The sequence below is a fragment of the Methylobacterium sp. EM32 genome (genome assembly GCF_040593685.1).
Taxonomy (GTDB): domain Bacteria; phylum Pseudomonadota; class Alphaproteobacteria; order Rhizobiales; family Beijerinckiaceae; genus Methylobacterium.
Genome location: NZ_JBEXZS010000264.1, coordinates 54,452 through 99,102, shown reverse-complemented (window position 1 = coordinate 99,102; position 44,651 = coordinate 54,452). Strand labels below are relative to the sequence as shown.

Sequence of the window (44,651 nt, the reverse complement as noted above, 5' to 3'; positions counted from 1 at the left end):
CCCTGCCGCCCCCCCTCCGAAAGTCGCCCCCGGACTGCCTGTCGGCATTGTCCCTTGCGCCCCGTGGCCCTACACTGCGGTCATCCGGTGACCCGGTAGCTGCACCACAGCTTGAGCCCCGCTGCTGCGCACCTCGCGCCGGCGGGGCTCTACCATTTTGGTTCCCTCGCGAGTGGCCTTCCCGGGGCCCGCCGCACCTACGACCTCGCCTCCGACGGCTAGCCGAATACCGGCACCGGGGGGACGCTCCGAGCACAAGGAGCGTCTCGTGCAGCCATCCCCTGCGACCGCCACCACCGCCCAGCGCGGTAATCCCGACGGCGTCCGCGCCCGTGCCACCGACCATGCCGTCCGCCGGTACGCCGAGCGGGCGCTGGGCGTCGTGGGCGATGGCGACGACGCCGAGGCCGTGAAGGCGCTGCAGGCCCACCGGGTCAACGTCGCGGCCATCCGCCGGCGCCTCAGCATCGTCGGCGGCCTCGGGGTCGCCAACGGCGCCTGCGCGGTCATCGAGGGCCAGACCGGCCTGAAGCTCGTCATCGCCGACGGGGCCGTGGTGGCCGTGCTGGCCTAGAAGGTCCGCGCCGACCTCCTGCCCACCGGCCCGTCGACGCCTGTGCCGCCCCGGCGCCAGCGCACGTGCCTCGACGCGGAGTACCAGGCGTGACCGACCAGCCCTTCAACTTCGACGCGTGCCCAGACGCGACCGCCTGCAAGGCCGGGATGCTCGGGGTGATCCGCCCCGGCATGGACTGGAGCGAGGTCCACTGCGGCCGCTGCGGCAGCCAGGGCATCGTGCGCCACGGCGAGCTCCTGCCGCCGTCGCCGTTCCCGACGGCGTTCGAGGCCATCCCGTCCGATCCCGTGTCCGAGCCGGTCCCGGAGGCGGACCCCGCCCCGGCGGATGCGCCTGGCCCGTCCGGCGAGGGCAAGGGGTCCGCATCGTGAACCGCGCGCTTCCCTTCGGGGGCTACCATGAGCGCCGCGAGGCCGAGTGGGTCGGGGCCCTGGTGCTGCTCGGCGTTGCCGTCGCCCTCCTGCTCCCCGGGGCGACGTTCTCGCGCCCGACGTTCGACGCCTTCTCCGACATCGCCCCCGAGGGGACCTGGGGCGCCGCGTTGTTCGGCGTCGCCGTCGTCCGGATGCTGGGCCTCTGGGTGAACGGCTCTAAGCGCCACTCCCCGAGCATCCGCCTCGTCACTGCCGCCGCCGGGGCCGCCGTCTGGACCGGCCTGGCATGGCTCCTCGCCCGGGACGGCTACCCCGGCTGGAACACCGGCGTCGGCGCCTACGGCGTCCTTGCCCTCGTCGACGCCTACTGCGCGTTCCGGGCCCTCTGGGATCAGGGCACGAACGACCAGCGCGCAGCCATCGTCCGGAGGGCCGCCCGTTGATCGACCTCGTCAGCACCTTCATCGGCCTGCCCGCCGACGCCCTGAAGGCCATCGGCACCGTCGCCGTCGGCGGCGTCTTCGCCGGGGGCACCTACGTCCTCGCGCGGATCAAAGAGGCCCGCCGCCCGCCCGAGCAGTCCCTGGCGCTTCCCCGCATCGCCCTCGACCCGGCCGACCGCGACCTCGGGTTCACGCTCGTCCGGACAGGCACCGACCTGACCCGCGCCCTCCACGACCACGGCGAGATCCTGCGCCGGTCGCTCCGGGGCGACGATGACGACGACGGCGACGGCGGGTCACCGCCCCGGCCGCCGCGGCCGCCCCGCTCGAACCGCCTGAGGTCCTGACCGTGCGCAAGCCCAAGCTCGTCCCGAACGCCAAGACCGTCGCCAAGCGGTCCTGGTCCTTCCGGCTCAACGCCGTCGGCGCCGTCCTCGGCGCGGTCGAACTCGGCATGAGCGTGTTCGCCTCGTCCCCGCCGGTATCGCCGGTGGTGTTCGCCGCGGCCTACGCGGCCGTGAACCTCGGCGGCATGGCGGCCCGCCTCGTGGCCCAGCAGGCCATCTCCGGGGAGACCGCCTGATGTTTGCCTTCCTTCGCGGCCTCGGTGCCCCCCGGGCCGTTGCCGGAATTCCGGCAAACGTCGCCGCGTCCCGACCGGCGCTGAAGCTGGGATCCCGGCTCAAGCGGTCCGCCGCCGCGGCCGCCCTGTGCACCGGCCTCGTCGGCGGGTTCGAGGGCCTCCGGACCTCGGCCTACCCCGACCCGGCGACGGGACGCGAACCCTGGACGGTGTGCTTCGGCGAGACAGCCGGGGTGAAGCGGGGCGACACCCACACGGTGGCCGAGTGCAAGGCGATGCTCGCCCGCAGCCTGGAGGGGTACGCCCTGAAGCTGGAGGCGTGCGTCACCCGGCCGATGGCCGACGAGACCTACGCCGCCTTCCTGAGCCTCTCCTACAACATCGGCTCGGGCGGCTTCTGCAAGTCGAGCGTCGCGCGCCTCTGGAACGCCGGCGAGACCCGCGCCGCCTGCGACGCGATGCTGAAGTTCAACCGCGCCGCCGGCGTCACGATGCCGGGCCTGACCCGGCGCCGGACGCAGGAACGCGCCCTCTGCCTGAAGGGAATCTGACCGTGAAGCTGCCCGCTCTGTACATCCTCCTGCTTACCCTTCCCTGGGTCTGGCTCCTCCTGATCGACCGGGCGAGAACCACCGCCCGGCTCGGGCACGACCGGCTCCACGCCTTCAGCCTCGCGGCAACCCTCTGGCTGCTCGCCCTGTCAGCAGTCGATGGTCCGCGCCCCCTGATGATGCTGCTCACGCTGCCGTGCCTGATCGTGTTCGCCCTGGCCGCATGGCAGGCGGCGCGACGCACCTGGGTGGCCGGGCAGGTGCTGTTCGGCCGGAAGCGGAAGGTCGCCTGATGTCGACCGCCGCCATCTGCGTCATCGCCGTCTGCGCCCTGCTGGCGTTCGGCTCGCTGGTCCAGGCCGTGAAGGACGTCCTCGTCGCCCGGACGCAGCCCCCGGCCTGCCCCTGCCGGGACCTCCACTCCCTGACCCTGATCCCGGGGTCCGTCTTCGAGCTCCCGCCGGGCACGAACCTCGCCCGCATGGCGCGCGGCGCCGGAGAAGTGCACTGACATGGACGCCCAAGCCCTCGAAGCCGCAGCCAGGACCAAGGCCGAACTCGACGTGACCGAGGAGCTCACGCGGGCACTGCGCGCGACCCGGTACAAGCCCATGGACGGCCCCGACCCCGAGCCCGAAGCGGTCTTCGACGTGGCCCGCGGGATCGGGGACCATCTCCATGCGGCAGGCGCGCCTGAGATGGCGGACCGCCTGGAGGCCGAGATCTTCGCGGCCGCCGACACCGCCCTGGCGCTCCACTCGTACCGGCTCCGCATCAAGCTGCTGCGCGCCGGGGTGCAGATCTGATGCTCGACCTGGCGCTCGCCCTCGTCGTCACGCCTGCCGGAATTGCGGCGCTGGCCGCCGCAGTGGGCGCCGTCCTGGCCGCGGTCTACGTGCCCCGGCTCGCCGTCCCGGTCGCCTTGGTGGCGGTGATCCTCGCCGGCGTCGCCTACGTGTCCCGCCTCCAGACCGAGGTCGCCTCGACCCGCCGGGACCTCGCCGAGGCCCGCGAGCTTGCCGAGGTCCGCGGGCGCGTCGTCGAGTCCCTCCAGCGCGAGCACCAGGCCGCGGCCAAGCGGACCCGCGCGACGGCGGCCGCCCATGACCGCATCCGTCGGGCCCCCGCCACCGACGACGGCCCGGTCGCGCCGGTCCTCCGCCATGCCCTGGAGGCCGGACAGTGAAGCCGATCATCGTCGTTGCCCTGTTAGCACTCGCCCTCAGTGGCTGCCAAAGCCGTGGCGGCTCCCTCGCCGAGATCCCGGACGAGCTCCTGACCTGCCAGGGCGCGCCCGTTTGGCGCCGCGGCGGCACCCAACGCGACGTCGCCCTCCACGTCACCGACCTGCGTGCGGCCCATGGGGACTGCCAGGGCAAGCTCGGCGCCGTCCGATCCATCGCGAGGCCCGACCAATGACGCCGGTCGCCCTCGTCGCCCTCTACTGCCTCGCCGCCGCGCCGGAGCCCCTCGTCAAGTCGGACGTCCACCGGGCGCTCCGGGGCGAGCCCGTCGCCGCGGCCCCCGCCCGGGGCGACGTCGCCGAGGCCGCCCGGGAGGCCGCCCGCCATCGCCGGAGGCACCCGTGAGCATCACCGTCGCCTTCATCGTCGGGTTCCTGATCGGGGCCTGCCTGTACGACCCGCCCCGCTGGCCCCCGAGGGCGGCGTGAGGGCCTACGTCCCCGATGTCGTCACCCCGGCCGCGCGGGCCGTCGTCGACGCCGCCCGGGAGCTCGTCCGGTCGAGGCGTTGGTTCCTCGACCTGCCGGCCGACCGCGACCTCCCCGACACCCTGCAGGCCGCCCTCGACCGGGCGGTGCAAGCCCTCGACGCCGCGGAGGCCGACCGTGGCTGAGGCTGACCCCTGCCGCCGGGCTCTGACGCCTGTCGAGGAGGCCAAGCTGTTCGCCCGGGACGCGCTTCGGGCCGCCCGGGGCGTGCTTGCCGGAAATCCGGCAAGCGAGGCGGGCGAGGCCTACCTGGCGGTGTTCGCGGTGCTCGCCATCGCCGCCCTGTTCCCCGGGATGGACGATGCCGGGCAGGCCTGCGGAGCGCCCCGGGAGGCCTGAAAGGGGGTCGGTTCGACCGACGCCCCCGGGGGCCGTGGCGGCTTGCAACCCGAATCGGTAGGGTAAGGGGCACCCCGCCGCCGGCGAGGCGGCCCCGGGAGCGCGTCCAACGCTCCGCGGGGCCTGACCCGACCCACGGAGTGCACCGTGAATCGAGCTGCCACCCTTTCTACCACGTCGACCCTGCCCGCCGTCACCCTGGGCGAGGCCACATCCACCTTCAGTTTCGACGGCAAGCCCGTCCGAGTCGTCAATCGCGGCAGCAGCGCCCTCTTCGTCGCCCGCGACCTCTGCCGCGCGCTCGACCTCGATAACGTCACCGCCGCCCTGCGCCCCCTCGACGAGGACGAGAAGGGCACGGTCATGCTCGACGACGACGAGTTCCGCACCCTTAGCTCAAGTAAAGGTGCCCGCGCCCGGGCCGTCGTCACCGAGGGCGGCATGTACACGGTCGTGCTCCGGTCCCGGAAGGCGATGGAGCCGGGCTCCATCGCTTACCGCTTCAGGCGCTGGGTCACCGATACCGTGCTCCCGTCCGTTCGCCAGACGGGGACCCACGTCGTACCCGCCGCGCCGCAGCCCGCCCCGATGGTCATCGACGTTCGAGATCCCGGCCAGCTATCGGTCATCGCCCTGCAGCTCATCCAGGTGACGCAGGAGATGGCGGCGAAGCTCGCGGTGACCGAGGCCGCCGTCGAGGCTACCCGGCCGGCCGTCGAGTTCGTCGAGGCTCTCGCGGACAGCGACGGGACCTGGGGCCTTCAGGCCGCGGGGAAGGCCCTCGGGCAGGGGCCGAACAAGTTCGTGGCCTGGCTCAAGGGCCGTGGTGACGTCTTCGAGCTCAACAAGGGCAACGTGGCCAAGCAACGCCTCATCGACCAGGGGCTGTTCACCGTCCGCTGGGAGCCGTTCGGCGGCAAGCCTCGGCCGACGACCAAGGTCACCGGCAAGGGCATCGTCCACTACGCCAAGGCACTCGGCGTCAGACCCCCGCAGCAGCCTCCGCAGGCCCTGCTCCCTGGCTTCTGACCCGATGCAGGGAATGCGTAGCGAACCCGACTTTGCTACCGAGACGGCCCGGTTCGCGAGAGGGGGCCGGGCCTTTCCTTTGCCGCCAGGACCGTGACGGCGGATGGCGCCGGGCGGGTCGCGGCGACGCCGGCGACGACCAGACCCAGCGCGCACAGCACCAGCGCCACCGCGAGCGTCCGGTCCACGGTCAGTCCCCCGGCGCCGGCAGCGCTTCGCCGTCGTCGATCTCGGCCGGGGCCGGCGGGGGCGTCCCCGCGGCGCGGCGCAGGGCCACCAGCAGGTCGAGGCCGAGCGCTTCCGCCACCAGCACGGCATCCCCGACATCCGTCGGCGCGCCGGCCTCCAGGTCGCGGATGGTGCTCTCGGAGACGCCGGTCTCGATGGCGAGGCGCCGCACGGGCAGGCGCCGGGCCGCCCGCTGCCGGGCGATGATCTCCCCGATGTCGCGGCGGCGGCGGGCAGCCTCCCGAGCCGCCCACTCCTCGGCCGAGAGCTCGGGTTCGTCTACGGTCGGGTCGTCGGCGGCAAGGCGCATGGCGGGCTCCGGGGGTTGCGACAGCCTAGGCTGCGGGGTGGCTAGTCACCAGAGCTCACGTCGCCCTCGCCGAGGGGCGGGCACGGCCCGCTCATCGCGACCGTCACGTTTAGCCCGTCCTGCCGGGTGACGCTCCATACGCGCATCTGCGCCTGGCCGTACGCGCTGACGCCTGCGGGGGACCAAACGCCGGTGAGCCTGCCCCCGTCGAGAGATGCGGAACCGCTCCCCTGGAGCTCGATCCGCTCGCGACCGTTTCGGGTATCGACGGTCCCGCACACGATTGTCGTCGTCCAGTATCGCGCATCCGTCCGGTCCGGGGCAGCGTAGATGCGGGCGAACCGCTGGCGGCCGGGGACGTCGGGGCCGCGGACGGAAAGCAGGAACCGGTCGCCCACCGCGGGGAACGCCAACTCCGGGGCAGGCGCCGCGGCGGCCGGGGCGGCGGCGAGCGCCAGGGCGAGGGTCAGAGCACCGCGTAGCATGAGCCGTCCGCCTCGAAATGAACCAGGGAAGCCTTGAGGACGGCGACGCCGTCGTCGGTGAGGAAGGCGGCCGCCTCGAACGGGTCGAAGCGTACGCGGATGGCGCTCGGCCAGCGCGGGGCGACGATGGGCGTGCCGACGGCGAACGCACAGACCTCGCGGACCTGCAGGCGCTGCACCCTGGCGACGGCGGCGTGGTGGACCACGAAGCGGACGTCCCGCAGCGCCGTCTCGGCGACGTGCCGGACGACCCGATTTCCGGCCCTGATGCTCCAGGCCCGGCGGCGCGTGTGCCAATAGACGGCCACCTCGACGGCGGCGGTGGATGGGGAGGCCATTACGTCCCCCATCACATGCGCGTCGCGAGGGCGTCACGGGCAGCGACCAGGCCCTCGACGAGCTGGCGCAGGGAGCGCACGCTGCCGCCACGCCAATGCGCGGCTAGGACCGCCTCTTCCTCGGGATCGGGCCCGGGCAGCCAAGCGTCGTAGAGGCCGCGCTCGGCCCGGATGTCGGCGAAGATGCCCCGCGTCAGGGCCGGGAGCGAGGCCAGCGTGCGCGGCCCCATCTCCAGGACCCTGAAGCGCGAGAGCAGCGCGGGGTCGAGGCCCGCGCGGGTGTTCGCCGTCGCGATGTAGGAGACGCCGCTGAGGTCGACCGCGCATTCCAGGAACGGGTCGTGGTACGCCCGCGCGGTCTCTCGCTCGGTCATGGCCAAAATTCCGTCGGTAAGCAGGCCGTTGTCGCGGCGCGTCCCGGCGCGGGAAAGCTCGTCGAGGACGACGAGGACCGAGGCCGCATCGGCGCGCCGGATGGCCTGCAGGGGCACGCAAGCGCGGCCGGTGCTCCACTGGCGCGACGTGCCGATGAACGAGGAATCGCTCACCCCGGCGCATCCATAGACGGTGACGGCCAGTCCCAGGACCTCCCCGAGCCGACGAGAGAACCTGGACTTGCCGGTGCCGGGCGGCCCCAGCAGCAGCGTAGGAGGGAGCGCCACGTATGCCCGACCTGAGAGGGGCCCGAGGATGGCGTCAACGATGGCGACGTCGTCCGGGAACTCGGCGACGAGCGTCGCCCGCGCCGCGGCGAGATCCGGGACGCGGACGAGGCGGAGCCGCCGGCCGGCGACCGGCGCCCATTCCGAGCGGGGCGTTGAGCCCGTCGACCCGCCGGGCTTGCCCTCACCGGGCTTCGCCAGGCCGGGCAGGTGCGAGACGCTGGCGAGGACGAGCAGGCTCGGCCCGGTCTCCACGACCGCCGCGGCGGCCTTGTCCTCGGCGGCCATCTCGCGGGCTGCCGCATTCCACGCCGTCTCCGGCTGCGGCGCGCCCCGGGATGCCTCGTCGAGGAGGCGGCCGCCGCGCACGAGGGCGATGTCGAGCCGACCGAGTGCCCCTTGCCCGGGCCGCCAATGGAGGTGGTCGACGTCTTCCGCCAGTCCGATGGCCGCCCGGACATAGCGGTGCCCGTCTCGAAGGCCCAGGAGATCCGGCATGAGGGCGCGAACGTATGCGCGGGCGGGCTCGTGCCCGACTTCCCATGCGCATAGGGCCAGCACCCCGGCCAGGAGCCGCAGGTTCTGCGCGACGAACTCGCCCTCGTCGGAGAACTCGTTGCTGAAGTCGGCGATCAGGTCGCTCTCGCGCAGCCACCCGGCGACGGCGTCGAAAGCGGCCGCGATCTGCACGGCCAGGGTCTGCTCGGCCTCGCGGCGGTTGCGCTTCACTTCGTGCGCATATGCGTCGAACGCCAGCGCCAGGCCGCGGTAGATGCCTACGATCCGCACGTCCTCGCCGAAGGCGGACGCCGTCCGGAGCGCCGGGACCGACCTGCCGAAGCGAGCGGTGAGAAGAAGGGCGGCCGGAGCGTGGGGGAAGCCGGCGCGGCGGGGGGCTTCGGCGTCGCCGGAGAGATAACGCTCAATCGCGCAGGCAAGCGCACCCGCGTTGGGGGGGCTGGTCATGGAGTGCTCCATCGTGCAGCGCCGAGGGGCATCCCTTCGAGCGCTTAGTCAGCCGACGGTTCTAGCCGCTATTCCTTAACCGTTCCTGTCACCGCGTCCCGCCAAGCCGACTTTTCCCGCCGGGCGACCATGAGGATTTCGACGGCATTCCTTGAGACCTCCATGGCCTCCTCGAACTGGACACGGGGGTGCGAGCCTTCCGCGGCCTTGGTCGCGTACCGCGCCAGGGCGAGTAGGAGGCCGCCCAGGGCCTCGGGTGCGTGGGAGTCCGTCGTCTGGGCGAGGGCGAGCAGTACGCTCGGCGGCAGGCCCTGGCGGGCGAGACGGCTCATGGAAAGGCCCCGGCGGTCGACGGCGAACGCCTCGGCGAACGCGGTCGTCCACCCGCCCGGCCAGAGCCGATCCGCCGCGGCGTCGACGGCGTCAACCAGCGCGGCGTTGACCTCGGTGGCGTCGAGCGGCTTCGGCTCGCCCTCGCCTATGAGGTGGGGGCGGCGCTCGGGGTCGTAGGCGAGGGCCAAGCGCCCGACGAGGCCGACGACCGTCCATCCGGCGGGCCGGCGCCAGCGGTCCGGCGACACGTATTGAAGTGCGATCTCCATGCCGTCCCGGATAGCACGGCCCCGGCGGCGCGCCAGCGGCCCGACGGCGTCCCTGTTCGAATCGACGCGCGTGCGTACCATCCCTGGTGGGCATAGCCCGCGAGGTCACCGAGCCGTGGCCGCCCCCAGGACCCCCTCATGGCGAACAACACCACGCTACGTCTGACGCTCGCGGGGCCGCCCGAGGACATCGCGGCGTTCAAGGCCGCCCACATCGTTGAGAACACCAACCGCAGCTACGACGGCTCCCCGGTCCGCCTGAGTTTCGAGACGTTCGCGCCATACCAGCAGAGCGAGGGCCGGGAATGGACCTATGAGAACTGGGGCAGTTGCTACAACGCTGGCGACTTCGAGTTCATCCGCGACGAGCCCGGCGAGATCGAGGTCCGATTCGACGCCTACAACGGCGACGCCGAGCCCATCTTCCAGCAGATCGCGCACCGGTTCCCCGAGTTCTACGGCCGGGTGCTCGGCATCGAGGATGGCGGCTTTTACTCCTGCTCCGGAGAGTTCATGCTGGGGCTGTTCGCGTACCGCCGCGCCGAGTGGTCGAAGGACGTCTACGAGCAGGTCCACGGCTACCCGTACGATGGGGATGAGGACGAGGGACCCGAGGGCGAGGAGCCGGGCGCGGACGACGCCGCCGGAAATCCGGCAACAGGCTCGGGCGCCATCATCGAGTCCCTCGCGCGCTACCAGGCGGCCGAACGCCAGACCTGGTTCCACCACCTCGCCATGTCGATTGCCATGGGCGTCACGACCGTCGAGGCCATGGAGGGCGAGTGGAAGGCCGACCAGGAGCGCAGGGACGCCCTGATCGCGGCCGGCAAGATGGACGCCTACGGCAACCGGTTCTTCGAGGTCGGCGACCTGGTGACCCGGGACGGGACCGACATCCACCGCGTCGTCGAGCACAACGGAAGCCCCGGGCACGCCCCGGACGGGTTCACCGTCGTCTGCGTCAGCCCGCCGGCGGACGGCTGGTGCGATGTCGGCGACGAGGAGTTCAACATCTGCCGCCGGTACGAGTGGCATAGGGACCCGCTTGCCGGAAATCCGGCAAACCCGAAGCCCAGCCGTGACGCCAGCCCGCCCAGCGAGGCCGAGGACCTGCACCGCGGGGAGTCCCTCTACGCTCACTTCATGGTCGCGGAGCGCGAGCGCCACCGACGCGAGATGTCGGAATGGCGTGCCGAGTTCGAGCGTGGCTACCTCCGTCCGACCCGGAACGCATGGGTCGACGTGCTGGTCGACATGGAGGCGGCCAAGGCGGCCCGGCCGGCAATCGGGAAGCCCCTGTCCCGCCGAGCCCGGCGCCGGAACCGGGGGCGCGTCACCGCGGCGAGGATCGCGTTGGCGCGGGTGTACCACGAACCCGTCACGTGGGCTTGGCCGGCGCAGGGGGCGGCATGACGACCGACGCAACCGCCCTGGCGAAGATCGGCCAATGGACCTCCATCTGCGGCGACAAGCCGGAGGTCCTCGTGCAGGAGCTCGCTGACCTCGGTTTCGCGGTCGTCCGGCGCCCTGAATGGCGCGACCCCGACGACGCGCCCCTGGAGACACCTTTCCTCGTCAAGGCGACGATCTTCGCGGACCCCGGCTACACCGACGAGAGGACGGACATCTTCATCGGGGAGCGCATGCGTTCCGGTAGGTGGCTCCTGGGGCACGGAAGCGTGCGGTCACCGTCGTACCGGGTTCTCGGGTGGTTCCCCATCCCGCGGTCCCTGCGCAAGGACATGGCAGCCTGAGCGCCCAGGCTATCCGCCCAGGGATTACGTAACCACGCCCCGAACCCGCGCTTGCCGCCCCCGGCGCGAGCTGCGATCCCTGACCCACCGAAGCCCCACGAGGCCCACCGTGAAACGCATACGCCACCCCCGAACCGCTGAGACCCATCCCGGGGCGTGACGCCATGCGCGCAGCCCCCCGCTACGGAGGCTGCCTTCATGAAGACCAAGCACTCGACGTTCAATTCCGCGACCACCTGGTTCACCGCCGACACCCACTTCGGGCACCGCGGGATCCTCAAGATGGAGGGTCGCCCCTGGGACGACATCGCCCGGCACGACGATGACTTGGTGCACGCCTGGAACTCGCGCGTCCGGCCGGGGCACGACGTGTTCTTTATGGGCGACTTCGCCATGAACTCGTCGGCCGAGCGGTGCCGGGAGATCTTCTCCCGGTTGAACGGGAAGCTGCATCTCATCATCGGTAACCACGACGGCGACCGCCACGTGTCGCTTCCCTGGGCATCCCCGCCGGCCGACCTGCGGACCATCCACGTGGACGGCGTCGCCATCGTCATGTGCCACTACGCCTTGCGCACCTGGAACGGCATGTGGCGCGGCGCGCTCCACCTTTACGGCCACTCGCACGGCAAGCTGCCCGGGACGAGCCGGTCGCTCGACGTCGGCGTCGACGCCTGGGGGTACCGGCCGGTCAACCTGGCGGAGATCCAGGAGCGCATGGCGTCGACGCGCGAGTCCCCCGAGGAGCGGCGGATCGCCGAGGAGCGCGAGGAGCGGGCGAAGCGGCAGGCAGCGGCGGCCGCCGAGGAGGCCTGAAACGAGAAGGGCCCCGGGGAGCGTCCCCGGGGGCCTTCGTTCTATTCGGCTTCCTCGATGGCGGCGGCCGCCCGGCGCATGGCCAGAGCCTGCGCCTCCAGCCCAGACGCCTCCTGGCCGAGCAGGTCGTGGAGGTTCCGGATGGCCGAATCGGACATCTCGCGCTGCCCGGCGGCCCACCGCTGAACCAGGCGCGCGTCGACGCCGAGAGCGGCCGCAACGGGGCGGCGCCACTCGGGACCGAACAGCGCCTCCCCGGCGGCCGCGAGCAGATCGGGCGTCACGCCTCGGCTCTCCAGACGCACGAGCCCGACCATTCAGTGATCCACGCGATCAACTCCAACGGCTCGTCGGGCGTGCCGCAGGCCCATGCCAGGACCTCACCCGACGAAAGGGTCCCGAGGTACACGTCCCCGGGCCGGTCCTCGCGGTACCAGGCCGGGCGGGGGCGCGTGCAGGCCGCCGCGATGGAGGCCGCGGAGCGCCTGGCATCGGCCTCGGTCCGGGCGCTCTTGAGGACCTGGATGGCCGGCAGGGCGCCCAGGGACGCGCGGCGTGCTGCGAGGTCGTGGACGGGGGTGTTGTCGTTCATGGCGATGCCCCCCTCAGATGCAGAGCCCGAGGGCGCGGTCGTCGGCGTCGAGGACCGCGAGGTCGCGCTCCAGCAGGACCTGCGCGAGGTCGACCCGGATGCCCGACACGCTCTCCCGTTGGCGGCGAACGCGCCCCTTGGGAAGGGCGTGCGTGTAGCGGAGCTCGACGCAGATCTCCCCCTCGATGTCGACGTTGTTCTCCAGGGCCCAGTCGATCCACGCCCGATGGATCGACTTGGTGCGGCGCCAGTCGGCCTGGATGACCAAGTCGAGGTCGGGGCGCGGGTACTCTTCGTAGGGGGCCGCGATGCGGGCGTAGACAACCGGCGTGGCGCCGGCGGCGGCGAGGCTGTCGGCGAGGCGCTCGCGGTCAGCCTGGTCGAGGCTGTGTGCGGGGCGCGAAAGGCGAATCGAGGAATCGGTCGTCATGGTGCCGAGGTCTCCCGTACGGCGTGGCGCGGGACGGCAGGGCCGACCTCGCATGAGGGGATGGTACGGGTGGCGACGAAAGCTGAAAGGCCCCCGCGGGCGGGATGTGGCTTTCGTCGCCAGGGCGCAGGCTACCGGGGTTGCCACCCCTCTGGAGGTCCCCCATGCGTTCCGTTGTCCGTTTCGTCGCCGCCATCATGAAGGCCGCCCTCGTGGCCCTCGCGACCGCTCCCCGGCTCGTCTGGGATGGCGTCAGATGGGTCGCCCGCTCGATGTCCGGCGGCGCGCCCGGGCAGGCGGCCGCCGCGCAGGCCGAGGCCGTCGCGGAGCTCCAGGCCGCCGCCGACGAGGCCACACAGAACCTCGCGGCGCCGGCCGCGTCCGCTACCGCAGCGCCGTCGGCGGACGCGTCCGTGGAGTGGGGCCAGGCGGCGCTCCGTTTCCTCGCCGGGCAGCGCCGTGGCGTCGAGGGGACGCTGGACGAACCGGCGCTGGCGTATCTCGGGGCTCTATCGCCGGAGCAGCAGGCGCGCCTGGCCGCGCACCCGGCGCGGCGGATCGGGGAGCACCTCCTTCGCGAGCGCCGCATCGCCTCGCTCCCGGAGCCGGAGGACATGGCGGGGTGGCGCAAGGCCGAGCTCGCCCGGCTCTGCCGCCTGTCGCTGCCCGAGCCGGTCCTGCGCGTCGACCCTTGGGCGGGCCTTCCAAAAGAGGCCCGATCCCTGCCGGCGCCCGCCTTCGCCTGACGCGCCATCCCAAACGAAAGAGGCCCGCCCGGTACGCCCGGGCGGGCCTCTTTCGTTTCGATCACATTCGCGTGACTTGCTTATACCCGGTTGACTCTTTCTGCGCGCACACATCCTGACCCGCGGTGAGCACGTCTTGGCATCACGTCATGCCGCGGTGGCACGCGCTAGGATGATGCGGCGGAGCTCGTCCTCCTCGACCTGCCTGGCGGTCTCGGCGCGGACGGCTGTCGCCCGTCGGACATGTCCGGCGGCGAGGCGGGCGGAACGGACACGGGCGGCGACGGTGCGGTACGCGTCCGCGAGATCGGCGTCCTGCTCGGCGCGGGCGGCTTGGCGGGCGAGGCGCCCGGCGACGAGGGCGGACCCGAGGGCGCCGGCGATGGAGTAGGCAGCGCTCTCGAAGCCGCCGGCGACCTGGTGGGCGTTCGTATGGTACATCAGGGCGGCCTCCGTCGGTGCGTGTCACCCTGAGATCGCAGCTCCCCGAATCGGTGCCAAGAGTCCCCAGACGCCTTCCTGTGCGCAGGGTAAAGGAAGCCCTGGCCCGGGACGCCTGGTCGCTTGCCGGCCGACGCAGCATGATCCCCTCCTGACCGGGAGGCCTCTATGCTCTACGACGACGACGACGCCGGTGACGAGTTCCTGGAGGGCGTTCTGGCCGAGGCGCGAGCCGATCAGGACCTCGACACGCCCGGGCCCGGGCCGCTGCCGGTTCCCAAGACGGTGGGTGTCCGACGGGCGGGCTCGTCCGCGGCCGCCGAGCGAAGGCGCGACGACGCCGAGCGCAAGCGCGTCGAACGCCTCAAGCGCCGCGAGGCGGGCCTGCTGGAGACGCCCTCCATCGACGGCGCCATCGTGGCGGCGCTGGCCGCCCACCTCGCCCGCATGGGGGTCAAGGACACCGTCGCGCTCGCTGGCGCCATCGGCGGTCTGCGCGTCCCGCTCCTGCCGGTATTCGGGGAGGCCAAAGTGGTCCTGATGGAGAAGGGAGCGACGGCGGAGAGCGCCGCCCTGATGCTCGCCGGGCGGCTGCTGGGCACCCCGCAGACCCCGAAGACGGACGCGGCGCCCTGAGATCCTGGACGCATCCCGGGACCGAGTGCCGATGTAACGGGGCGCCCCCTTAGTAGAGAGCGATTTTCACTGGCCGCGTCCGAAATCCGGGGCCTTGGGCGGCTCCCCGCCCATCCCCCAGGCGAACCATCTCGCTCGGGGGTCCTCATCGACGTAGGCCCGGCGTTCGGCGACCTCGCGCAGGATGGCCGCGCCCTCGGGCGTCTCGACGCCGGGGGAACCGAGGCTCGCGTCGGGGGCGACTGTCAAAGCCCAGGCCTGGATCTCCGCCACGCGCGCCCGACGATCCGCCGGGACGTCGGGCTGCTGGAGGGCCGCCGAGCAGAGCGTGTCGAGCGTGCTCAACGCCGGCGCTACGCCGTACTTCTTCTTCGGGTACATGGGCGGGTCCTCAGGGCATCTCGGGCAGATCGGCGAAGGCGTCGGCGTCTTCCGCGAATTGCCCCGCGGCCACCTGAGCGTAGTGCTCAGCCCACATGGCCTTCTTCGTCCTCGCGCGCAGCGCCCGGCGCGGGCGTTTGGCCAGGAGCTCGGCGGCCGACTGCAGCGTCTCTAGCCAGCCCGTGCGGACGCGCTGCCGGCTTCCGTCGGGGGCGAAGGCCAGCCACTCCCCGGCGCGAATCCAGCCCGTCCGCCCCCGCATCTCCCCCGGCCGGACGCACAGGCCCAGCAGTTGCTCATCGACATCGCGGATCTCGTACGCGCTGACGGGGAGGCCGGTGAAGCGCAGGTGCGGGCGGAGCGGTTCCCGCCTCCGATCCACCGCCAGTTCATGGGCGAGCTCCGCGGCGAAGGCTCCGTCTGGCCAGGCGGCGACGGCCGCAAGCAGAACGTCGTGCTCATCCGGGCGGCGAACGGGCCTCGCGGTGAGCGTGGCGTAGCTGGGCTCGGGCCAGCCGGTGTGGATGCGGATCGTGCGTGGCATGGCGCGAGCCTAGGAGGCAGGCCCTACCGGCACGCTAAGCCGCGTGGTCAAGGAACGGCGAACGGAATCCGGGTGATTTTAGGCGTGGCCTGGAACGGGACACGGGGGCCAGCTCATAACGTGAACCGACCAAACATCGACCAAACATGTTGCCGTTAGGGGAGGCGTTTCGGGGTGACGAGAGATGACGAGAGAAACCCCCTTGCGCTGCCGACGGCGGCATCGTAGAGACACCGCCGTCGGCACACGCCCCCGTTCGGGACGTGGGGGTCGCAGGTTCAAATCCTGCCACTCCGACCATTTCTCCCTAGGGAGACTGCGTCTTCCCGAGAGAGCCTGAAATCCCCTTCACAAGGTCGGCCCACGGTTTCGTCCGGGAATTGGCCTGTGAGGCTCGGTCACCAAGGGCCGCGTCTGACCGGAATGCCGGGCGAGTTGAGCCCGCCTGCGCGGGATCGCGCCGAGGGATCGGAGGATGCTCGCCGTGGCGCTCCTGCATCCCAACCGGACGCGCCGCCTTGCTGATCCGGACCACCGCTGTGACGGTGGAGGCGGATCTGATCGCGGCGGCAACCGAGGCGCCTTTGTTCAAGCCGGTCGACCTGGGCGGCCTCTCGTCGTCCGAGGCCTTCGCCGGCCTCGTGCCCGGAGCGCAGGTCGTGAAGGCGTTCAACCATCTGCGACCGGGCCTCGTCGCCGGCGACCCGGCTAACCGCGGCGGCCGCCGCGTGCTGTTCTACCCAAGCGACGACGCGCCGGCGAAGGCGGAGGTCGGGGCGCTGGTCGACCGGCTCGGCTTCTTCGGCCTCGACTTGGGTCCGCTGGCCGTCGGCGGCCGCCTCTTCCAGTTCCCCGGCGGTCCCCTGCCCGCGCTCGACCGCATCAGGTTCGGCTGATTCCACGATCCGGCCGTCACTCACAGGAGGCATCCCATGTCGAGCGACCCATCATCGACCATCCCGGGAGCGGCGGAGCTCGATTACGACACGCTGCTCCGGGCGAACCTGGAGCGCGTCTTCAACGAGCGCGACGCGGACAAGCGGGAAGCGGCCCTGGCTGAACTCTTCGCCGATGAGCCGGTGATGTACGAGCCGACCCACGTCGTGCGCGGACGCGACGCCATCTCGACGGTCGCCGGCAACCTGCTCGACCAGTTCGGACCGACGTTCCGGTTCACCCCCGTCGGTCGCGCGGTCGGGCACCATGGCCTCGGCTCGCTATCCTGGCAGGCGGGTCCGGACGATGGTCCCGTCGCGGTCACGGGCTCGGACGTGGCCGAGATCGTGGACGGAAAGATCGTTCGTCTCTGGGTGCTGCTGAACCCGCCTGCTGCCTGACGCCAGGATGCGGGGCCGCCTTGCGGGCGGCCGTCCCGCCGAGGCGTGACCCCGCTCCCGGGCCACCGTCAGGATTCGGGCACTCCAGGCCGCGCCTGACGGCCAGCGGCGCCTCCTTGTCCGAGCGCACCGCGAGGGCGAAGTCGACCACGTGTAGAGCGTTGTCACGGCGGGTGCCTCGGTCAGAGTGGCGCGGGCTGCTCCCCCGTCCCGAATGAAGGCGGGGAAGCGGCGGGCCGACCATCCCGGTCCGGCGAGGATTGACAGTCTCCCATCTCATGCAACATCATAAGTTTCATGAGACGAGACGGCAGATTATCAGGCGTGCTGCACGTCCTCCTCCACATGGCCGAGGCCGAAGGCCCGGTGACGTCCGAGCGGCTGGCCGCGATGATGGGGACCAATCCGGTCGTGGTGCGCCGGACCATGGCGGGCCTGCGCGACCTGGGGCTCGTCGCCTCCGGCAAGGGGCATGGCGGCGGCTGGACCCTCGCCTGCGACCTCGACCGGGTGACCCTCCACGACGTCTACGTGGCCCTGGGCTCACCGGAGGTGTTCGCGATGGGGCATCGGAGCGACGAGCCGACCTGTCTCGTCGAGCAGGCAGTCAACGCTGCCCTGGCGGGCGCTTTCCGGGATGCCGAGGCCCTGCTGCTCTCGCGGCTCGGCGACGTCACGCTGGGCCGTCTCAGCGCCGATTTTCGAGTGCGATTGGCGGAAAGCCGACCGTGCGGGCAGGAGGGCCGATCCGATGACGCATAGCGCGCAGCCCGAACCGATGGACTTCGTGGCCGCTTTCTCGGACCCCGAGGCAGCGGCGCGCTACGCCGACGGACCGCGCCGCTTCGTGCCGGGCTTCGAGGCGCTGCACAGGATGACCGGAATCCTGCTTGCCGAGCACGCGCCGGCCGATGCGCGGGTCCTGGTGCTCGGGGCCGGAGGGGGACTGGAACTGCGAGCGCTGGCCGAGGCACATCCGGGATGGACGTTCGTCGGCGTCGACCCCGCCCGGGCGATGCTCCGCGAGGCCGAGCGCACGCTCGGGCCGCTGAGGGACCGGGTGACCCTCGTCGAGGGCACCATCGACGACGCGCCCGACGGTCCCTTCGATGCGGCGACCTGCCTGCTCACCCTCCACTTCCTCGATGCACCGGCGCGCGAGGACACCGTCCGCGCCATCCACCGGCGCCTGAAGCCCGGCGCGCCGTTCGTCGCGGCCCATGGAAGCTTCCCGCAGGACGGTCGCCGCTCGCGATGGATCGCGCGGTACGAAGCCTACGCGGTCGCCTCCGGCGCCGACCGCGACCAGGCGGCGAAGGCGCGGAGCGCGGTGGAGGCCCACCTGCACACCCTCGCGCCGGAGGCCGACGCGGCCGTGCTGCGAGCGGGCGGCTTCCGGGACGTCGAAACCTTCTTCGCCGCCTTCACGTGGCGCGGCTGGATCGGACGGGCGTGATCGGAGCAGGCATTCGGGACGGAGGCGATCAGCCCGCACGGGATGCCCCTCGAGGACGGGACTTCAAACGGGGAGCGGGTGGACTGGCCGTCGGCCCTGGCCGAGGCGGGACCGGCGCCCGCCGGAGCGGTGCGGCAGTGGGGGCCACCTCCCCCTGCCTCGTCGGGAGGAGGCCCGATGCCGCGCAAGGGTCGGACGCGGGAGATCCCGTCCCGGCTCGAAGGCCGAGGGCCTTCCCTCCGCGGCGGACCTGGCCTCCCCGCTGCCGTGGTGCCGGCCCCTTCGGGCCCTACGCCGGCAGGAGGCCCGAGGTGCGGTAGCTCTCGATCAGGGCGTCGAACTGCGCGACGTCCGAGCGGCTCCTCGCATAGAGCTGGGCGCCGGACACGGCGGCGAAGATGGCCCGGGCCCGCGCCCCGCCGTCCTCGGGCTTCACCGCCCCGGCCATGACCAGCACCTTGGCGAGCCAGGCGACGTTGACGTCGGCAAAGCCCTGCGCCTCCCGCTGCACGGCCTCGGGCAGGTTGGCGTATTCCGCCGACATGAAGCTGCACAGGCACAGCCTGTTCCCGTCCTCGAGCGACCGGCGGAAGGTGCCGGGGTAGAGACGCAGGCACTGCACCGGATCCGAGGTCTCGGCCAGCATCGCGTCGAGTTCGGCCGCGATGTCCTCCCAGTAGCGCCGCGCCACGGCCGCGCCGAGATCCGCCTTGCTGGCGAAGTGGTGGTAGATGCTCGCCGCCTTGATGCCGACCTCGGCGGCCAGGTCGCGGTAGCTCAGGCCGCCATAGCCGTGCGCCTGCGCGGTCTTCCTGGCGGCGGCCAGGATCGTCTCCTTCACGTTCGAACTCACCTCAGCCTCCCGGTCGGCAGCAGTGCCTAACGATCGTTAGTTAGGGGTTGACGGGCCGAAAATCGAGGCCTACCTCTTGCCTGCCTAACGACAGGTAGGGAAACGGTCATGACCCAGGACATCATCTTCCGCGACGCCACCGCCCTCGCCGGGCTGATCCGGACCCGGCAGCTCTCGCCGGTCGAGGTCGTCCGGGCCCATCTCGACCGCATCGAAGCCGTCGACCCGAAGGTCAACGCCATCGTCACCGTCGCGGCGGGCGCGCTGGCCGCCGCGAAACGGGCGGAGGCGGCCGTGATGGCGGGCGAGGCGCTCGGGCCCCTGCACGGCGTACCCTTCACCGTGAAGGATTCCATCGACACCGCCGGCGTACCGACCCAGCGCGGGTCGCCCATCTTCAAGGGCCGCACCCCCGACGCCGACGCGACCAGCGTCGCCCGCATGAAGAAGGCCGGCGGCATCCTGCTCGCCAAGACCAACCTCCCCGAGTTCTCCTACTGGATCGAGAGCGACAACCGGCTCTCCGGCCGCTCGAACAACCCATGGGACCTGACCCGTACCCCCGGCGGTTCGAGCGGCGGTGAGTCGGCGGCCATCGCGGCGGGCATGTCGCCTCTGGGCCTCGGCACCGATCTCGCCATCTCGGTGCGCGGACCGGCCGCGCAGACCGGCATCGTCTCGCTCAAGGCCACCCACGGGCGTGTCCCGATGACCGGCATCTGGCCCCGCGCGCCGCGCCGCTTCTGGCACGTCGGCCCGATGGCGCGCTCGATCCGCGACCTCGCCCTCGCCTTCTCTCAACTCGCCGGCCCCGACGGCGAGGACGCCTTCGCGACCAGCACCGTTCCGTTCGATGCCGGCGTCACGCCGGACCGCAAGCTCCGCGTCGGCTGGATGGTCGGGCCGGGTTTTGGGCCCATCGACACCGAGGTTGCGGCGACCGTGCGGGAAGCGGCCGAGGCCCTCGGGGGCGAGGGCCATCACGTGGAGGAGGTGCGTATCCCGGCGCTGGAGCGGGACTTCGCCCTCGACGTGTTCAACGCGCTCCACGTCATGGAGATGAAGCCCGACTTCCGCGCCGCGACCGCCGGGCACGAAGACCAGATGTACACGATGGCCAGGACGATGCTGTCGCTACCGGATACGTCCGTGGAGGATTACGTTGCGGCCGAGCAGGCGGCGGAGCGGCTGCGCGACGGCTATGCGGCCTACTTCCGGGACTACGACGTCCTCCTGACCCCCGTGCTGCCGGTCCCGGCGCACGAGCACGGCATCCGGGACCTCGTCGTCAACGGCGAGACCGTCGACCTGACCTACCTCCAGGGCGCGACCGTGCCGCTCAACGTGACCGGCCTGCCCGGCTTGTCGATGCGGTTCGGGACCAGCCGCGAGGGTCTGCCGATCAACGTGCAGCTGGTGGGGAGCTGGCAGGCGGAGACCACGATCCTGCATGCCGCTTCGGTGCTGGAGGGCGTGAGCCCCGTTCGCGACCTGCACCCGAGCCTGTGATACGGGCGAAACCTACCGGGGCGCGCCCCGCAATCCTCGGCGGCGAGCGGGTCCCGGAGGGGCCTGCCCACCCCGTTTCAGGCGGATGTCCCTGGTGACGGGCATCGAAGGCTTCGTCCGGGCCTGCCCGAGGCCGACTTACACCTGCACATCGAGGGCACATCGAGCCGGAGATGATGGCGGTCCTCGCCGCCCGCAACGGCGTGATGCTCCGTTGGAATACGGCCGAGGCCCTGCGCGCTCCCTGTCGGTTCCAGCACCTCCCGTCGTTCCTCGGCTCGTAGTTCGAGGGCTGCCAGGCCTTGGTGACGGAGAGGAGCTTCCACGACGTGACCCGCGCCTGCCGGGCCCCGGTCGTGCGGGCCGAAAGGCCTGCCCTCGGGGTCGCCCGAATGGGCAGCGAGGCCGAGTGCCGCTGATCGCGATCCGACGCGTAGGCGCTATTGAGCGCTGGTCCTGATCGAGCAGGACCAGCGCAGACGGTGATTGAGAGGCTTGCTCTAGAGCACTTCACGATCGCGTTACAATCGCGAAGCTCTCCAGATCTTTGATTTTGCAGCATTTACTTGAACGAACCGGGGCCCACTTCGTTGGAAAATGCTCTAAGGTCCGAACGCGTTCCAACTAAAAAGGATTACAGCAGTTCGATGGGAAGGGCCAATTAAATACATCGTCCAGCGTTAATTGGCATTGATTAAAAAGGAAGTTGGATGCGGATTGGGAAGGTGCATTGGTGAAACTGACGATTGATGGATATGCATTATAATTACATATGGCATAGAAATTCCACATATTTGGATACATGGAGTTCGGCAAAAATCTGGTCAATGCTGGATTGAGAACATCTGTGCCATTCCAATCCAAATACTGGATTTCAGTCGTTTCGACGGCTTGAATTTCCCATATCGTGTATTGTGCAGTGAGGATCGATTTCGTAAACGAGACAAGATTATTCATATATATAGCTTGTCCTGCTGCAGTAGAAAACGCATAATTGAAGTAAAAATCTCCAGAATTTTCATTTATAACGGAGAGCTTGCCCCAATCCTGAATAATCGACTGGGCGTTGGTATTGACGAAGCCGAGACGTCTGGTGAATTCTGCGATAATTTCCGAATTAATATTTTCCAGCGTTGTGCTGAGTACGGTATTCGGTTGAGATTGCACTTGATCGCCGACCGTCAAAAAATCTATTAGGGAGCAAACAAGTGATATACCCGACGCAATCGATTCGTCTGATAATTCAACGGCACGGCCTTTCCTTTCTGTCGGCGCTGCGGACATTAATAGCTCTAATAACGCTTCTGCAACAGCGAGACCTTGGCTGATATCAACATTCATTGTTATATCGACGGGCGTAAAATCCGCCACGACGATCGCATTGAACGCTGAATTCATATAATTATAATAGACACTTGTGAAATTTGTCACCTGTTGCTGAAATTGATAAATCATCTGAACTGTGCCGACTTCGTTTAAGAGCTGATGTCGGACAAATTCAAAATCCGCCTTATAATCGGCATCAGATTTACTCGGTGTCACCATCGACAGGCCGACCGGTATGGCGGACGGCACAATGACGACAGGATTTGTATATAGCGCGCGCAAGGCTGCGACAGAAGGGGATTTTACCTCGAGATCACGCATTGTAACCAATTGGGCGATGATATCCTGGGCTGCTGCGCTCTGCTGCCCATCCGTGAAAGGAGGAAACGACTGCGTTTGTGCGTTGAGGATGGCGTCGTTCCACGGGTCATAAATGAGGGGAGAGACAAAACCTAAAGAACAATTGCTAAAAGTCGCTGGAGCTGCACCGGTTGCCGCGCAGACATCGAGATTTGTCCCCTTTTCATAATTTGTCCAAAATGGCCAATAGTTATCAAGTCCAGAGGTCCCGGGTGAGAGGGGATTGGACGGCCGTGGCAGAAACGATCCAGAGTCACCCCATAATCTGATCTCTGTCACATCTCCTAAGAAGGGGGCCGGTGAAAGCAAGCTGATGACCGCATTATGACCTATATTAATCATTCCCGTGAAATTGAAGTTTGTCGGTACAATTTGTTGCTGTGGTTGCCCTTCAACATTGGTAAGCATGCCATCTAGATAAATAGCAACGACGTTCGATTGCTTTGTCGACGTCATCCGAACGGAGGCTTGATGCCAATTTCCATCAAAGATATTCGTATCGAAGGTGCACGATAAGGTTACGATGGTTTTGCTAACCCTCGTATGATAGCTCATTCCAACGGTATTATTTTCATCTATGAATATCCAAAATTGCGCCGTCGGAATAAGGCCGTCGTACTGGACCAAATTGAATATATTCTGTTTTGCAACATTTGTCGTACGAAAATGAAATTCAATGGTTACGTTATTGTGAATAACCGCTTGATCAAGCGTCGCATATCCATTTGCGCTGGAGATTTGAATGCAATTTGGCATTTCTTCTACCTTTAATATATCTATTCTCAACCTTTGTTGAGGCGTAAAAAATGCTACGCAAGTATTGATCAAAATTTAAGCCGAGTAAAAATATTTATTAGATCTAACAATACATATATGTAGAGCTATAAACTATTTAGTGATTATCTAGTTGAGTATGATTTTAACGATGTATATAATGTTTTGTTTATGCGAATAGCATGGTTACGCAGAAAATTGATGGAATATATTCAGCTATAATCAACTTAAACTTAGGATAACAATCTTGATCTGCCGGTGCGACCCGGGCCAGCTGGCGTAGCCGGAGAGGCCTGGGACGGTCGCAGCCATTTCCCGGGTTTTATTCAGGGACGGATCAGCGCGAGATCGCATCCGCGATGCCTTCTGTGCGGCGTCAAAACAATCAAGGGATCGGGGCTCAGTGCCCCGCCCGCCCGCTCTACCTGCGCGACGTCCGACCCACTCACATCGGGTCAGATCGTGAACCGGTTGATCGCCCGGGCGCGTTTCGCCGCCTGTACCTGCAATGGAGCACGTCGCCGGGCCAGCCTCGGTCATTCGCGGTTCGGACCGAAGGCGAACGGCGCTCTATCGATTTTAACCTTTTTTTACCGGCGTAAATCTCGCGACGCGAGTATTTCTCCGTGTAAGAGCCTCAAGCCGGTGTATCGTGATGAGCCAAGAGAGCAACGACGAGCAGGACGGACACCATCGCCGTGAGATTCTCCAGGTTGCCGGCGCCGCTGCCGCGGCCGGTCTTCTCGGAGCGACCGCAACCTCCGCACAGACCGCGCGGCCAGGCGGGCGTGACGACGGTCCGCTCGGCGCGCGCCTGCAAGGCGTCCAGCATTTCGGCGTCACGGTTCAGAACATGGACCGGGCTTTCGCCTTCTACACCGAGGTTCTCGGCGGGACCGAGATCATGCGGGACGGCGACTTCAAGGGGGAGCCGGTTCATTTCACGCTGATGGCCGACCAGGAGATCGTCGCCCGCGAGCGCCGCGTCGATCCGCGCACCATCGGCGTCCCGGACCTGAAGGGCGGCTCTCAGCGGCTCGATGTCCGCTTCGTCCAGTTCGAGAACGTCGTCATCGAACTCCTGCAGTATCGCGACGCCGCACAGCCGATGGGCGGCGGCGACAGCTGGGCCGAGCCGCGCGACCACATGAGCCCGGCTTTCCCACGATCGATGCACATCTGCTTCTACGTCCGCGACGACGTGAACTTCGACACGTTCATCGCCGATCTGGAAACCGAGTGCGCACGCCGCGGCATGAATCAGGTCAGGGCGAACCGCACCGTTGCCGTGCATTCCGAGGAGGAGCGCCGCGCGGCGCCGATGAACACCAACACGATCAAGATCCAAGAGGGTCCGTCGAACGGCTGGTCGATCATCTATTGCAAGGGGCCCGAGGGCGAACAGCTCGAATTCGTCCAGGTGCTCGGCCCCGTGAAGAAGACGTTCGCGGATGCCGCCGCGGCGCGCCGAAAGGCGACGAGCCGGGGCTGACAGCGGGCCGGAAGCCGAGAGCAGGCCAGGCTCGTCCGAGCTGCCCCCGAGAACCCGACTGACCTCATCCAGGCCGGTCGGTTGGACGGATTTGTCGTCGTCTGAAAAGTCTTCGCATATGTAAGTGACGGCAAGGCGCACGATCCACAAGCTTAGGCTTGGTGCGCCGAGGCTCCGGAGCTTACTCCGGCGGCGTGACGATCATGGCGAAGCGCGTATGCGAGCCCTCGAATTCGTGAGAGGGGCCGAGCCCGGATTCTACCCATTCAGCCGTGCGGCTCGGCCATCGCGCCCGCGTCGATCGATGAGGAAGGGATCTTCGATGAGTCTTCCCCTATCACACGAGATCAGCCGACGAGAGGTCGGTGTCGCGGCAGCGGGTCTGCCGCCGGCGGCCGGCGGACAGGCGGCCGGTCCATCCGGGTCGGCGCCCCTCTCTCTCACCGTCAACGGCGAGCGTCGGCATCTCGACCTCGATACCCGCGTGACGCTGCTCGATGCGCTCCGCGAGCACCTGCACCTCACGGGCACCAAGAAGGGCTGCGACCACGGCCATTGCGGTGCCTGCACGGTGCTGGTGAACGGAATCCGCATCAATGCCTGCCTCAGCCTCGTGGCCATGCATGACGGGGACGAGGTGACGACGATCGAGGGTTTCAGCCGGCCGGACCGGTTGCATCCGATGCAGGCGGCCTTCCTCGCGCACGACGCCTTCCAGTGCGGCTACTGCACGCCGGGCCAGATCTGCTCGGCGGTGGCCGTCCTCGCCGAGATCGCGGCGGGCGTGCCGAGCCACGCCACCGGCGACCTCACCGCGCCGATGAGCTTGAGCAACAGCGAGCTGCGCGAGCGCATGAGCGGCAACATCTGCCGCTGCGGCGCCTATTCCAACATCGCCGAGGCCGTGGCCGAGGTTGCCGCAGTCCACTCGGCGGGGAGGCCCTGATGCAGCCCTTCACCTTTGAGCGCGCCGCGAGCCTCGAAGCGGCCGTGGCGGCCGTCGCCACCCGGCCGGGCGCCCGGTTCATCGCGGGCGGTACGAACCTGCTCGACCTGATGAAGTTCCAGATCGAGACGCCGGCCCACCTCGTCGACATCCGGCACCTGCCGCTGCGGGCGATCGAGGACCTGCCGGATGGCGGCCTGCGCATCGGTGCGCTCGCCACCAACACCGAGGTCGCCGCCCATCCGCGGGTGAAGCGCGATTACGGAATCCTTGCGCGGGCGATCGTGGCCGGTGCCACCGGGCAGCTGCGCAACAAGGCGACGACCGCCGGCAATCTCCTGCAGCGCAACCGCTGCCCGTATTTCTACGAGACGAACCTGCCGTGCAACAAGCGCCGGCCGGGGTCGGGCTGCTCGGCCCTCGGGGGCGTCACCCGCGCGCTCGCCGTCGTCGGCACGAGCCCCCATTGCATCGCCCAGAACCCGGGCGACATGGCCGTCGGCCTGCGGGTCCTCGACGCCGCGGTTGAGACCGTCCGGCCGGACGGGTCGCAGCGCCGGATCGCGATCGGCGATTTTCATCGGCTGCCGGGCGACCGGCCGGAGATCGAGCACCCGCTCGAACCGGGCGAGCTCGTCACCGCCGTCACGCTCCCGCCTCCGCCGGGCGGGACGCACCATTATCACAAGGTCCGCGACCGGGCCTCCTACGCCTTCGCGCTCGTGTCGGTCGCCGTCGTCCTGCAGAAGGACGGGACCGGGCGGGTCGCGTTCGGGGGCGTCGCCCCGCGACCCTGGCGGGTCGAGGAAGCGGAGGCGCGCCTGCCGGACGGTCCGGCCGCCGTCGCGACGGCCGCCTTCCAGGGCGCGACGCCGACGCCTGAGAACGCCTTCAAGATCCCGCTCGCCGAGCGCGCGCTCGCGCTGGCGCTGAGCGAAGGGAGGGCGTGACATGCACTTCGATACCCCTGCCGGGCAGAACCCCATCGACCAGAAGAGAATCGTCGGGCAGCCGCACCGGCGCGTCGACGGCGCCCTCAAGGTCACCGGGACGGCGCCTTACGCCTACGAGCGGCACGATGCGGTGGCCGATCCCACCTATGGCTGGATCGTCGGCGCCACGATCGCCCGCGGACGGGTGACGCGGATCGACACCGAGGCCGCGCGCGCGGCCTCGGGCGTCCTCGCGATCCTGACGACGCTGGAGCACGAGGCCGCCCCGCCGGGGTTCCGGACGACCCTCCCCCTGTTCGGCGGGGCCGAGGTGCGCCACTATCATCAATCCGTCGCGCTGGTCGTGGCGAACACCTTCGAGGAGGCGCGCGCGGCGGCCCACCTCCTTCGCATCGACTACGCGTCCGAGCCGGCGCGCTGCGACCTGGCGGCGGAGGAATCCAAGGCGGAGCCGGTCGCGGATCGCGACGCCCCGGATTACCCCCTGGTCGACCGGATCGGCGACATCGAGGCGGCGCTCGCCGCCGCGCCCGTGACCCTGGACGAGACCTATACCACCCCCGACCAGACCCACGCGATGATGGAGCCGCATGCCACCACGGCCGCGTGGCGCGACGGCAAGCTGACGGTCTGGACCTCGGCCCAGGTCGTCTCCTGGCACCGCAACAGCCTCGCGCAGGCGCTCGGCCTCGCCAAGGAGGATCTCCGGCTGGACGCGCCGTTCATCGGCGGGGGGTTCGGATCGAAGCTCATCATGCGCAGCGACGCGCTCCTCGCGGCGCTTGGCGCCAAGGCGGTCGGACGCCCGTGCAAGGTCGCCTTGCCGCGCCCGCTGATCGCCAATAACGGCACGCGCCGCGCCGGCACCATCCAGCGCATCCGCCTCGGTGCGACCCGCGACGGGCAGCTCACGGCGATCGGCCACCACAGCCTCAACGGCAACCTGTCCGGCGCCTTCGCGGAGGCGGCGATCGCGCCGACGCGGCTGATCTACGCTTCTCCGAACCGCGACCTGTCCATGAGGCTCGCGACCCTCGACCTCGCCGAGGGCAACGACATGCGGGCGCCCGGGGAGGCGCCCGGCCTGATGGCGCTCGAGATCGCGATGGACGAGATGGCCGAGAAGCTCGGTCTCGACCCCGTCGAATTCCGGATCTTGAACGACACGCAGGTCGATCCGCGCAAGCCGCAGCGGTCCTTCTCGGAGCGCCACCTGATCGAGTGCCTCACGGTCGGTGCGAAACACTTCGGCTGGGCCCGCCGCAACCCGGTGCCCGGTTCCGTGAGGGACGGTCGCTGGCTTCTCGGCATGGGCATGGCGGCGGGCTTTCGCCAGAACCTCCTGATGCCGTCCGGTGCCCGCATCCGGCTCGAACAGGATGGCCGGCTGACGGTCGAGACCGACATGACCGATATCGGGACCGGCAGCTACACCATCCTCGCCCAGACGGCTGCCGAGATGATGGGCCTGCCGGTCGAGGCCGTGACGGTCCGGCTCGGCGACTCGGACTATCCCGAAGCCGCCGGCTCCGGCGGGCAGTTCGGCGCGAACAATGCGACCTCCGGGCTCTACGCCGCCTGCACGGCGCTGAGGGCGAGCGTCGCGGCGCGGCTCGGCTTCAACGCGGAAGATGTGGCGTTCGCCGATGGCATGGTCACGGCGGGCGGGCGGAGCGTGCTCCTCCTCGACGCCGTGAAGGCCGGGCCGCTGGCCGCGGAGGAGAGGATCACCTACGGCGACCTCGACAAGGACTTCGTCCAGGCCACCTTCGGGGCGCAATTCGCCGAAGTCGCCGTCAACCGGTTCACCGGGGAGATCCGCCTCCGCCGCATGCTCGCGGTCATCGATGCCGGCCGGGTGCTCAACCCGCTCACGGCGCGGAGCCAGGTGATCGGCGCCATGACGATGGGGGTCGGATCGGCGTTGATGGAGGCGCTCGTCGTCGACACCCGCCACGGCTTCTTCATCAACCACGACCTCGGCGGCTACGAGGTGCCGGTCCACGCCGACATCCCGCATCTCGACGTCGTCTTCCTCGACCATCCCGACCCGGTCTCGTCGCCGATGAAGGCCAAGGGTATCGGCGAGATCGGCCTGTGCGGGGCGGCCGCGGCGGTGGCGAACGCCGTCTACAACGCGACCGGCATCCGCGTGCGCGACTACCCCGTCACGCTCGACAAGCTGCTGGAGCGGCTGCCGCGGGCCGCCTGACACCTCATCCCCCGGTGTTTCCAACCTCGGAGAGAGCGATGTCCTATCATCCCGTTCCGGTGACGCATGTCGGCCTGACCGTCACCGACATCGAGGCAGCGACGGCGTGGTACACCAAGGCCTTCGCCTGCCGTCACATCATCGGCCCCCTCCACGTCCGGCACGACGGCTCGCATATCGGCGAGGTGTTCAAGGGGATCTTCGGCGACCGCTTCGAGGAGGGATACGTGTCCCACCTCGCCACCGCGAACGGCGTCGGGATCGAACTGTTCGAGTTCGTCACGCCGAGGTCGGAGGCCTCGGACGACAACTTCCGCTACTGGAAGACCGGCGTCTTCCACTTCTGCCTCGTCGACCCGGACGTCGAGGGCCTGGCGCGGCGGATCGCCGAGATGGGCGGCAAGCAGCGCTCCAAGGTCTGGACGCTGTTCGAGGGCGAGCCGTTCAAGGCCGTCTATTGCGAGGATCCCTGGGGCAACCTGATCGAGATCTACTCCCACTCGACGGAGCTGATGTACGCCAACCGGAGCGGCACGGCCGCCCGGGCCGAGTGAGACCCTGTTGAACCTGTGCGACAGCCTAGACACCCTCCGCGTCATCCCGGGTCCGCGCAGCGGAACCCGGGATCCATAACCGCCGACGGTGCAAGGCCTGGCGAAAAGCCTTCCGCTTCTTCCCGAAACGCCGGTGGTTATGGATCCCGGGTTCTCGACTTCGCCGAGCCCCGGAATGACGTGGAGAGTTGGCGGTCCATGTACAGAATTGGTTGATTTGATCAATCGAACAGTTCGTCAGGTCAGGAGATAACTCGCGCATGCCGACATTCGCAGATCGTAACCTGTTCTCGCCGACCAAGATCGGAGCCATCGACGTCGCCAATCGTATCGCGATGGCCCCGTTGACGCGCTCGCGCGCCGACATGGAGGGCGTCCATTCGGCTCTCGCCGTCTCGTATTACCGGCAGCGCGCCTCGGCCGGCCTCATCATCACCGAGGCGACCAACATCTCGCGGCAAGGCCGGGGCTACGCCTTCACGCCGGGGATCTACACGGAGGCGCAGGCCGAGGCGTGGTCGCGCGTGACCGCGGCCGTGCACGAGGCCGGCGGGCGGATCGTCTGCCAGCTCTGGCATGTCGGGCGGATGTCGCATGTCAGCCTTCAGGAGAACGGCGAGGCGCCCGTCTCGGCCTCGGCCATCCAGGCCGGCGAACTCGTCTTCCTCGAGAGCCGCACGCAGGCGCCTCCCTCGATGCCGCGCGCGCTGCGGACCGACGAGATCCCGGGCGTGATCGACGATTACCGGCGCGCCGCGTCCCTGGCGAAGCAGGCGGGCTTCGACGGGGTCGAGGTGCATTCCGCGAACTGCTACCTGCTCGACCAGTTCATCCGCGACAGTACCAACCGGAGGACGGACCGCTACGGCGGCGCGATCGAGAACCGCACGCGGCTTCCCATCGAGGTCGTCTCGGCGGTGGCGGAGATCTGGAGCGCCGACCGCGTCGGCCTGCGGCTCTCGCCGATGACGCGGGCCGTCGGCGACACCCCGCTCGACAGCGACCCGCAGGCGACCTACGGCCATCTCGCCCGGCGGCTGGGAGAGCTCGGGCTGGCCTATCTCCACTGCGTCGAGGGGCAGACCCGCGGGCCGAACGGATCCTCCGCCTTCGACTACAAGGCGCTGCACGCCGCGTTCGGCGGGGCCTACATCGCCAATAACGGCTACGACCGGCACCTCGCGGTCGAGGCGGTCGCCTCCGGCTACGCCGACATGATCGCCTTCGGCCGTCCGTTCATCGGCAATCCCGACCTGGTCGAGCGGCTGCGCCGCGAGGCCCCCCTGGCGGAGGCCGACCCGGCGACGTTCTACGGCGGCGGAGCCGAGGGCTACACCGACTATCCGACCCTGGACCGCGCGGCCGTCGCGTGATCGAGAGGCGGCGTCAGGCCAGGGAGACCGGCCGGCCCGCTTCGACAAGTCCCGCTCCGGCGGCGAGGCGGGCTCGCGCGGCCCTGAGATCGGGGGTGTCGAGCGCCCGGTCGAAGCCCTCGAGGGATACCGTGAGGGCGGCCCGGCCGCCATACCGGTCATCCAGCGCGGCGAGACTCGTCGCGGCGCGCAGGCGCCACATCGCCGCTCCCTGCCCGTCGGCCAGATCGATCGCCTGCCGGAAGTGCCGCGCCGCGTCCGGTTCGCCGGCGTTGCCCGCGGAGGCGAGAAGGATCTCGCCTCGGATGCGGAGCAGTTCCGGCCGGCACCAGACTTCGCCGCCATGCTCGGAGGCGGCGAGCGCGGCATCGATGCGAGCCAACGCGTCCTGAGGGCGGCCATGGGCCGCGAGGCCGCTGGCCAACGACCCCAGATAGGCCGGGCGCCGCATCCGGAAGCCGATCTCCCCCATCTCGACGAGGGCGTCCTCGAGGCGGTGCAGCCCGCCCGCATCGCCCCGGCGCAGGCTCACGATCGCTTCGAGGCCGTCGGCGATGACCCGCCAGATCCGCATGGCGTGATGCGCGACGTGGTCGCTGAGCCGGGCGAGGCCGCGCTCGGCCTCGTCGAGGTCGCCGCCGTGGAGCGCGATCGGGATCACCGTGTGCGCCAGGGCGTTCGTGAGGGCGAAGGCCTGGCCGCCGGCTTCGGCCTCGGCGAGGGCGCGCCGCGCCGCCGCGACGGCGTGGACTGGCCGGCCCTGAAGCCACAGGACGTTCGCGAGCGTGCCGCGCGCCGCGACCAGGCCGTGATCCTCCAGCCGCCGGCCGGGACCGTCACGGCGCGCCGCACGCGCCAGCAGGCGCTCCGCCGCGTCGCGCGCCTCGTCGAGACGGCCGAGATAGCGGAGCGAGGTGGCGGCGGGCCGGTCGACGGCCGCGCCGGCCGCGCGATCGCCGCTGGCGCTCGCCAGCATCCTGATGCGCTCCGTCAGGGCGAACGCGGCGCGGTGATCGCCGATCCAGGTCTCGAAATCGCACAAGCCCCAGAGCGCCCGCAACTGGCCGTCCAGGTCGGACAGCCGTTCGGCGCGGGCGAGCGCGCCGCGCCACAGCTCCGCGATCCGCGCGGTCGGACCCTCGACCTGCAGCAGGGCGGCGGCGAGCGACGCCCGCAGCGCGATCTCGTCCCGGTCTTCCGGACCATCGGCGGGTGCGACCGTCGCCAGCGCCCGCTCGCTCGTCTCGATCCGCTCCTGCAGCAGCGAGAGCGTGTCCCACACCGCGAGCGCCGCGGCGGCCAGCGTTCGACCGAGGGCGGGATCGCGCCGGTCCGTCAGGCACCAGTCGAGAGCGGCGCGGAGGTTGTGGACGAGCGCGGTGAGGTCCTCGGGCGGGTCGCAAGCCGGCTGCGCGCTTCCCCGGCCTGAGACGTGGCGGCATTGCGCGAGGCAGAGTTCCGCGTGCCGCCGACGGACCGCATCGCCCTCGCCGCTCTCGGCGAGGCGCCGCAATCCGTAGTCCCGCGTCGTGTCGAGAAGGTGGTACCGCGACGCCCCCCCGGGGATGACGGCGACCAGCGACTTGGCGACGAGATCGGCCAGGTGGCCGATGCACCTGCCCTCGGCCCCGCCCGGACAGCGGCCGACCGTGAGCGCCGCGTCGAGGGAGAAGACGCCGTGGAAAACCGCCAGGCGTCGAAACAGGGCCTGCTCCCCCGCTGACAGCAGCCCGTGGCTCCAGTCCAGCGTCGCGGTCAGGCCGCGATGCCGGGGATGCCCCGCCCGTCGGCCGTCGTCCAAGAGGTCCAGGCGCTCGTTCAGCAGGCGAAGGAGGTTGCGGGGTCCGAACGCTCCGACCCGCGTCGCGGCGAGCTCCAGGGCCAGCGGCAGCCCGTCGAGGCGACGACAGATCTCGACGATCGTCGGCGCGTCGTCGTCCTGGAGGACGAAGCCCGGAGCGGCGGCCGACGCGCGCGCGACGAACAGCGCGACGGCCGGGACAGCCAGAACCTCTCTCGCGGTCGGCGTCCCGTCCGCCGTCGGAACCGCCAGGGGCCGGAGATGATACACGACCTCGTCCGCGATCCGGAGCGGCTCCCGGCTCGTGGCCAGCACGTGGGTTCCGGGCGCGGCGGCGGTGAGCAGGGTGGCCAGCCGGGCCGCCTGATCGAGGGAATTCTCGCAGCCATCGAGGACGAGCAGGCACTGCCGATCCGCGAGGGCCGTCGTCAGGGCGGCCTGAGGATCGTCCGCATGGATGGCGATCCCCATCTCCTGGGCGACGGCGCTCGCGAGGTACCGGTCGCTGTCGACGACGCATAGGTCGACCATCCAGACCCCGTCCCGGAACCGCTCGACGACGGCGTGCCCCGAAGCCACGGCCAGGCTGGTCTTGCCGACGCCGCCGGGACCGGTGATCGTGACCAGCTTTCGCTGCATCACCGTCGTCGAGATCTCCGCGAGATCCTCCGACCGGCCAAGCAAGTCCGCCGGTCTCGGAAGGTTGTGGCGCCGGGCTGCCGCGGGGGCCGGCCAGGGCGTGACGTCGACGGGCGCGACGAAGCGGTACCCGTGTCCGCTCACCGTCGCGATGAAGGGCTTCTCCGGCTCGAACCCTGCGAGCGCGCGCCGGATCGCCGCGACGTTGACCTTCAGATTCGAGTCGTCGACCGTCGTCCGTGGCCACGCGCGCCTGTTGAGATCCTCCTTGCTGACGACCTGTCCTGCGCGTTCGACGAGCGCGGTCAGGATCGCCATGGGTCGTCCCCCGAGACGTACGACCGTGTCGGCTCGCCAAAGCCGCTGCTCCGACGGGCTCAAGACGAAATCGCCGAAGGTATAGCGGACGGCTTTGCCTTCTCGCCTATCCATGCCGTTGCCGCGATTGCCTGCCTGCTCGAACTGGGAGACGGCAATCTTGCTACGCTGTTGGTCGCTGCTTCGCCAGCACGTCGTCGAGGCCTGCTCGTCCGCTCGACCCGTCCGAACGCGGCCCTTCCGGTCCTGTCATGCGATTTCCGGATGATCGCTCGGCGATTGGTACGCAATCGCTTTCGCGATGCGGAGATCGGCCTCGCTCAGGTGTGTGGAGCCGGAGGCTCCACCGCGCGGGCTGGTGATCCGATCTCCGGAAGGGATCGTCCGGGGATCGTATGACGAAGGGGAGATCGGTTCATCGACGCCAATGCGGCGAAACCGAAGACCGGGCGCACCCTCCGACGGCAGCGCGACCGGGTGGTGCGCGGGGGACGGGGCGCGACATTCGAGTCCTGCCATTCCGACCGTGCGTCCGCTGTCGGGCGGATCCTCCGCAAGACTTATCCCCCGGTCATTTTCAGCCGGATGCGACGCTGCTGGCCGGCCCGCGCGCCGTGTCCGATCGCCGCGCGCCGGCCCCGCCGCAGCGTTCGTCTACATCGAAGAGCGTAGCCCGTCTCATAAACATAAGTTAGTTTGTCCTCCTCCCAAGTGATTGAGGAACACTGGTTACGCCCACAGGATTAACCTCGGTCGACGCGCAGTCTGTTTGACGTTCGAGCGTCATCATGCATTCTTCATCACGAATGCAGACGGGGTGGGGCGATGAATGTCGAGGAGAATGGCTCAGGTGATCGGGTCGTCGATCTTTGCGCCGCGATCATCACGGCTTACGTGTCCAACAACGCAGTGCCGCCGAACGAGTTGCCGCCGATGATCGGCGCCATCCACTCGACCCTGACCCAGCTGATGGCGCCGCCCGCGCCCGAGCCGCCGAAGCCGGAGCCGCCGATCCCGATCCGCCGAACCGTGACACCGGACCACATCATCAGCCTGGAGGACGGCAAACCCTACAAGACGCTCAAGCGCCACCTCGCCGGCCGCGGCCTCACGCCGGACCAGTACCGCGAGAAATGGGGGTTGCCGCGCGATTACCCGATGGTCGCGTCCAACTACGCCTCGCAGCGCTCGGAGCTGGCCAAGAACAGCGGCCTCGGCCGGCGCCGCCTGCGCGGGGCCGAGGACGACACGAGCGCCCCGGGCGGGGCGCCTCCCGCGCGGCGCGGACGGCCGCGGAAGTCGACCTGAGGTTCCTCTTGTTCCGGGTCTCGCGCAGGCTGTAGCCTCGGGGCGGGAGCACGGGACGAGGGCGTGAGCCGATGCCGGAGCCGATCACCCAGACGGAATACTGGAACGGCGATGTCGGCACGCGCTGGGCCGACATGCAGGCGGAGCTCGACCGGGTCTTCGCGCCGCTGACCGCCGCCCTCCTCGACGGGGCCGGCCTGCGGCCCGGCGAGCGGGTGCTCGATATCGGCTGCGGCTGCGGCGAGACCGCCCTCCTGGCCGCCGCGCGCGCCGGGTCCGGCGGCGCGGTGACGGCGGTGGACGTGTCCCGGCCGATGCTGGCCCGCGCCCGGGCCCGGCCGGCCTCCGGCGCGCCGATCGCCTGGATCGAAGCCGATGCCCAGACCCATCCCTTCGCGCCGGAGCATGATCTCGCGCTGTCGCGCTTCGGGGTGATGTTCTTCGAGGAGTCGCGCGCGGCCTTCGCCAATATCCGGCGGGCCCTGCGGCCGGGGGGACGGCTCGCGGTCCTGTGCTGGCGCGCGCTCGCCGAGAATCCGTGGGTGAGCGTGCCCCGCGACGCGGTGCTGAGCGTGGTGCCCGAGCCGCCGCCCTCGCCCCCGGGCGGCCCGGGTCCGTTCCGCTTCGCCGATGGCGAGGCGCTGGTCGCCCTCCTCGGCCAGGCCGGCTTCGCGGCGCCTGAGGTCGCGCCCGTCGACCGTCCCCTGGAGATCGGCGCCGATGCGGGGGACGCCGCGCGCTTTTCCGCCACCGTCGGGCCCATCGCCGGGCTCCTGCGCGAGATCGAGGATCCGCTCCTGCGCGAGCGCGCCCTGACGGCCCTGCGGGCGGCGATGCCGGCGCGGGGGCCGGTGCGCCTCGGCGCCGCCTGCTGGCTCGCGACGGCGGTCAATCCGGGGTGACCGGAGCCGCCGCGCGGCCCCGGTCGCTGTCGTGTCAGAGGGTGCCGGCCAGCACCGCCACGCCCGCCACCGCCACGGCGGCCCCGGCGAAGGGCAGCGCGCGACCCTGCGCCGCGCGGCCGGCGGCGAGGCCGAGCCCGATGCCGGCGAGGTGGAGCAGCGCGCTGGCCGTCAGGAAGCCGAGCCCGTAGGTCAGGCCGGAGGCGGTCTCGGGCATCTCGGCGCCGTGGGCGTGGCCGTGGAACACCGCGAAGGCGCCGACGAGGCCGAGCGCCGCGGCGAGCGGCAGGCCGGCACCGAAAGCCGCCGCGAGGCCGAACGCCACCACCGACAGGCCGATCCCGACCTCGACGAAGGGCAGCGCGATTCCGGCAGCGCCGAGCGCTCCACCGACGGCCATCATGCCGAGGAAGGCCAGCGGTACCGCCCAGAGCGCCCGTCCGCCCCGGGCCGCCGCCAGCAGGCCGACCGCCACCATGGCGAGCAGGTGGTCCGCCCCGCTCAAGGGGTGGGCGAAGCCCTGCGCGAGCCCGGCGGCCTCGCCGTGGCCCGGATGCGCGAAGGCGGCGTGCGAGGAGAGGAGCAGCAGGGCGGCGGCGAGGCCGGCGTGACGACGCATCATGGAGAACTCCCGGAAAGGGGCAGCGAACCGTAGCGTGGGAAACCGTAGTGCATGAGGCGCCGCCGAGGAATCCGCCGCAATGCGGGAAACGCGGCGGGGATCGACGTTTTTCGCGCAAGCCCGAAAGTGGTCCGGGCGCCGGCGCCGGCCATGCGGCAAATCGAGCGCCGCGCCGAGCGGGGCCGACGCCTCAATCCTGACATGCTGGCGCCGGAGAGACAGCCTCGAGGATCCGGCGCGCGGACCGCGCGGCCGGCTGGGGATGCGCCTCCCGCCCTCCGTTGATTTCCCGGCGTGAGCCACGCATGGTCGCGATGCCGTGGAGCGAAGCGTCCTCCTCGCCGTCGTGGCACTGCCGCGTCGGCTTGTCAGAACGGATGAACGAAGGAGAGACGGTGAAGCGCGCGCGGCTCGACCCGGTCGGATCCCAGCAGGCGCCCCGCGGCCGGTCCGTCGATCCGGGCCGGGAGCCGCCGCTCGACCTGTCGGGCGCCGCCTCGCCGCGGTCCGACCGGCGCGACGTCAACCTGCGTTGGCTCACCGCCTGCGTCCTCACCGGCATGACCGGGGCCGGCCTGATCGGCTCGGCGATCTGGGTGTCGCTGCAGGGCGAGCTCACTTTCGCGGAGCTGCCGCAGGCCGTGACCGTGGCGCCCCGCCCGGTCGCCAGCGAGGGCGGCACCAACCTCGTCCGCAAGGGCGACCGGCTGGTGCGCAACCCGATGGTGGCGCTCGCCAAGCAGAGCTTCAAGGCTCCGGTGACCTTGAGGGCGGGCGAGCGCGAGATCATCAAGGTCCGGCCGTTCGTGCGGATCGCCACCGCGCTCTCGGCCACTGCCGGGATGGCGGCGACCGACATCCCCTCCTTCGACCCGATGCGGTTCTTCACCGATCCGGGCACCGACCGCGCCCCGGAGGCGCAAACTCCCGCGGAGACGCCGGATGCCGAGGTGTCGGTGGTCAAGCGCGATCTCGGCGATCTCGCGGTGCCGGCGGGCGCCCCCGCCCTCTCCGACGAGGACGTGGCGGCGCAGATCGAGGAGGAGCGGCGGCTCGCGGCCGAGGCCGGACGGCGCGCCGCACTCCCGATCGCCCCGCAGCTGATGCTCTCGCGCACGCTGCGCAGCATGGCGGCCCTGCCGGGTCTCGATGGGGCTGGGGATTTCGGCGGCTCGTCCGGCCCGTTCAAGTCGATCGAGGTCCGGGTGATGCGCGAGAACGTCACCGACCTCGCCAAGATGGAGCGCGAGCGCGACGCCCCGCTGGTCGAGGAGCGCGACGTCGCGATCAAGCGCGGCGAGACCCTGGAGGGCGTGCTCCGGGCCAATGGCGGCCTCGACGAGCAGATCCGCCCGATCCTGGCGGCGCTCGGCACCCGGGTCCGGTCCGGCGCCGTCGGCGAGGGTCAGCAGATGCGGCTCCAGGTCGGTCCCGGGCCCCGGGCCGGCGACCCGCGCCAGCTCACCCGGGTGATCCTGTACGGCGAATCCGGCGTCGAGGCGATCGCCGCGATGAACGACCGCGGCGCCTTCGTGTCGGTCGCCCCGCCGGTGCCGGAGGGCGTCGCCCAGAAGCCGGCCGCGAAGCCGGAGGCCGACGACGACGACGAGGGCACCGGCGCGCGCCTCTATGCCAGCCTGTACGAGACCGCGGCGCGCTACGACCTGCCGCGCTCGACGGTCGAGGACCTGGTGCGGATCTTCGGCTACGACGTCGATTTCCAGCGCCGCGTCGCCCCCGGCGACGGCATCGAATTGTTCTACACCTACGACGAGGAGTCCGGCGGCTCGGCCGAGCGGCCCGACATCCTGTTCGCGGCGCTCAACCTCGGCGGTGAATCGCGACGGATCTACCGCTTCCAGTCGCCCGACGACGGCAGCGTCGACTACCTCGACGAGGCCGGCCGCTCGCTGAAGAAATTCCTGCTGCGCAAGCCGGTCGCCGACGGCAACATGAGCTCCGGCTTCGGCTATCGCCGCCATCCGGTGCTCGGCTACGCCAAGCTCCATACCGGCGTCGACTGGTCGATCCGCATCGGCACCCCGATCTTCGCGGCCGGCAACGGCACGGTGATCAAGGCGGAATGGGATTCGGGCTACGGCCGCCGGGTCGAGATCCAGCACGCCAACGGCTACGTCACCACCTACAACCACATGTCCCGGTTCGGCCGCGGCGTCAGCGCCGGCGCCAAGGCGCGCCAGGGCCAGATCATCGGCTATGTCGGCTCCACCGGCCTCTCGACCGGTGCGCACCTGCACTACGAGGTGATCATCAACGGCCATTTCGTCGACCCGATGAAGATCCGCGTGCCCCGCGGCCGCGAGCTCGACGGCCGGCTCCTGGCCGAGTTCCGCCGCCAGCGCGACCAGATCGACGGCCTGATCCAGAAGTCGGGCGCGCCGACGACGCTGGCGCAGCGCGAGGCGATGCGCTGAGGGCGCGCCTGTCCGGCGGCCCGCCGGTATTCGCAGAGCCCGACCGGAGAAAAGAAATGGCGCAGACTTCCCCTCTCCCCGCGGGCGGGGAGAGGGCTGTGCTCCCGTTCAGGGAACGCAGCAAGCCCGCAGGGCGAGGGTGAGGGGGTGTTTCCGGGTGAGGCCCCTCCGGCACCTCCCCCTCACCCTCGCTCCGGCTGCGCCTCCGCTTGCCGTGTCTCCTGAACGGAGACACGGCCCTCTCCCCGCGAGAAGTCGGGCTTGCCCGACTTCGTCCCTCGCTTGCAGATCCCGGGCAAGCCCGGGATCTGTCGGGGAGAGGGGGAATCTCAGCGCCTCATCTTCTCCCAGACAGCCATACGGATCTCGGGACCCCGCTCACGCCCCAAGCAACAGCCCCTGCCCCAAGAACCCGCCCGGCTCCGGCACGCCCGGCAGGGCGTAGAAGTATCCGCCGCCGACCGGCTTGATGTACTCCTCCAGCGGCTCGCCGTTGAGCCGGTTCTGCACCGCCACGAAGCCGGCCTCGAGGTCGGATTGGAAGCAGACGAAGAGCAGGCCCATGTCGAGCTGGCCCGACGGGGTGATGCCGGCCGAGTAGTTGTAGCCCCGGCGCAGGATCAGGCTCGAGGCGGTCTCGGGCGTGCGCGGATTGGCGAGCCGGATATGCGCATCCATCGGCGTGCGGTCGCCCGCCGGGTCCGAGGCGTAGTCAGGCAGGGCGTGCTCGTCGGTCCCGCCCAAAGGCGCGCCGCTGTCCTTGTGGCGGCCGAAGATCCGCTCCTGCTCGCGCAAGGGTGTACGGTCCCAGCGCTCGACGAAGTTCCGGATGATCCGCACCACCTGGTAGGAGCCGCCCGACGCCCAGGCCGGCTCGGGGCCCCCGGCCGGCACCCAGACCTGGCGGCGCATCAGGGCGTCGTCGCTCGCGTCGAGATTGGCGGTCCCGTCCTTGAAGCCGAGGAAGTTGCGCACCGTGTCCTTCCCCGGTCGCTTGACGACATGGGGTGGCAGCATGCCCTCGAGCTTCCAGCGCAAGGACACGAGGCCCGGCGTGTGGCGGATCACGTCGCGCAAGGCGTGCAGGTTGGTTTCGGCGGTGTTGGCGCAGAATTGCAGCAGCAGGTCGCCGTGGCAGAGCTTGGCGTCGAGGGAATCGTTGGGGAAGCGATCCATGGGGCGCAGATGCCGCGGCTTCACGCCCTCCAGGCCGTAGCGGTCGTCGAACAGGCTGGCGCCGACGCCGAGCGTCGCGGTGAAGTTGTCGGGCAGCACCTGCGGCCCGAGGATGCCGGAATCGGCCGGCGGCAGCCGCGGGTCGAGGGGCGGCACCGGCCCGCCGGCACTCAGGAAGGCGAAGCGCTCGGTCAGGATCCGGAAGAGCTTGGCGAGCTCGCCCCGGTCCTCGGCCAGGACGTCGAGGGCGACGACGAGGGCGGCGGCCGGCTGGGGCGTGACGATGCCGGCCTGGTGCGGGCCGTGGAACGGCTGGCGGTCGAGGGTGCCGTCGCTGGCGGCCGACGGCGTCGCGTCAGTCGCGCGGACGGGCGCCGCGGCCAGAGCCAGGGTACCGGCGCCGGTGCCGGCGGCGAGCCCGCGCAGCAGGGCGCGGCGGGAGGTGGAGAACGGGCAGGAGGCCATGACGAATGTTCAGTCCAGGCCGAGCTTGCCGCGCAGGGTCGAGAGATCCTCTGCCAGCACGGTGATCGGGCCCTTGAGGGCGTTGCGGTCGCGGTCGCTCAAGGAGTCGTAGGGCGCGAATCCCCCGTCCTCGGTCCGGTACTTCCCGAGCAGCGCGTCGACCCGCGAAAAATTCTTCTCGGTACGGGCGACGAAGTCGGGATCGCGGGGCGCCACCAGGGGGCGCAGGAGGTCGAAGATCTTGCGCGAGCCCTCGACATTGGCGTGGAAGTCCCACAGGTCGGTGCGGCTGTAGCGGTCCTCCTCGCCGGAGATCTTGGTCGCCGCGACCTCCTCGATCAGGCCGGCGGCCCCGCCCGCCATCCTGGCCGGCGGGATGGTGAGGTCGGCGACGCGCCGCTTCAGCTCGGTGGCGTCGGCGAGTAGCCGGTCGGCGGTGGGGCCCAGTCCCTCCGTGCTGGCGTCGGCCCACAGCCCCTTCTCGAGGCGGTGGAAGCCGATGAAGCCGGGATCGGCGTCCTTCCGCTCGAAGTCGTCGGCCCGCACGTCCATGCTCTTGTCGAGGTCGTTGAACAGGGACGCCACCGGCTCGATCCGCTCGTAGTGGCGGCGCGCCACCGGATAGAGCGCCTTGGCTTCGGCGACGCGCCCGGCCTTCACCGCCGCGACGAAGGCGGCGGTCTGCGCGTGGAAGGCCTCGACCTCGCCCATCACGTAGAGCTTGTAGGCGGCGAGCGGCCCGACGAGGGCCATCGGGTCGGGCGCGCCGGGGGCGGCGGTCGCGGCGGCCGTCACCGTGAGCGTGCCCTTCGGGTTGCTGAGGAGCCCGCAGGTCATCGCGTAGGATCCGGGCTGAAGCGTCGCCGAGAGCGACTGCACGAAGCCCGGGATGATGTTCTCCCGCTCCTCGACGATCATCGTGCCCTGGAGGATCTCCCACTCCAGCACCCGGCGGCTCTTGTTGCTGATCTTGAACACCGACTTGCCGGCCGGCACCGTGAGGGCGGCGGGCTCGCAGCCCTTGTCGGTCACGGTGACGGCGACGGGCTCGGGGACTTGCGCCGAGACGGCGACGGAGGAGAGGAGAAGGGCGAGGGCGGCCGGCCGGGAGGCTTTCATCGTCGGGTGTCCTCAGGCGTGGCGGGGCTGCGCGGCGGGCGCCGGCCGGGCGCCGGCCAGGAAGGCCCACAGGGCCGGGATCAGGAAGCCGAGATAGACCAGCACCTCGCCCCAGGCCGGCGCCTCCTGGTAGCCGAAGATGCCGGTGAGCAGGGTGCCGAGCACCGTGTCGGCGGGCAGGACATGGCCGAGATCGAAGGCGGTGGCCTGGAGGTGATTCCAGAGGCCCGCCTCGTGGAAGGCCTTCAGGGCGCCGGCGAGCAGGCCCGCGGCGACGAACAGGATGAACACCCCGGTCCAGCGGAAGAAGCGGCGCAGTTCGAGGCGCACGGCGCCCTTGGCCAGCGCGATCCCAACCAGCACCGAGAGGGCGACGCCGAGGACCGCCCCCACCGGCACGCCCCAGCCGACATCCTGCTGCACCGTGGCGAGGAGGAAGAACACCGATTCGAGCCCCTCGCGGCCGACCGCCAGGAACGCCATCACCGCGAGGGCGAAGCCTCCCCTCGCTTTGCCGTGACGGCTCAGCGCGTCCTCCACGGCGCCGTGCAGCTCGGCCCGCACCGAGCGGGCGGCCCTGCGCATCCAGAACACCATCGTGCACAGCATGAAGGCGGCGAGCAGCGCGATCAGCCCTTCCGCCAGCTCCTGCTGCTTCTGCGGGAACTCGGCGCCGATCGCCTGCAGGCCGAGGCCCAAGCCGAGGCAGAGCAGGACGGCCAGCACGACGCCGCCCCACACGGCCGGCATCCAGGCCCGCCGCCCGGTCTGCGCGAGGTAGCCGGCGATGATGCCGACGATCAGGGCCGCTTCGATCCCTTCGCGCAGCATGATCAGGAACGCAATCAGCACGGGCGTCTTTCCGGAAATGGCACGAGGAAGGCCGGTGTTTAATCCAAAAGCCCGCCTGCTCATAGCGCCGCATCACGCTTCTTCTTTATAATAACTTGAAACTGGTACGGGATCGTCGGTGGGGCCGGGTGCGGCCCGGCGGGGGGGGCTTCTCAGATTCGCCGCTTTCTGCGGCTACGTCCGAGCCTGCCGGCCGTCGCGACCGGCCTCGTTAACCGTGCGGATGCCGGCTCGGCGCATGATCGGTGGGCCCCCCGGGGCCAGCCCGTCGCGCGCCCCCGAAGGCGGCCGCACCCCTCTCGAGCGTGTCCTTATCCGCCGATGATCCGCCTCGACAACGTCACCAAGATCTACAAGACGGACGGGTACCGCCGTACCATCCTCGACCAGGCGTCGCTGACCCTGAAGCCCGGGGTGAGCTACGGCATCCTCGGCATCAACGGTGCCGGCAAGTCGACGACCTTGCGGCTGATCGCCGGCTGCGAGATGCCGACGAAGGGCCGGGTGATCCGCACCACCCGGATCTCCTGGCCGCTCGGCTTCGGCGGCGGCTTCCATCCGTTGATGACCGGGCGCGAGAACGTGATCTTCGTCGCCCGCATCCACGGCGAGGATCCGCGCCGGGTGCTGGCCTTCGTGGAGGACTTCGCCGAGCTCGGCGACTACATCAACGTGCCGATCCGCAACTATTCCTCGGGCATGGGCGCGCGCCTCGCCTTCGGCATGAGCATGGCGATCCCGTTCGACTGCTACATCGTCGACGAGATCACCGGCGTCGGCGACGCGCGCTTCGCCAAGCGCTGCGAGGAGGTGTGGAGCCACCGGCGGAAGAATGCCGACATCATCATGTGCTCGCACTCGATGGACACGATCCGGGACTACGCCCAGCAGGGGATCGTGCTGGCGAACGGCCGCGCCGTGATCTATCCCGACGTGAACGACGCGATCGAAGTCTACCAGCGCCTGAACCAGTGAGCGCGACGCCTCCCGTCGCCCTTCCCTCCCACGCCCTCCCCGTCTTCCCGGCCGGCCGGTGCCTCGCGCGCCCCGGCCCTGCCCGCAGCCGGAACCCCCCGCCATGACGATCGACGCCCGCAATCCGGAAGGCAAGGCGCTCAGCCCCGCCGACCGCTCCCGGATGATCGGCGAGGCTCTGCGGCAGGCGGCCCGGGTGTCGCGGTTCTCGAACCCGAACAAGTCGACGATCCGGACGATCCGGGCGCAACGGCGCCGGGACATCGTCACCCCGCTGCTCTGCCTGTTCCTGTTCGTGCTCCCGTCCTTGGGCAGCGCCGTGTTCTTCGGGCTCTACCTCTCGGACCGCTACGTGACCGAGGCGCGCTTCGCCCTGCGGCCGGCGATCGGGGGCGCCGAGAAGGCGACGCCGGACTCGGTCGGCACCACCTCAAGCATCCCATCCCAGATGATCGCCCAGGATTCGATGATCGTCGGCGAGTACATCAAGAGCCGGACGATGGTCGAGACGCTCGAGCGCGCCCTGCCGCTGCGCAAGATGTTCTCCCGCGACGACATCGATCACTATTCCCGCTTCGATCCCGAGAAGCCGATCGAGAAGCTTACCCGTTACTGGGGTGATCGGGTGAAGGTCAGCGTCGAAACGTCCGGCCTGATCGAGGTCGCGATCAACGCCTTCGACCCGGACGATTCCCTGACCCTGAGCCGCGCCGTGCTGGCCGAGAGCGAGCGGCTGGTCAACCAGCTCACCGAGCGGGCCCGCAACGACGCCCTGGCGGAGAGCGAGCGCGAGATGAAGCGCGCGGAAGCGCGGCTGACCAAGCTCCACCTCGCGGTGCGCGACCTGCGCAACCGGGACGGCGTGCTCGACGCCGTCAAGTCCAACGACACCAACCTGAAGATGATCGCCGAGATACGCTCCCAGCGCATCGGCCTCGCAGTCAAGCTCAGCCTGCTGCAGCGCGACCTGCGCGACGACAGCCGCAGCATCCAGGACCTCAAGGCGCAGATCGCCCAACTCGACGAGACCATCGCCCGCATCGAGCGCGAGGCGGCCAACCAGGATCCCGAGCAGCGGCGGGTGCTCTCGGCCACGCTGACCAAGTTCGAGGAGCTCGACGCCGAGCGAAAGTCGGCCGAGAAGTACTACGCGGCGACGATCGCCGCGCGGGAGCGCTCGCGGATGATCGCCGACCGGCAGATCGAGTTCTTCAGCATGATCGTCGAGCCGGTACGGGCGGAATCGGCCCAGCAGCCGCGGCGCACGCTCTACATCGCGATCTCCGTCGCCGTCTCGGCCCTGGCCTTCGGCCTGTCCGTCCTGACGCGCAAGGC

Annotated in this window: 53 protein-coding genes (1 of these 53 cut by a window edge); 36 read left to right on the top strand and 17 right to left on the bottom strand. The window is 69.9% G+C overall.

What is annotated here, in order from left to right; genetic code table 11:
* Positions 1 to 268: 268 nt before the first annotated feature.
* The 15 genes from ABZT49_RS32945 to ABZT49_RS32875 all read left to right on the top strand — a co-directional run bounded on the left by ABZT49_RS32945 (position 269) and on the right by ABZT49_RS32875 (position 5,628).
* Positions 269 to 574, top strand: coding sequence for a hypothetical protein (locus ABZT49_RS32945; protein ID WP_331297085.1), 306 nt, complete (start codon positions 269 to 271; stop codon positions 572 to 574).
* An 89-nt stretch (positions 575 to 663) separates the two neighbouring features.
* The gene (locus ABZT49_RS32940) at positions 664 to 948 is read left to right on the top strand and encodes a hypothetical protein (RefSeq protein WP_331297086.1); all 285 of its coding nucleotides are present in this window, start codon (positions 664 to 666) and stop codon (positions 946 to 948) included.
* Positions 945 to 1,394 (top strand): hypothetical protein, encoded by a 450-nt coding sequence (locus tag ABZT49_RS32935; RefSeq protein WP_331297087.1) that lies wholly within the window; start codon positions 945 to 947, stop codon positions 1,392 to 1,394. Before ABZT49_RS32940 ends, ABZT49_RS32935 begins: the two co-directional genes overlap by 4 nt.
* The gene (locus ABZT49_RS32930; protein WP_355292645.1) at positions 1,391 to 1,741 is read left to right on the top strand and encodes a hypothetical protein; all 351 of its coding nucleotides are present in this window, start codon (positions 1,391 to 1,393) and stop codon (positions 1,739 to 1,741) included. The genes ABZT49_RS32935 and ABZT49_RS32930 overlap by 4 nt, the downstream gene beginning before the upstream one ends.
* 2 nt (positions 1,742 to 1,743) lie before the next feature.
* Entirely contained in the window at positions 1,744 to 1,977 is a 234-nt protein-coding gene (locus ABZT49_RS32925; RefSeq protein WP_331297089.1) for a hypothetical protein, read from the top strand.
* Between the two features lie 86 nt (positions 1,978 to 2,063).
* Positions 2,064 to 2,528 (top strand): lysozyme, encoded by a 465-nt coding sequence (locus tag ABZT49_RS32920; RefSeq protein WP_331297130.1) that lies wholly within the window; start codon positions 2,064 to 2,066, stop codon positions 2,526 to 2,528.
* Positions 2,529 to 2,530: 2 nt separating this feature from the next.
* Positions 2,531 to 2,821 (top strand): hypothetical protein, encoded by a 291-nt coding sequence (locus tag ABZT49_RS32915; protein WP_331297090.1) that lies wholly within the window; start codon positions 2,531 to 2,533, stop codon positions 2,819 to 2,821.
* Positions 2,821 to 3,039 carry a hypothetical protein gene (locus ABZT49_RS32910; protein WP_331297091.1) on the top strand — a complete coding sequence of 73 codons (219 nt, stop codon included), beginning with the start codon at positions 2,821 to 2,823 and terminating at the stop codon, positions 3,037 to 3,039. The genes ABZT49_RS32915 and ABZT49_RS32910 overlap by 1 nt, the downstream gene beginning before the upstream one ends.
* Position 3,040: 1 nt before the next feature.
* Complete coding sequence (locus ABZT49_RS32905) at positions 3,041 to 3,334, top strand: hypothetical protein (protein ID WP_355292643.1); 294 nt, start codon at positions 3,041 to 3,043, stop codon at positions 3,332 to 3,334.
* Entirely contained in the window at positions 3,334 to 3,714 is a 381-nt protein-coding gene (locus ABZT49_RS32900) for a hypothetical protein (protein ID WP_331297093.1), read from the top strand. The genes ABZT49_RS32905 and ABZT49_RS32900 overlap by 1 nt, the downstream gene beginning before the upstream one ends.
* A complete protein-coding gene (locus ABZT49_RS32895; protein WP_331297094.1) occupies positions 3,711 to 3,947 on the top strand; it encodes a lipoprotein in 237 nt (78 codons plus the stop codon). The genes ABZT49_RS32900 and ABZT49_RS32895 overlap by 4 nt, the downstream gene beginning before the upstream one ends.
* Entirely contained in the window at positions 3,944 to 4,117 is a 174-nt protein-coding gene (locus ABZT49_RS32890; RefSeq protein ID WP_331297095.1) for a hypothetical protein, read from the top strand. Before ABZT49_RS32895 ends, ABZT49_RS32890 begins: the two co-directional genes overlap by 4 nt.
* Before the next feature lie 79 nt (positions 4,118 to 4,196).
* Positions 4,197 to 4,385 carry a hypothetical protein gene (locus tag ABZT49_RS32885; RefSeq protein ID WP_331297096.1) on the top strand — a complete coding sequence of 63 codons (189 nt, stop codon included), beginning with the start codon at positions 4,197 to 4,199 and terminating at the stop codon, positions 4,383 to 4,385.
* Complete coding sequence (locus ABZT49_RS32880; RefSeq protein WP_331297097.1) at positions 4,378 to 4,599, top strand: hypothetical protein; 222 nt, start codon at positions 4,378 to 4,380, stop codon at positions 4,597 to 4,599. The genes ABZT49_RS32885 and ABZT49_RS32880 overlap by 8 nt, the downstream gene beginning before the upstream one ends.
* 147 nt (positions 4,600 to 4,746) lie before the next feature.
* On the top strand, positions 4,747 to 5,628 hold the full coding sequence (locus ABZT49_RS32875) for a phage antirepressor KilAC domain-containing protein (RefSeq protein ID WP_331297098.1): 882 nt from the start codon (positions 4,747 to 4,749) through the stop codon (positions 5,626 to 5,628).
* Between the two features lie 190 nt (positions 5,629 to 5,818).
* On the opposite strand, the gene ABZT49_RS32870 is transcribed toward ABZT49_RS32875, so the two are convergent.
* The 4 genes from ABZT49_RS32870 to ABZT49_RS32855 form a co-directional block, all read right to left on the bottom strand.
* Positions 5,819 to 6,166: a helix-turn-helix domain-containing protein gene (locus ABZT49_RS32870; protein ID WP_331297099.1), complete on the bottom strand. Its 348-nt coding sequence runs from the start codon at positions 6,164 to 6,166 to the stop codon at positions 5,819 to 5,821.
* A 466-nt stretch (positions 6,167 to 6,632) separates the two neighbouring features.
* The gene (locus tag ABZT49_RS32865) at positions 6,633 to 6,989 is read right to left on the bottom strand and encodes a hypothetical protein (RefSeq protein WP_331297101.1); all 357 of its coding nucleotides are present in this window, start codon (positions 6,987 to 6,989) and stop codon (positions 6,633 to 6,635) included.
* A gap of 11 nt (positions 6,990 to 7,000) precedes the next feature.
* On the bottom strand, positions 7,001 to 8,617 hold the full coding sequence (locus ABZT49_RS32860) for an AAA family ATPase (protein ID WP_355292639.1): 1,617 nt from the start codon (positions 8,615 to 8,617) through the stop codon (positions 7,001 to 7,003).
* A gap of 68 nt (positions 8,618 to 8,685) precedes the next feature.
* Complete coding sequence (locus ABZT49_RS32855; RefSeq protein WP_331297103.1) at positions 8,686 to 9,219, bottom strand: hypothetical protein; 534 nt, start codon at positions 9,217 to 9,219, stop codon at positions 8,686 to 8,688.
* A gap of 138 nt (positions 9,220 to 9,357) precedes the next feature.
* Between ABZT49_RS32855 and ABZT49_RS32850 the strand changes: the two genes are divergently transcribed.
* The 3 genes from ABZT49_RS32850 to ABZT49_RS32840 all read left to right on the top strand — a co-directional run bounded on the left by ABZT49_RS32850 (position 9,358) and on the right by ABZT49_RS32840 (position 11,789).
* Positions 9,358 to 10,632 carry a hypothetical protein gene (locus ABZT49_RS32850; protein ID WP_331297104.1) on the top strand — a complete coding sequence of 425 codons (1,275 nt, stop codon included), beginning with the start codon at positions 9,358 to 9,360 and terminating at the stop codon, positions 10,630 to 10,632.
* Positions 10,629 to 10,973, top strand: coding sequence for a hypothetical protein (locus ABZT49_RS32845; RefSeq protein WP_331297105.1), 345 nt, complete (start codon positions 10,629 to 10,631; stop codon positions 10,971 to 10,973). The genes ABZT49_RS32850 and ABZT49_RS32845 overlap by 4 nt, the downstream gene beginning before the upstream one ends.
* A gap of 198 nt (positions 10,974 to 11,171) precedes the next feature.
* A complete protein-coding gene (locus ABZT49_RS32840) occupies positions 11,172 to 11,789 on the top strand; it encodes a metallophosphoesterase (RefSeq protein ID WP_331297106.1) in 618 nt (205 codons plus the stop codon).
* Positions 11,790 to 11,830: 41 nt separating this feature from the next.
* Here the strand turns inward: ABZT49_RS32840 and ABZT49_RS32835 are convergent, their stop codons facing one another.
* Genes ABZT49_RS32835 through ABZT49_RS32825 form a run of 3 tightly spaced genes read right to left on the bottom strand, consistent with a single transcriptional unit; the run spans position 11,831 to position 12,811 of the window.
* Positions 11,831 to 12,073: a hypothetical protein gene (locus ABZT49_RS32835; RefSeq protein ID WP_331297107.1), complete on the bottom strand. Its 243-nt coding sequence runs from the start codon at positions 12,071 to 12,073 to the stop codon at positions 11,831 to 11,833.
* Positions 12,070 to 12,381, bottom strand: coding sequence for a hypothetical protein (locus ABZT49_RS32830; RefSeq protein WP_331297108.1), 312 nt, complete (start codon positions 12,379 to 12,381; stop codon positions 12,070 to 12,072). The genes ABZT49_RS32835 and ABZT49_RS32830 overlap by 4 nt, the downstream gene beginning before the upstream one ends.
* A gap of 13 nt (positions 12,382 to 12,394) precedes the next feature.
* Entirely contained in the window at positions 12,395 to 12,811 is a 417-nt protein-coding gene (locus ABZT49_RS32825) for a hypothetical protein (RefSeq protein WP_355292635.1), read from the bottom strand.
* 164 nt (positions 12,812 to 12,975) lie between these two features.
* On the opposite strand from ABZT49_RS32825, the gene ABZT49_RS32820 reads away from it, so the two are divergent.
* A complete protein-coding gene (locus tag ABZT49_RS32820; protein ID WP_355292634.1) occupies positions 12,976 to 13,557 on the top strand; it encodes a hypothetical protein in 582 nt (193 codons plus the stop codon).
* Positions 13,558 to 13,704: 147 nt separating this feature from the next.
* Here ABZT49_RS32820 and ABZT49_RS32815 read toward each other — a convergent pair whose 3' ends face one another.
* The gene (locus tag ABZT49_RS32815; RefSeq protein ID WP_331297111.1) at positions 13,705 to 13,998 is read right to left on the bottom strand and encodes a hypothetical protein; all 294 of its coding nucleotides are present in this window, start codon (positions 13,996 to 13,998) and stop codon (positions 13,705 to 13,707) included.
* Positions 13,999 to 14,166: 168 nt separating this feature from the next.
* Between ABZT49_RS32815 and ABZT49_RS32810 the strand changes: the two genes are divergently transcribed.
* Complete coding sequence (locus ABZT49_RS32810; RefSeq protein ID WP_355292632.1) at positions 14,167 to 14,634, top strand: hypothetical protein; 468 nt, start codon at positions 14,167 to 14,169, stop codon at positions 14,632 to 14,634.
* A 66-nt stretch (positions 14,635 to 14,700) separates the two neighbouring features.
* Here the strand turns inward: ABZT49_RS32810 and ABZT49_RS32805 are convergent, their stop codons facing one another.
* Together ABZT49_RS32805 and ABZT49_RS32800 are read right to left on the bottom strand one after the other, a co-directional pair.
* Positions 14,701 to 15,015 (bottom strand): hypothetical protein, encoded by a 315-nt coding sequence (locus tag ABZT49_RS32805; protein ID WP_331297113.1) that lies wholly within the window; start codon positions 15,013 to 15,015, stop codon positions 14,701 to 14,703.
* A gap of 10 nt (positions 15,016 to 15,025) precedes the next feature.
* Positions 15,026 to 15,559, bottom strand: coding sequence for a hypothetical protein (locus tag ABZT49_RS32800; protein ID WP_331297114.1), 534 nt, complete (start codon positions 15,557 to 15,559; stop codon positions 15,026 to 15,028).
* Positions 15,560 to 16,077: 518 nt separating this feature from the next.
* On the opposite strand from ABZT49_RS32800, the gene ABZT49_RS32795 reads away from it, so the two are divergent.
* The 4 genes from ABZT49_RS32795 to ABZT49_RS32780 all read left to right on the top strand — a co-directional run bounded on the left by ABZT49_RS32795 (position 16,078) and on the right by ABZT49_RS32780 (position 18,352).
* The gene (locus ABZT49_RS32795; RefSeq protein ID WP_407943620.1) at positions 16,078 to 16,455 is read left to right on the top strand and encodes a hypothetical protein; all 378 of its coding nucleotides are present in this window, start codon (positions 16,078 to 16,080) and stop codon (positions 16,453 to 16,455) included.
* A gap of 36 nt (positions 16,456 to 16,491) precedes the next feature.
* Entirely contained in the window at positions 16,492 to 16,896 is a 405-nt protein-coding gene (locus tag ABZT49_RS32790) for a nuclear transport factor 2 family protein (protein WP_355292630.1), read from the top strand.
* Between the two features lie 297 nt (positions 16,897 to 17,193).
* Positions 17,194 to 17,658: an Rrf2 family transcriptional regulator gene (locus ABZT49_RS32785; RefSeq protein ID WP_355292628.1), complete on the top strand. Its 465-nt coding sequence runs from the start codon at positions 17,194 to 17,196 to the stop codon at positions 17,656 to 17,658.
* Positions 17,648 to 18,352 (top strand): class I SAM-dependent methyltransferase, encoded by a 705-nt coding sequence (locus ABZT49_RS32780; protein WP_355292626.1) that lies wholly within the window; start codon positions 17,648 to 17,650, stop codon positions 18,350 to 18,352. The genes ABZT49_RS32785 and ABZT49_RS32780 overlap by 11 nt, the downstream gene beginning before the upstream one ends.
* Positions 18,353 to 18,641: 289 nt before the next feature.
* Here the strand turns inward: ABZT49_RS32780 and ABZT49_RS32775 are convergent, their stop codons facing one another.
* Positions 18,642 to 19,205: a TetR/AcrR family transcriptional regulator gene (locus tag ABZT49_RS32775; RefSeq protein ID WP_355292624.1), complete on the bottom strand. Its 564-nt coding sequence runs from the start codon at positions 19,203 to 19,205 to the stop codon at positions 18,642 to 18,644.
* 108 nt (positions 19,206 to 19,313) lie between these two features.
* On the opposite strand from ABZT49_RS32775, the gene ABZT49_RS32770 reads away from it, so the two are divergent.
* Positions 19,314 to 20,714, top strand: coding sequence for an amidase (locus tag ABZT49_RS32770; RefSeq protein WP_355292622.1), 1,401 nt, complete (start codon positions 19,314 to 19,316; stop codon positions 20,712 to 20,714).
* Between the two features lie 624 nt (positions 20,715 to 21,338).
* Here the strand turns inward: ABZT49_RS32770 and ABZT49_RS32765 are convergent.
* Positions 21,339 to 23,027, bottom strand: coding sequence for a hypothetical protein (locus tag ABZT49_RS32765; RefSeq protein WP_355292621.1), 1,689 nt, complete (start codon positions 23,025 to 23,027; stop codon positions 21,339 to 21,341).
* Positions 23,028 to 23,829: 802 nt separating this feature from the next.
* Between ABZT49_RS32765 and ABZT49_RS32760 the strand changes: the two genes are divergently transcribed.
* The 6 genes from ABZT49_RS32760 to ABZT49_RS32735 all read left to right on the top strand — a co-directional run bounded on the left by ABZT49_RS32760 (position 23,830) and on the right by ABZT49_RS32735 (position 30,704).
* Complete coding sequence (locus ABZT49_RS32760) at positions 23,830 to 24,666, top strand: VOC family protein (RefSeq protein ID WP_355292619.1); 837 nt, start codon at positions 23,830 to 23,832, stop codon at positions 24,664 to 24,666.
* Positions 24,667 to 24,988: 322 nt separating this feature from the next.
* The gene (locus ABZT49_RS32755; protein ID WP_355292617.1) at positions 24,989 to 25,612 is read left to right on the top strand and encodes a 2Fe-2S iron-sulfur cluster-binding protein; all 624 of its coding nucleotides are present in this window, start codon (positions 24,989 to 24,991) and stop codon (positions 25,610 to 25,612) included.
* Positions 25,612 to 26,562 (top strand): xanthine dehydrogenase family protein subunit M, encoded by a 951-nt coding sequence (locus tag ABZT49_RS32750; RefSeq protein WP_355292615.1) that lies wholly within the window; start codon positions 25,612 to 25,614, stop codon positions 26,560 to 26,562. Before ABZT49_RS32755 ends, ABZT49_RS32750 begins: the two co-directional genes overlap by 1 nt.
* 1 nt (position 26,563) lies before the next feature.
* Complete coding sequence (paoC, locus tag ABZT49_RS32745) at positions 26,564 to 28,777, top strand: aldehyde oxidoreductase molybdenum-binding subunit PaoC (protein WP_355292613.1); 2,214 nt, start codon at positions 26,564 to 26,566, stop codon at positions 28,775 to 28,777.
* A 38-nt stretch (positions 28,778 to 28,815) separates the two neighbouring features.
* Positions 28,816 to 29,331: a VOC family protein gene (locus tag ABZT49_RS32740; protein WP_355292611.1), complete on the top strand. Its 516-nt coding sequence runs from the start codon at positions 28,816 to 28,818 to the stop codon at positions 29,329 to 29,331.
* A 260-nt stretch (positions 29,332 to 29,591) separates the two neighbouring features.
* Positions 29,592 to 30,704, top strand: coding sequence for an alkene reductase (locus ABZT49_RS32735; RefSeq protein ID WP_355292609.1), 1,113 nt, complete (start codon positions 29,592 to 29,594; stop codon positions 30,702 to 30,704).
* A 13-nt stretch (positions 30,705 to 30,717) separates the two neighbouring features.
* Here the strand turns inward: ABZT49_RS32735 and ABZT49_RS32730 are convergent, their stop codons facing one another.
* Positions 30,718 to 33,576 carry a winged helix-turn-helix domain-containing protein gene (locus tag ABZT49_RS32730; protein WP_355292607.1) on the bottom strand — a complete coding sequence of 953 codons (2,859 nt, stop codon included), beginning with the start codon at positions 33,574 to 33,576 and terminating at the stop codon, positions 30,718 to 30,720.
* A 711-nt stretch (positions 33,577 to 34,287) separates the two neighbouring features.
* On the opposite strand from ABZT49_RS32730, the gene ABZT49_RS32725 reads away from it, so the two are divergent.
* Together ABZT49_RS32725 and ABZT49_RS32720 are read left to right on the top strand one after the other, a co-directional pair.
* Entirely contained in the window at positions 34,288 to 34,770 is a 483-nt protein-coding gene (locus ABZT49_RS32725) for a MucR family transcriptional regulator (RefSeq protein WP_355292605.1), read from the top strand.
* Between the two features lie 71 nt (positions 34,771 to 34,841).
* Complete coding sequence (locus ABZT49_RS32720; RefSeq protein ID WP_355292603.1) at positions 34,842 to 35,672, top strand: methyltransferase domain-containing protein; 831 nt, start codon at positions 34,842 to 34,844, stop codon at positions 35,670 to 35,672.
* Between the two features lie 34 nt (positions 35,673 to 35,706).
* Here ABZT49_RS32720 and ABZT49_RS32715 read toward each other — a convergent pair whose 3' ends face one another.
* Entirely contained in the window at positions 35,707 to 36,294 is a 588-nt protein-coding gene (locus ABZT49_RS32715; RefSeq protein WP_407943619.1) for a HupE/UreJ family protein, read from the bottom strand.
* Between the two features lie 395 nt (positions 36,295 to 36,689).
* Here ABZT49_RS32715 and ABZT49_RS32710 point away from each other — a divergent pair, with 395 nt between their 5' ends.
* Positions 36,690 to 38,729, top strand: coding sequence for a M23 family metallopeptidase (locus tag ABZT49_RS32710; protein WP_355292601.1), 2,040 nt, complete (start codon positions 36,690 to 36,692; stop codon positions 38,727 to 38,729).
* A 378-nt stretch (positions 38,730 to 39,107) separates the two neighbouring features.
* Here the strand turns inward: ABZT49_RS32710 and efeB are convergent, their stop codons facing one another.
* Genes efeB through efeU form a run of 3 tightly spaced genes read right to left on the bottom strand, consistent with a single transcriptional unit; the run spans position 39,108 to position 42,341 of the window.
* The gene (gene efeB / locus ABZT49_RS32705; protein ID WP_355292599.1) at positions 39,108 to 40,370 is read right to left on the bottom strand and encodes an iron uptake transporter deferrochelatase/peroxidase subunit; all 1,263 of its coding nucleotides are present in this window, start codon (positions 40,368 to 40,370) and stop codon (positions 39,108 to 39,110) included.
* Positions 40,371 to 40,379: 9 nt separating this feature from the next.
* Positions 40,380 to 41,489 (bottom strand): iron uptake system protein EfeO, encoded by a 1,110-nt coding sequence (efeO, locus tag ABZT49_RS32700; RefSeq protein WP_355292597.1) that lies wholly within the window; start codon positions 41,487 to 41,489, stop codon positions 40,380 to 40,382.
* 12 nt (positions 41,490 to 41,501) lie between these two features.
* On the bottom strand, positions 41,502 to 42,341 hold the full coding sequence (gene efeU, locus ABZT49_RS32695) for an iron uptake transporter permease EfeU (RefSeq protein WP_355292595.1): 840 nt from the start codon (positions 42,339 to 42,341) through the stop codon (positions 41,502 to 41,504).
* 321 nt (positions 42,342 to 42,662) lie between these two features.
* Here efeU and ABZT49_RS32690 point away from each other — a divergent pair, with 321 nt between their 5' ends.
* Positions 42,663 to 43,316 carry an ABC transporter ATP-binding protein gene (locus ABZT49_RS32690; RefSeq protein ID WP_355292593.1) on the top strand — a complete coding sequence of 218 codons (654 nt, stop codon included), beginning with the start codon at positions 42,663 to 42,665 and terminating at the stop codon, positions 43,314 to 43,316.
* 103 nt (positions 43,317 to 43,419) lie between these two features.
* Positions 43,420 to 44,651, top strand: the 5' portion of a protein-coding gene (locus tag ABZT49_RS32685; RefSeq protein ID WP_355292591.1) for a capsule biosynthesis protein. Its footprint extends 10 nt past the window's final position; the window shows 1,232 of its 1,242 coding nt (coding positions 1-1,232); the start codon lies at positions 43,420 to 43,422; the stop codon falls past the right edge of the window.

Bases quoted from the DNA above. Each gene is read 5' to 3' on its own strand.
- ABZT49_RS32845 (WP_331297105.1), top strand. From the start codon at position 10,629: ATGACGACCGACGCAACCGCCCTGGCGAAGATCGGCCAATGGACCTCC.
- ABZT49_RS32870 (WP_331297099.1), bottom strand. From the start codon at position 6,166: ATGCGCCTTGCCGCCGACGACCCGACCGTAGACGAACCCGAGCTCTCG.
- ABZT49_RS32715 (WP_407943619.1), bottom strand. From the start codon at position 36,294: ATGATGCGTCGTCACGCCGGCCTCGCCGCCGCCCTGCTGCTCCTCTCC.
- ABZT49_RS32910 (WP_331297091.1), top strand. From the start codon at position 2,821: ATGTCGACCGCCGCCATCTGCGTCATCGCCGTCTGCGCCCTGCTGGCG.
- ABZT49_RS32770 (WP_355292622.1), top strand. From the start codon at position 19,314: ATGACCCAGGACATCATCTTCCGCGACGCCACCGCCCTCGCCGGGCTG.
- ABZT49_RS32805 (WP_331297113.1), bottom strand. From the start codon at position 15,015: ATGTACCCGAAGAAGAAGTACGGCGTAGCGCCGGCGTTGAGCACGCTC.
- ABZT49_RS32890 (WP_331297095.1), top strand. From the start codon at position 3,944: ATGACGCCGGTCGCCCTCGTCGCCCTCTACTGCCTCGCCGCCGCGCCG.
- ABZT49_RS32755 (WP_355292617.1), top strand. From the start codon at position 24,989: ATGAGTCTTCCCCTATCACACGAGATCAGCCGACGAGAGGTCGGTGTC.
- ABZT49_RS32750 (WP_355292615.1), top strand. From the start codon at position 25,612: ATGCAGCCCTTCACCTTTGAGCGCGCCGCGAGCCTCGAAGCGGCCGTG.
- ABZT49_RS32855 (WP_331297103.1), bottom strand. From the start codon at position 9,219: ATGGAGATCGCACTTCAATACGTGTCGCCGGACCGCTGGCGCCGGCCC.
- ABZT49_RS32720 (WP_355292603.1), top strand. From the start codon at position 34,842: ATGCCGGAGCCGATCACCCAGACGGAATACTGGAACGGCGATGTCGGC.
- ABZT49_RS32865 (WP_331297101.1), bottom strand. From the start codon at position 6,989: ATGGCCTCCCCATCCACCGCCGCCGTCGAGGTGGCCGTCTATTGGCAC.
- ABZT49_RS32905 (WP_355292643.1), top strand. From the start codon at position 3,041: ATGGACGCCCAAGCCCTCGAAGCCGCAGCCAGGACCAAGGCCGAACTC.
- ABZT49_RS32730 (WP_355292607.1), bottom strand. From the start codon at position 33,576: ATGGATAGGCGAGAAGGCAAAGCCGTCCGCTATACCTTCGGCGATTTC.
- efeO (WP_355292597.1), bottom strand. From the start codon at position 41,489: ATGAAAGCCTCCCGGCCGGCCGCCCTCGCCCTTCTCCTCTCCTCCGTC.
- ABZT49_RS32690 (WP_355292593.1), top strand. From the start codon at position 42,663: ATGATCCGCCTCGACAACGTCACCAAGATCTACAAGACGGACGGGTAC.
- ABZT49_RS32760 (WP_355292619.1), top strand. From the start codon at position 23,830: ATGAGCCAAGAGAGCAACGACGAGCAGGACGGACACCATCGCCGTGAG.
- ABZT49_RS32900 (WP_331297093.1), top strand. From the start codon at position 3,334: ATGCTCGACCTGGCGCTCGCCCTCGTCGTCACGCCTGCCGGAATTGCG.
- ABZT49_RS32860 (WP_355292639.1), bottom strand. From the start codon at position 8,617: ATGACCAGCCCCCCCAACGCGGGTGCGCTTGCCTGCGCGATTGAGCGT.
- ABZT49_RS32850 (WP_331297104.1), top strand. From the start codon at position 9,358: ATGGCGAACAACACCACGCTACGTCTGACGCTCGCGGGGCCGCCCGAG.
- ABZT49_RS32740 (WP_355292611.1), top strand. From the start codon at position 28,816: ATGTCCTATCATCCCGTTCCGGTGACGCATGTCGGCCTGACCGTCACC.
- ABZT49_RS32830 (WP_331297108.1), bottom strand. From the start codon at position 12,381: ATGAACGACAACACCCCCGTCCACGACCTCGCAGCACGCCGCGCGTCC.
- ABZT49_RS32735 (WP_355292609.1), top strand. From the start codon at position 29,592: ATGCCGACATTCGCAGATCGTAACCTGTTCTCGCCGACCAAGATCGGA.
- ABZT49_RS32820 (WP_355292634.1), top strand. From the start codon at position 12,976: ATGCGTTCCGTTGTCCGTTTCGTCGCCGCCATCATGAAGGCCGCCCTC.
- ABZT49_RS32800 (WP_331297114.1), bottom strand. From the start codon at position 15,559: ATGCCACGCACGATCCGCATCCACACCGGCTGGCCCGAGCCCAGCTAC.
- ABZT49_RS32785 (WP_355292628.1), top strand. From the start codon at position 17,194: ATGAGACGAGACGGCAGATTATCAGGCGTGCTGCACGTCCTCCTCCAC.
- ABZT49_RS32780 (WP_355292626.1), top strand. From the start codon at position 17,648: ATGACGCATAGCGCGCAGCCCGAACCGATGGACTTCGTGGCCGCTTTC.
- ABZT49_RS32815 (WP_331297111.1), bottom strand. From the start codon at position 13,998: ATGTACCATACGAACGCCCACCAGGTCGCCGGCGGCTTCGAGAGCGCT.
- paoC (WP_355292613.1), top strand. From the start codon at position 26,564: ATGCACTTCGATACCCCTGCCGGGCAGAACCCCATCGACCAGAAGAGA.
- ABZT49_RS32790 (WP_355292630.1), top strand. From the start codon at position 16,492: ATGTCGAGCGACCCATCATCGACCATCCCGGGAGCGGCGGAGCTCGAT.
- efeB (WP_355292599.1), bottom strand. From the start codon at position 40,370: ATGGCCTCCTGCCCGTTCTCCACCTCCCGCCGCGCCCTGCTGCGCGGG.
- ABZT49_RS32810 (WP_355292632.1), top strand. From the start codon at position 14,167: ATGCTCTACGACGACGACGACGCCGGTGACGAGTTCCTGGAGGGCGTT.
- ABZT49_RS32825 (WP_355292635.1), bottom strand. From the start codon at position 12,811: ATGACGACCGATTCCTCGATTCGCCTTTCGCGCCCCGCACACAGCCTC.
- ABZT49_RS32840 (WP_331297106.1), top strand. From the start codon at position 11,172: ATGAAGACCAAGCACTCGACGTTCAATTCCGCGACCACCTGGTTCACC.
- ABZT49_RS32725 (WP_355292605.1), top strand. From the start codon at position 34,288: ATGAATGTCGAGGAGAATGGCTCAGGTGATCGGGTCGTCGATCTTTGC.